Genomic DNA, 43657 nt, shown 5'->3' on the forward strand with positions numbered 1-43657 from the left:
CTGGCCATCTACGGCTCCAACGGCAACTTCAACCTGTCCGGATAGGGAGATGACGTGACACGCAATCTCGGTCCGGGCCCGGCCGACCGCTCCGAAACCGAAACCGCCGCAGTCCCGGTGGCAGCCCGAACCGGCGCCAGCTTCGGCGCCAAGAGCTGGACACGGCCGGTGGCCGGTCTGTCCACCGTGGTCTTTGTGGTGGCGATCGTCGCCGTCGCCGTCGGGCTGTTCCGCGGCGACTTCACCAAAACCGTTCCGGTGACCGTGATCTCCGACCGCGCCGGCCTCGTCATGAATCCAGACGCCAGGGTGAAGATGCGCGGTGTCCAGGTCGGCAAGGTCGAGTCGATCCAAACCCGGCCCGACGGCACTGCCGAACTGCGGCTGGCGATGGATCCCGCGCAGCTGCGCAAGATCCCGTCCAACGTGGTCGCCGACATCGCTTCGACGACGGTCTTCGGCGCCAAGTACGTCAACTTCGAACCCCCGACCGATCCGTCGCCGAAACCGATGTACGCAGGGCAGGTTCTGCAGGGGCAGCACGTCACGGTCGAGATCAACACCGTGTTCCAACAGCTGAATCAGATCCTCAACAAGATCGATCCGACCCAGCTGAACGCAACGCTCGGCGCCCTCTCTGAGGCATTCGCCGGGCGTGGCAAGCAATTCGGCCAAACCATCGCCGACTTCGATGCCCTGTTGGCCAAGATGGAGCCCAGCCTGCCGAATATGGCCAAGGACATCGAGCTGACCGCGCCGGTGACCGCCGCCTACGCCGACGCCGCGCCGGATCTGGTGCGGACGGTGCAGAACACCAACAAGATCAGCCAGAGCATCGTCGACGAAAAACAGAACCTGGACACCTTCTTGGTCAACATGATCGGGCTGGCCGATCAGGGCAACGAGGTGCTCGGAGCCAACCAGCCGGCGCTCAGTAAGGTTCTTCACCTGCTTGCGCCCACCACGGCCCTGTTCAACGAATACTCGACGGCGATCAACTGCACGCTCGAAGGCATGAACGTCGCCCGCCTGCAGCCGCCGTCGATGGATCCGGGAGTCATTGTCAACGTCGCCTTCACCCTGGGCATCGACCGGTACCGGTACCCGTCGAACCTGCCGAAGGTGGCGGCCACGGGCGGCCCGCAGTGCATGGGGCTGCCGAACATCGGTTACGGCAACAAGTCCAAGTACCTCGTGACCGACGTGGGCAGCAACCCGTGGCAGTACGGCAACCAGGGCATCCTGCTCAACTCCGACGGTCTCAAGCAGCTGTTGTTCGGACCGCTCGACGGGCCGCCGCGCAACACCGCACAGATCGGACAGCCGGGATGATGCGCACCACAAGCACACTCGTCAAGTTCGGCGTGTTCGCCGTCGTGATGGTGGTCCTGACCGCCTTTCTGTTCCTGACATTCAGCAACTACCGCAGCGGTTCGACCAACGGATACTCGGCGGTGTTCGGTGACGCCTCCCGGCTGAAGGATGGCGACACCGTCCGCGTCGCCGGTGTCCGGGTCGGCACTGTCAACAGTGTTGACCTGCAGCCGGACAAGAGTGTGCTGGTGAAGTTCGATGCCGACCGCGACATCGTCCTGACCACGGGAACCCAAGCGGCCGTGCGCTATTTGAATCTGACCGGCGACCGGTATCTGGAACTCGTCGACGGACCGGGCTCGACCCGGGTGCTGCCTGCGGGTTCCCAGATACCCCGGGACCGCACCCAGTCCGCCCTCGATCTGGATCTCCTTCTCGGCGGATTGCGGCCGGTGATCCAAGGGCTCAACCCGCAGGACGTCAACGCGCTGACCGCGTCGCTGATCAACATCCTGCAGGGCCAGGGTGACACCCTCGACTCGCTGCTCGGCAAGACCACCTCCTTCTCGAATGCGTTGGCCGACAACAGCCAAACGGTCGAACAGCTCATCGACAACCTCAAGGTCGTCGTCGACACTCTGGCCAAAGACGGCGACAAGTTCTCCGGCGCCATTGACAAGCTGGAGAAGCTGATCACCGGGCTGTCGCAGGATCGCGAACCGATCGGCACCGCGATCACCCAGCTGGACAACGGAACCGCGTCGCTGACCAGTCTGTTGAACGAGGCCCGCGCCCCGCTGAAGGGAGATATCGAGCAGCTCAACCGTCTGGCACCGCTGTTGGACGACAACAAGATCGTCTTCGACAGAGGCTTGCAGAGGGGGCCCGACAACTATCGCAAGATGGCCCGGCTCGGCGCGTACGGCAGCTGGATCATGTACTACATCTGCGGCCTGTCGATCCGGGTGACCGATCTTCAGGGACGGACCGGGGTGTTCCCGATGATCAAACAAGAATCCGGTAGGTGTGCGGAGCCCTAATGCTGAAATACCGAGCTTCAAACTTGTGGCGTGCCGGCTTCCTCGGCGCGGTGTTGATCATGCTGGTCATTGCGGTTGGCCTGCAGCCCGAGCGGCTGGTGCAGCTGGCCACCTCGGTGCGCCACCAGGCGCTGTTCACCGAGGCCGGCGGGATCACCGTCGGCAACGACGTGACGCTCTCCGGCATCAAGGTCGGTTCGGTCACCGACGTGGTTCTGGACAACGGCGACGCGCTGGTCACCTTCACGACCGCGGGCAAATACGCGCTGGGTTCGCAGACCGCGGCGCACATCCGTACCGGCTCGCTGCTGGGCGAGCGGGTTCTCACGCTGGAATCGACAGGCAGCGGCACTCTTCGCTCCGGCGACGTGATCCCGACGACGCGCACGTCATCGCCCTACTCACTCACCGAAGCCGTCAGCGACCTGACGTCCAACACCGCAGGCACTGACACCGCCTCGCTCAACCAGTCGCTGGACACGCTGTCGGCCACGATCGACCAGCTCGCACCGAAACTGGGTCCGACCTTCGATGGCCTGAGCAAGCTGTCCCGATCCCTCAACAGCCGCAACGAGAATCTGGCCGGCCTGCTCAAGAGCGCTGCCGACGTCACCACCGTGCTGGGGCAGCGCAGTCAGCAGCTGAACACCCTGATCCTGAATGCGAACGTCCTGCTGGGTGTGCTCAACGACCGGCGCGAGGCGATCGTCGACCTGCTCGCCAACACCGCGGCGGTGTCGCAGCAGCTGACCGGCCTGGTCCACGACAACGAGGACAAGCTGGCGCCGACGCTGCAGCGGCTCAATTCCGTTGTCGCGGTGCTGGAGAAGAACAAAGACAACATTGCCCAGATGCTGCCGAACGTGAAGAAGTTCATCCTGTCCGAGGGTGAGACGCTGGCCAATGGCCCGTACTACAACGCCTACGTGCCCAACCTGCAGCCCGCGGAGTTGTTGCAGCCGTTCCTGGATTATGCGTTCGGCTTCCGTCGTGGCGTCAACGCCGGCCAACCACCGGACAATGCCGGGCCGCGCGCTGAACTACCGTTGCCGTACAACGGCATTCCGGGAGGGTCCCGCTGATGATGCGCAGACGTTGGGTGAAGGTGCTGTCGGTTCTGCTGGCCGGGCTGCTGGTGGTGGGTGCGGCGGTTCTCGTGCGCAACATCTTCTTCGGCCCGAAGACGGTCAACGCCCTCTTCACCACCGCGACGGGTATCTATCCCGGTGACGATGTCCGGGTGTCGGGCGTCAAGGTGGGTACCATCAAGGCGATCGAACCGCAGGGCACCCAGACCAAGCTGGTGCTCGACGTCGACCGCGACGTCCCGATTCCCGCCGACGCCAAGGCGGTGATCGTGGCGCAGAACCTGGTTGCCGCCCGCTATGTGCAGTTGACGCCGGCCTACCGGAACAACGTCGGCCCGAAAATGGCCGACAACGCGGTAATCCCGTTGGACCGCACCGCGATTCCTGTGGAGTGGGATGAAGTCAAAGAGCAGTTGACCCGGCTGGCCACCGACTTGGGACCGCAGAGCGGGGTGTCGGGCACGTCGGTGTCGCGCTTCATCGACAGTGCGGCCAATGCGCTCGACGGCAACGGCGACAAGCTTCGGCAAACCATCACCGAACTCGCCGGGGTGTCTCGTGTGCTCGCCAATGGCAGCGGCAACATCGTCGACATCATCAAGAACTTGCAGACCTTCGTCACGACGCTGCGTGACAGCAGCGAGCAGGTGGTGATGTTCCAGAATCGGTTGGCGACGCTGACCAGCGTGATCGACGGCAACCGGTCGGATCTTGATGCCGCACTGAAGAACCTGTCGGTGGCGATCGTCGACATCCAGCGGTTCGTCGCGGGCAGCCGCAACCAGGCCTCCGAGCAGATTCAGCGGCTGACGAATGTCACCACCAACCTGCTGAACAACAAGATGGAGATCGAGAACATCCTGCACATCGCGCCGAACGCGTTGAGCAACGCCTACAACATCTACAACCCGTCATCGGGTAGTGCGGTCGGGCAGTTCGTGCTGAACAACTTCTCTAACCCGACCGAATTCGTATGCGGCGCAATCGGTGCGATCGAGAACACCACAGCCCCCGAAACGGCGAAGCTGTGCAGCCAGTACCTCGGCCCGGCGCTTCGCCTGCTCAACTTCAATTACCTGCCCATCGGGATTGATCCGTACCTCATGCCGTCGGCCGCTCCTGACGAACTCGTCTACTCGCAGCCGAACCTCGCCCCGGGCGCCGGCGGTCCTACCCCCGACATCCCGCCGCTGCCGCCCTACCATTCGGCGTACGAGGGTGTCATGCCGGGACCGCCAGGATTCACCGGACGTGCCCCGGGTGAGGCGCCGCCCGGTGCGGCCCAACTGTTGCCCGGTGGATCGCCGGCGATACCGCCTTCGGTGATCTCGTCGCTGCCCGGCATGTTGAACCCGGCCGGGCCGGCGCCCGGTCCGGCACCCGGCCCTCCGCTGGCCGCAGAGGCAGGAGGCACACCATGATCGGCGGAAAGTCGTTGCGGCGTGCAGTCATCGCTGGTTGCGGGGTCGCGCTCACCACCAGCGCCTGCGCCTTCCAGGGTGTCAACTCGCTGCCGCTGCCCGGTACCGTGGGCCGCGGATCCGATGCCGACGTCTACCACGCCGAGGTGGCGAACATCGCGACTCTGGAGCCGAACTCACCGGTCATGATGAACGACGTCGTCGTCGGCAGCGTGCGGAAGTTGACGGTCAAGAACTGGCATGCCGACGTCGAGTTCTCGGTGAAGCCCGATGTCGTCGTCCCGGCCAACGCTGTCGTCAGCGTTGGCCAGACCAGCTTGCTCGGTTCCATGCACCTGTCGTTGAACACTCCGATCGGCCAACCGCCGAGCGGGAAGCTCAACCCGGGCGCGACGATTTCGCTGAATGCATCCTCGACCTATCCGACCACCGAGCAGACACTGGCCTCGCTGGCGGCTGTCGTGAATGGCGGTGGGTTGGGCCAGATCGGTGACGTCATCCACAACTTCAGCACGGCGGTCCATGGCAACGAGGCGGCCTTCCGCGACCTGATCACCAGGCTGGACACCTTCGTCGGAACGCTGGATGCCCAGCGGGACAACATCGTGTCAGTGATCCAGTCGCTGAATCGGATGACGTCGACATTCGCCGGCCAGCGTGACGACCTCACCCGCGCGCTGCAGAAGATTCCGCCCGCCATTGACGTGCTGGTCAAGGAAAGGCCAACGCTGACAACGGCATTACGCAAGCTCGGTACGTTCAGTGAGACCGCGAACACTCTTGTCAATGAGTCACAGGCCGACTTGGTGGCGAACCTGAAAAACCTGGAGCCGGCTTTCAAGGCGTTCGCCGATGTCGGTCCCGATCTCGATGCACTCCTCGAATACGCCGTCCACTTCCCGTTCACCCAGAGCTTCATGGATCGCGCGATCCGCGGCGACTACTACAACCTGTTCGCGGTGATCGACCTGACTGTCCCGCGGTTGAAGCGCACGTTGATGCTGGGCACGCGGTGGGGAGACGCGAAGGCGCAGTTGATTCCCGCGCCAGGTGATCCGGCATTTCTGAATTACACCTACGACCCCCTCAAAACCGGGGTCACGCCACCGCCACCGGATGTCTTCGACGACAATCCTCCCCAGGCTCCGCCACCGGCGGCAATTGCCGCCGCGGGTCCGATCCTTCCGCTTGTGCCGCCGTCGCCAGTCGCGCCGCCGGGCAGCCAGATCTACACACGGGAACAGTTGGCCGCTACGGGCGTCCAGCCCATCTTTGCGGGACCATATGGGGCACAGGGAAATCCGCCGGCGAGCATGCCGCCGGCACCGCCGACGGGAGGGGGCGGCTAATGCTCACGCGCTTTGTTCGCACGCAGCTGATCATCTTCACGGTCGCCTCGATCGTCGGCGTTGCGATCATGCTGTTGGCATACATTCAGCTCCCCACCCTGCTGGGATTGGGGCGGCTGACGGTCACGCTTGATCTGCCCGCTACCGGCGGTCTGTACAAGTTCAGCAATGTCACCTACCGCGGGCTGCAGGTCGGCAAGGTCACCTCCATCGAGCTGACCGACAGCGGGGCCCAGGCCACGCTGTCGCTGGACACGTCGCCGAAGATTCCAGCGGACCTCAAAGCCGAGGTGCGGAGCATGTCCGCGGTGGGAGAGCAGTACGTGGAGCTGCTGCCGCGCAGCGACAAAGCGCCCTACCTGCAGGATGGTTCGGTGATTCCGGTCGGCAACACGTCGATTCCACAGGCGGTCGGACCCATGCTCGACCAGGTGAGCAAGTTGATGGACACCATCCCGAAGGACAAGCTGAGCCAACTGCTCGGTGAGACCTACCAGGCGTTCAACGGCACAGGTTACGACTTCGGCTCGCTGGTGGACTCCGGTGCAACGATCACACGGGACGCCAACAGCGTCTCCGACAACACCCGCGCCCTGATCGACGACGCACGCCCGTTCGTCGGGGCGCAGGAGATGACCACCGACTCGATCCGCACCTGGGCGCAGAGCCTGGCGGGGATCACCGAGCAGGTGGCCGACAACGACCCGCAGTTCCGGTCGATCCTGCACGATGGCCCCGGGTTCGCACAGGAGACGTCGCAGCTGCTCGAGCAGATAAAGCCGACATTGCCCGTCCTGTTGGCGAACATGACCACGTTCGGTCAGATTTTCCTTACCTACAACAAGTCGGTCGAGCAACTGCTGGTGCTGGTTCCGCCGTTCGTCGCCCAGATCCAGACGTACCTGCCAAGCAACAGCCCGACCGGTCTGCCGAACGGTGACTTCTCGCTGGGCCTTGGTGATCCCGCATCGTGTACAGTCGGGTTCCTTCCGCCGTCGTCGTGGCGCAATCCCGCCGACACGTCGGTGATCGACACACCTGACGGCCTGTACTGCAAGTTGCCGCAGGATTCGCCGGTCGCGGTTCGTGGAGCCCGCAATTATCCGTGCATGGAGCATCCGGGCAAGCGTGCACCGACGGTCGAATTGTGTAACGACCCCAACGGTTTCCAGCCACTGGCGCAGCGCCAGCACGTCACCGGGCCTTACCCCATTGACCCGAACCTGGTCGCTCAGGGCATCCCGGTCGACAGCCGGGTTCTGCCGGATTCGAACATCTACGGGCCGCTGCAGGGTACGCCGTTGCCGCCGGGGGTGAGCGCACCGCCACCTGGTGCGCCGCCGGTGGATTCGCCGCCACCGAACTTCGCGGGTACCGGGCCCGGTCCGTTGCTGCCTGGCCAGCCGATCTACCAGACACCCCCCGTCTCGCCGCCGGGCCCCGAAGGGGACATCGGTCCGGCTCCGATCAATTTGCCGGGCCCGGCCAATATGTTGCCTCCTGATCAGCAGCCGGCCCCACCGCCAGAACCGGGTGTGCCGCAAGTCGCGCCGAGTGCTTTCACTCCGAATCCGCAGAAGGCTCCGGCGCTGCAGGTCGCGAAGTACGATCCGCGCACGGGCCAGTACATGGGTAGCGACGGGACGCTGTACCGCCAGACCAACCTCGCCAAGCCGGCAACGACATGGCAGGACATGCTGCAGAGCTGAAAGGGGTACGTCGATGCGTGTAGTTCAAGCACTGGCCGCGGTCGGCGCGGCCACTACTGTCGCTGGAATCTGTTGCGCGGCACCGGCAACGGCGGATCAGAATTGGGGCATCAACGGCACATTCCTGACGTCGTCCAACGGTGACTGGGCCAAGGTCAACGATCGTTACCAGGACCAGCCATCGGAACGCAGTACCTGGACGATCACAACCCAGTGCATCTCACCAACGGAGTGCACCGGGACCGTGACGAGCGATGCGGGGTGGACCGCGCCCATTTATACGATCGACGGTCTGTGGTACGTCAAACGAACAGTTCCGAACTGGCGATTCTGTGCCGACGGTGCGGCGATCGAGGGCTTCCAGGAGTACAAGATCTATCCGGTCGGCAGCGACGGCCACGTCGACCCCGCAGCCACGGAATACACCGGAGAAAACCGGGTCATCGGCCCCAGTGGGTCGTGCGGGCGCAATCAGTCGCCGGTCATCCACATGCCGTTCTACATGAAAAAGCTGTAACTGCTACCAGTTTCGCAGCGAACACAGCGCGCCTTTGGGCCCGCTGTTGCGCTTCACCACCTGACCGTTGATCTCCATCGTGCAGTTGAAGCCCGCAGTCGCCTTCGGGAGTGACCCGGTCGCCTGGACGAGAACCATGCCCCACTGCATGGGGTCGGTCAGGGTGGCCTCGAGAACCCAGGGTTTGTTGGGCCCGACTGCCGCTTCGGCGTTGGGACTGAACACGTACGGGTCATGGCTGTAGTCGGAGAACGACGGCGGATCGGTGTCGCGGTAGTAGATCTCGGCGTTGACCGGCTTGTCGGCGGTGACGGTATACCGCACGTTGTAGGCCGGCGGCGGTGGGGCAGGAGCCGGATCGCCACCGGGGATCGGATCGTCGGCCAGTGCGGGTGCCGCGAAACCGGTTGCGGTGCACAGAACGGCCAGGACTGCGGCGCTGATCTTCGAGGTAAGTCGCATGGTCACATCCGGTTCAGGCTGAACGGGTAGGTGAAGCTGCCGCCCGGGGTGCCGTCACACCCGGCATCGAACGTCGAGACCATCGACCCGGCAAGGGTGTTCGCGTCCCAGGTGTACACGTCATGGGTGGGAATGGTTGGCCCGTAGTAGATGTCGCCACACCGCAGGCCGAAGGGGTCGTCGACGGTGAAGGTGTACTGGCCGTTGACCAGCGGTGCATCACCGACACTCTGGACGGCCTTGGCGATCGGCCGCGGCAGCGTGAGGATGTGAATGCAATTGGGGAGGTTGTCATACGTGTTCGGTGCCTTGCACGGCGTCATCGCCGACCACACCCAGGTGTGAAAGTCCCTGCGGTCGGGCATGATCAGCTCGTAATTGCCCAGGTACATCTCAGCGGATGCCGGCGGTGCGAGGGCCACCGTTGCCGCCACCACCACCGTGGTGATCACAAGGGATTTCACGCTGGCTTCCTCCACGTTCGGTGCGCACGGTGCGAAGCCCCGATTGTCGCACGCTGCGAGATTGGCATTCTCGTGATCGGAGAATACCGTCTTCTCGTGTGCCGGAGAAAGGGTTTGGGTGGTTCTGGTCGCCGGTCAGGCGAATTCGACGTCCGACACCTTCAGCTGGTCGCCGTCGCGCTGCAGGCTGACCACGACCCGCCAAACCCGCGGCTGCTGATCCTCCTTGGGCGCATCCGGTCCGGTGCGCTGTGAGGTGGCCGCGACCAGCACGGTGGCCGAATCCTTGTCCATCGACTCGACGGCGGTGTCATTGACGGTGACCTTGGTGACGACCTTCGACTGCTGCATCGCCTTGATCAAATCGTCGGCGCCGTCCTCGAAATTGGCTTTGAACTTGCCCGTCGAGTCGTCGATGGCTCGCTGCACGCTCTCTTTGGCCTGATTGAAGTCCATCGACATCAGGTTCACCACGCCTTGGCGGGCTGCCGCGGAGAACTCGGCGGTGCGGTGCCGCTGTGCCTCGGCGTCCCGGTGTTGCCACACCATCCACCCGGTGCCGCCGAGTAAGCCGATGATCGCGAGGACGGCGACCGCCGCGGCGACGATCCTGCCCCAGGAGCGCCGCCGGCGTTTCTTTTCTGGTGCGGCAGCCGATTCGAGGTCGTCGGCAGGTGCGGGTTCGTCGTCTTCGGTGGCGTCGGCTTCGGCGTCGACGCTCTCGGGATCGGTCCCGGTCTGGGTCCCGGTCTCCGGGACTTCCGGCGACTCGTCGCGAGTCTCGGCCAGCTTGCGGCGCAATTCGTTTGCGCGGGCCCGGGCTGCCTCGGCCCGAGCCTCGGCCGCCGCTGCTGCAGCCTCCGCCGCCTCGGCGGAGTTCAGGTCGTCGGCGTCGGGAGCTTCGGATTCACGGTTGCCCGGCGGCATGGGACCCTCCTCGTCCATCGCGGTCGCATGGCGACGCGCGACGCTAGCACTGCCGCCCAGCATTACACAGCGGCCAACCCGGTCTGTGGGAGGCGGGTTTTTCTTCCCGGTTTCTTCTTCAACGCCGGAGAATTCGGTTACCGAATATGCGAGAGTGTTCGGGTGCGATCGACCGTGGCAGTTGTTGCTGCACTCATGGCGGCTGGAATGTTGATGCCGGCGTCGGCGTCCGCGGATCCCGACGGGCCGCCGATCAACGCCAACGAATGCAATGACGCGTTCTGCACCCCGGGCATCACGCCGGGTGTCGAACTCGGTGCCCCGTGCAGCAATACGACGTACTACGTGTTCGGCGTCGATACGCGCAACAACTGGGGCCGGTTGATCTTCTGCGGCTCGCCGCGGCGCTACGAGCCGCGGTATTTCCGGTCGCCGCCGATGGTGGGCGTCAAGAATCTGAACGCCGACTGCGTGGGCTATGAGAACTCCGTCGCGCAGGCTCCCGACGGGATGTTTTTGACCTGCGTCGCGGCCGGCGGGCGGACCCGCTGGGTGCAGGGCGACGCCTGAGCGCTGCCCCGACACCGGCGAGGTCAGCCCCTGCCGGTGAACCGGACGTGGATGTCGGCCAGCCCGCGCAGGATGTACGTGGGCTCGTAGTTGTACCGGCGGTCCCCGGCCGGGCCGTGGAACTCCTCGTCGATGGTGATCTCGCCCATCCGGTCCAACATGCGTTCCAGCGAGACCCGTCCCTCCACCCGCGCCAGCGGTGCGCCGGGGCAGGAGTGGGCGCCACGGCCGAACGCGATGTGCTCGCGGACGTTGGGCCTGCGGACCTGGAATTCATGCGGGTCGGTGAATCGCCGCGGATCTCGGTTGACCGCCCCGGGCAACACCATGACGACGGTGCCGGCTTTGATGTTCATGCCGCCGAGCGTGGTGCTCCGGCGAGCCAGTCGGGAATCACTCTTGACCGGGCTTTCCAGCCGCAGTGACTCCTCGACGAAGGTCGGGATCAAGCTGCGGTCCTCGCGCAGCGCCTGCTGCAGGTCGGGCCGCTCCACCAGAGCTTTGATGGCCGCGGACAACAGCTTGGCGGTGGTTTCCTGGCCGGCGGCGAACAGGAACGTCGCGGTCCGGACCACGTCGATGATCTCGGGGGTCGACCCGTCCGGGTACTTCGCGCTCGCCAGATCGGTGAGGACGTCCTCGCGGGGATTGCGGCGACGCTCCTCGAGGTAGGCGCTGAACTTCTCGTCGAGGAACTCCAGCGGGTTGAGCCCCATCTTCTCGTGGTCGAGCGACCCCACCCGGGCGCCGGGCCGATCGGCGCCGAGCACCGTGCGGAATTCCTTATGGTCCTCTTCGGGCACGCCGAGCAGGTCGGCAATCACCAACAGCGAGAACGGTTTTGCGTACTCGGCCAGGAACTCACTGTGGCCGAGGGCGAGGAACTCGTCGAGCTGGCGGTCGGCCAGCCGCCACATGAAGTCCTCGTTCTCCTTGAGGCGCTTGGGGGTCAGCAGCCTGCTGAGCAACGAGCGCGCCCTGGTGTGGTCGGGCGGGTCCATCGTCACCATGTGCTCGTACATGGGGAATTGGTTGCGGTGTGCGTCGATCGCAGCGTTCAGGTCGTCGCCGTCGGGGGTGAAGGGCAGTGGCGGGAAGGGGCCGCCGAGGGCCACGATGTTGGAGAAGTCCTCGGGATTCTTGTAGACCTCGAGGGCTTCCTCGTATCCGGTGATGGCGACGAATCCGTGCGGCTCGAGTCGCAATACCGGGCTCTGCTCACGCAGATAGTCGTAGTACGGGTACGGGTCGGGAACCAGCGACTGATCGGTGAGGAAGTCAACGGCGGCGAAATCGGTCATGCGTGTTATTTCCTCCCAGCGGGCTGATTGCTGTGCACCTGCTTAGCATGGCGTAAAGTGCGTGGTCAAGGCTGGATCGCATCGGCCCACGTACTATCGGCGTGTTCAATCGGCGGTTGTGGACAGAGCAGAGGTGGCACATGGCATCGGCGCGGCGGATCGGTGCGCCCGACGCGAAGAATCGCGCGGTGCTGTTGGACGCCGCTGAACAGCTGCTGATCGAAGAGGGCTACGCGGCGGTGACCTCACGGCGGGTCGCCGAGAAGGCGGGACTCAAGCCGCAACTGGTCCACTACTACTTCCGCACGATGGACGACCTGTTCCTGGAGATCTTCCGCCGCTACGCCGATCAAGGCATGGAAGCCCACCGGGTGGCGCTGGCCTCTCCGCAACCGTTGTGGGCGCTCTGGCGCTTCGGGATCAACCCCGACGCCAGCCGTCTGACGATGGAGATGGCGGCGCTGGCCAATCATCGCAAGGCGCTGCGCACCGAGATGTCGCGATACGCCGAGCTCTTCCGCGAGCAGCAGCGGGAAGTGTTCGTGACCGCCTTGGACCGGCACGGGGTGCTGCCCAGTGAAGTGCCGCCGGTGGTCTGGTCGATCCTGCTGACCGGCCTGTCGACGGTGGTGATGCTGGGCGAGGCGCTCGGCGTGACCGCGGGCCACGCGGAGACCATGGAACTGGTCGAGCGCTATCTCACGCTGATGGAAGGTCCGCCGCAGCCGGTGGACGACTCAGCTCACCAGTGGCGCAGCGAGCAGAGCGCGCCCTTGGGCCCGGAGTTCTCCGCGACGACGACGCCGTCGACCGCAAGCACGCAGTGAACGTTCGGCGGGGTGGGCGATAGCCCGCTGGTGGCCGCCACCATCGCCCACTCGTCGGGGTTCGCCAACTGGACGTTGAGCACCCACTTCTTGGTGGGACCGATGTCCGCCTCGACCTTCGGGCTGAACACATAGGGGTCGTGGCTGTAGTCCGACCAGTTCGCCGGTTCGGTGTCCCGGTAGTAGATGTCGGCGGCCCGGAACGGCAGCTCGGAGAACACGCTGTAGGTGACTTGGTGTAGCGGCTCTTCGGCGCCGGCGGGAGCCGACGAACCGGCGACGCACACCGCAGCCACTGCAACCGCAGAACACATCCGGACAAAGCGCATGGCTCAGTTTGGCATGGGAAAGTCCGCACCGGCGCCGGTTTCCTTGTGTGCGGGACCCTTCTATGCAACAGTGCGCCTAGAGAACTATATTCTCGCTTTCGGCGAAGCCGCATTCCCAGTAAGGGGGCCGACCATCAGAGACGCGCTCATCCTGGACGCGGTGCGCACCCCACGCGGCCGGGGCCGCCCCGGCGGCGCGCTGCACGGTATCCATCCGCAGGATCTGTTGGCGCAGTGCCTCACCGCGACGGTCGACCGGCTGGGCTTCGATCCCGCGGCCGTCGACGACGTGATCGCCGGCAACGGAATCTTGGCGGGGGAGCACGGGGATGACATCGCCAGGCTGTCGCTGCTGTTGGCCGGGTGGCCGCAGACGGTCCCCGGGATGACATTGAACCGGTTCTGTGGATCCGGACAACAGGCCGTCACGGTGGCGGCCGCCGGGATCGCCGGCGGCCAACAGGATTTGGTGGTGGCCGGCGGCGTGGAATCGATGTCACGCTGGAACGTCAGCGTCGGGGCGCCGACGATCGACGGTGCGAATCCGGCGTTCCGTCGGCTGTATCCGACCGTGCCGCAGGGTGTTTCGGCTGACTTGATCGCCTCGCTGGAAGGATTCGGCAGAGCGGATGTCGACGCGTTCGCGGTCACCAGCCAGGACCGGGCCGCAGCGGCGATCGCGGGCGGATACTTCGACCGGTCGATCATCGCGGTGCTGGGTCCTGATGGAGAGATCGTTGCGGACTCCGACGAGCACCCTCGGCCGGGAACGACAGTGGAAACGTTGGCCAAGCTGCCGCCCGCCTTCGACCGGATGGGCGCAGCGAGCCTTGACGGTGACGACCTCAGCTTCGACGAGATCTGTTTGAGCCGTTACCCCGATGTGGCGCGCATCGACCATGTGCACCATGCCGGTAACTCGTCAGGTGTTGTCGACGGTGCCGCGCTGGTGACGCTGGCGTCCGCGGAGTGGGCGCGGGCCCAGGGGGCGGCGCCGCGGGCACGGATTCGGGCCGCCGCTGCCATCGGCAGCGAGCCGGTCATCATGCTCACCGCGCCCGGTCCGGCCGCCGAGCGCTGCCTTTCCAAAGCCGGCATGACCGTCGGCGACGTGGACCTGTGGGAGATCAACGAGGCCTTTGCCGCGGTGCCGCTGAAGACGATTCGTGATCTGGGCCTGGATCCGGAACGGGTCAACGTCAACGGCGGAGCGATCGCGCTCGGACATCCGATAGGTGCGACCGGGGCGATGTTGATCGGCACCCTGCTCGACGAGTTGGAGCGCCGCGACCTCAACACCGGCTTGGTCACCATGTGTACCGGCGGTGGGATGGGTACGGCGACCATCATCGAGCGAGTCTGATGACCGAGACGCTCGAGTTCGAGACGCCCGCCCGAGGCGTCGTGCTGATCCGGCTCAATCGCCCGAAGCAACTCAACGCGATCAACGAGGTGATGCGCGACGAGCTTGCGCGCACCCTGGCCTCGGTGGCGCGGGACACGTCGGCGCACGCGGTGGTGATCACCGGCGCCGGTCGCGGATTCTGTTCCGGTATCGACATCCGTGACTTCGGCCCGGGCATGCTCGACGCCAACGCTCCCGCCATCGACCGGCTCCGGTTCCAGGAGGCGATGGCGGGACTGGTGCGTGCGGTCGCAGACCTGCCGCAGCCGGTGATCGCGGCGGTCAACGGCGCGTGTGTGGGCGCCGGCTTGGCACTGAGCCTGGCGGCCGACATCCGGATCTGTTCCACTGCAGCCACCTTCGGGAATGCGGCGATCCTGCTCGGTTTGTCCGGCGCGGAGATGGGGATGAGCTACCACCTGCCCCGCATCGTCGGGGCCGGGGTCGCCGCGGATTGGATGCTCACCGGGCGCACCGTGTCTGCCGAGGAGGCGGACCGTCGCGGCCTGGTCAGCCAACTGGTGGAGCCCGAGAAGCTTGTCGAGCGATCCGTCGACATCGCCCGGGGGGTTGCCGAATTGGCGCCGTTCGGTGTTCAGCTGACCAAGCGGGCGCTGCAAGTCAACGTAGCCGCCGCGGGGCTCGGCCCGGCGCTGGAGCTGGAGAACCGCAATCAGGTTCTCAGCCACGCCACCGACGACGCGGCAGCCCGCAGATCAACCTGGTCGTAAGTGGAAGGGACGAAACACATGTCGTGGGATTTCTCCACCGATCCGGAGTGGGCGGATCAACTGAAGTGGGTCGAGGAGTTCGTGCGCTCGGAGTGCGAGCCGATCGACTACATCGTCAAAGAATCCCATGACCTGACCGACCCGGTGCGTCAGGCGCTGATTCCGCCGCTGCAGCAGATCGTCAAAGACCGCGGCCTGTGGGCCACTCACCTCGGCCCGCATCTCGGCGGCCCGGGCTACGGCCAGGTGAAGCTGGCACTACTCAACGAGATCCTCGGCCGGTCGGAATGCGCACCGATAGTGTTCGGCTCGCAGGCGCCCGACTCGGGCAACAGTGAGATCCTCGCCCACTACGGCACGCCGGAACTCAAGGAGCGCTACCTCGAGCCACTTTTGGACAACCGCATCATCTCGTGTTTCTCGATGACCGAACCGCAGGGCGGCGCGGACCCCAAGATCTTCGAGACCACCGCTGTACAAGATGGCGACCACTGGGTCATCAACGGCGAGAAGTGGTATTCGTCGTTCGCGTCGAAGGCATCGTTCATCATCGTGATGGCGATGACGGACCCGGATGCCGCTCCGTACGAGCGGTATTCGATGTTCGTGCTGCCCGGCGCCACCCCGGGGATCAATGTTCTGCGTGATGTCGGGCTGGGGTACCAGCCGCTCGGGGGCGGCGGCCGCGAGGGTTACGTACGGTACGAGAACGTACGGGTGCCCGCCGATCACATGCTCGGCCCGCGCGGTGGCGCGTTCGTGGTCGCGCAAACCCGTCTGGGCGGCGGCCGGATTCACCACGCGATGCGCACCGTCGGCCTGGTGCGGCGGATCTTCGACATGATCTGTGAGCGGGCCGTGTCGCGCTACACCCAGGGCAGTGTGCTGGCGGACAAGCAGATGGTGCAGGAGATGGTCGCCGACTCCTGGATGGAGATCGAGGCATTCCGGCTGCTGACCTTGCAGACCGCGTGGAAGATCGACCAGTACAACGACTACAAGGCGGTGCGAGCCGACATCTCGGCCGTCAAGGCGATGATGCAGAAGGTGTTGCACGACGTCTCGGCACGCGCGCTCCAGATTCACGGTTCGCTGGGCACCAGCCACGAGATGCCGTTTGTGCAATACCTGACCGAGTCGTTCGTGCTGGGGCTCGCCGACGGGCCGACCGAGGTCCACAAGGTGACCTTGGCCCGGCTGCTCCTCAAAAACCGCGAACCTGCGCCGGACTTGTTCCCCTCGGAGCACCTGCTGCGGTTGCGTGCCGCTGCCGAGGACAAGTTCGCCGACCGGCTGGCCGGCATTCCGCGCGGCTAGTCCTTCTCGTCGTCGTTCGGTAGGAAACGTTCTGGGTGGTGGTAGTCGTTGGTGCCGCCGCGCATGGGTACATCTGGTGGTGGGATCCATTCGGTGTGGCCGTCTGGGAGTTGTTGGGTGGTCCAGCCGTCGTTTTCGACCAGGAGGTTGTCGCATTTGCAGGCCAGGGTGAGGTCGTCGATGTCGGTGCTGCCGCCGTGTTTCCAGTCTGTGGTGGCGTGGTGGACTTGGCTGTTGTGGCCGTTGACGGTGCATCCTGGTGCGGTGCAGCCGCGGTATTTGGCCAGCAACATGATTCGCTGGTCGGCGGACGCCAGTCGTTTGGTGCGCCCCAGCCACAGTGATTGGCCGGTGACTCCGTCGAAGACGGCGAGGTAGTTGTAGGACGGCGTTGCGGCTCGGATCAGGTCGGTGATCGGGATCAGGGTGCCACCGGCGGTGACGGCGTGGCCGGCGCCGGCCTGTAGGTCTTGCAGGGTGGTGGTGACGATCACGGTGACGGGAAGGCCGTTGTGCTGGCCGAGTTTCGGGTCTCCCAGCCGGCCGCGAACCAGGTCCGCCAGCGCGTCATGTTGGCGTTGGGCCTGGCTGCGCAGGTCGGGCTCGGCAGCGTCGGGATTGGGTTTGGGTGCGGCGAATTTCGCGAGCCAGGCATCCAGCATCGACCGCAGCTCGGGATCGGCCACCAGCTTGCCGACACTCATGCCGTCGGCGCGCTGCCCGCCGCACCACACGAAGCCACGCTTGCGGGCACGGTCTTCCTCGGAGTATTTGCCGTCGGGATTAAGGTGGGTGGCCAGCCGGTCGGCGATCTTGTCCAGCTGGTCGGGTCGCATGGTCTGGGCGTGCTCGGCCAGGGTGCGTTCGGCCTTCTCGATCTCGACCGGCCCGACGTGATCGGGCAGATCGCGGAAGAACTTCTGAATCACCCGCACATGCTCACCATCGAGAAGGCCGGCCTCCCAGGCCTTGCCGGTTGTCGGCAACAGCGGCGACAGCGCCTCACCAGTCAACGTGGTCCGCGGCGTCAACTGTTCGGCATCCCGCATCCGGCGCTTGGCCGCGCCGCGGCTGATCCGCAACACGTCCGCTATCACGATCGGGATCGGTGGGCAGCCTTCGTAGCGCTCCAGGTGCATCACCTGCTCGTGCGAGACCGCGACCAGGCGGCGTATCGCGGTTTCGAGCCGTGCCAGAGCCGTAAAGCGTTGCGGCGCGGGCAACTCCTCGATATCGGCGGCACCCAGAAGTTCGACCGCCGCGTCAAGCGCATCCAACGCCGCCGTGATCGAACTCATGGTTGAAAACCTACCCGCGCCCACCGACAGATAGCAGGCCGCAAAGCCATGCTGTGGACGGAATCGGATCTGGGGATAAACCGTTGAGCACCAACGGGATCCAAAACTAGGTGAGGTGCTCGATGGCTCTCGTGAGCAGCCGGGGCAGACTCACGGCCATTGCCTCCAGTTCGGCATCGGGTGAAGCTCGGCGTCGGTTGTGTTTGACGATCAGAGACCAGGTCGCCGTCGATTTGAAACAGGCAAGCGCCCGGAACCAGTCCAGCCGAGGTGCGTCGCGCCCCAGCGCATCCTCGTACTCGGCGACCAGTTCGTGCACCGGCGGCGTCGTCCCGCGATAGGGCGTGGTTCGCCGATAGGTGTCCGGGTCGGAGTTGATCAGGAACCAGCCGAGGTCGACGCGCGGATCGCCGACTGACCAGATCTCCCAGTCGATCACAGCGGTGATGTCCTGCTCGTCGGCCAGCAGGTTGCCTAACCGGAAATCACCGTGCACGATCGCCGATGAGACCGGGGGAGGGGTGGAAGCACGCAGCGCGTCCGCAACCTGTCCCCAACCGGGCGCGAGGGCTGGATCCACCGTTTCTAATGTGCGACACCACTTCTCGACCTCGGCGCCTGGCGCGATGACCGGTTCGCCGATCAGGCCGAGCTCGGTGGGCGACAACCGGTGCAGCTCACCCAACGTGCGCGCGGCGCGACGGAATCGGGCGGCAACCACAGGCTCGGAGCCGGCGTCGTCGGTGTCGAACAGCGGCTCCACCGACGTTCCTTGGAGGAATGACATCACGAACAGAGGTGGTGTCTCCGGTGGTTCGCCCGCGTCGTCGAACAGGATCTCCGGCACCGGCACCGCCGTGCCCTGCAGGGCGTGGATGATCCTGGCCTGACGAAGAACATCGCGGTGCGCGATGGGCGCGCGGCCGGGTGGGGCGACCTTCACCACGACACGACGATCGGCGAGGTCGCCGGCGAAGGTCAGGCTCGAGGCCCCACCGGCCAACGGCCGCAGCCCCGAAATCCCCTGGGGGGCAAGGCGGGCCTGCAACTCATCGAGCAGATCGCTGGTCAGCTCAGCACGCCGATCTCACGAAGAAATGTCTGAGTCTGCACGATGCGCCCGGTCAGGGTCGACGGATCGCCGGTACACAACTCCAGCGCGGTCCGGGTGATCAGCTCGATGTCCTCGGTATCGGTCTTGGCCAGGTCGAGGGTGCCGGCACCCGGAGTGGCGACGGGGTTGGTCGGCGCGGCGGCGTTCACGGCGATCCGGTCGTCGTACAGCTCGGCGGCAAGGCTTTTCGTCATCCGGTTCATCGCCGCCTTGACCGTGCCGTAGATCCCGAACCCGGCGGTGCGGTCGAACTCGGAGAACGGCGGTCCCGGGGGCAGATCACCGCCGACCGAGGTGAGGTTGAGCACCCATCCGCGACCGCGCTCACGCATGGCGGGGATGGCGAGCTGCGTCAGGTGCAGCGGTGCAACGACATGCATTTCCATCATCAACCGCACCCGCCGCTCGGGGAATCCGTCCAGCGGGCGCAAGAAGGTCACTGCGGCGTTGTTGACCACGATGTCGGGGGCGCCGACCTGAGCCACGGCCTCGGCGAACAACCGCTCGCGGTCCGCGGAGTCGGACAGGTCCACGGCGATGGTGACCGCGTTACCCCCGGCGTCGGCGATTTCTGCTTTCGTCTGCATCAGTGAGCCGTCGTACTTCGGATCGGGTTCTGCGGTGCGGGCGGTCAGCACCACGGTGGCGCCCTCGGCGGCCAGTCGCTGCGCAATTGCCTTCCCAAGGCCCCGGCTGCTACCGGTCACCAGTGCCACCTTGCCCGCACACCGTCCTGACACATCCGCTCCTCTCGCGACTATCCGAGAACCGGTTCTCTGAAAGCGAGAATCACGTTACCCTGCTCCTCGGCGGGACGGACGCGAAAGGTCGAATCATGGTCGAGTGGCACCTGTACATTCCGCAAAGCCGAATGGGCATCGACGATTTGGTGCTGCGAGCTCGCGCGGCCGAAGCGAGTGGCTTCGACGGGGTGGCCTTCCTCGACCATCTCGAGACTCCGATGGCGCCTGCCAGTCCCATCTGGGAAGCGATGACGACCGCGACCTGGGTGGCCGCCCGAACCGAGCGGCTGCGGATCGGCCATCTGGTGCTGTGTGACCCGTTTCGCTCGCCGGCGGTGTTGGCCAAACAGGCGGTCACCCTTGCCGAGGCGTCGGGCGGACGGTTCGATCTGGGCTTGGGCTCCGGGTCCATGCCCGACGAACTGGCCAAGTTCGGATTCGGCACTGCGACAGGCAAGCAGCGCGTGGCCGCCCTCGAACTGACCCTGATCGCGCTGAAGGGGTACTGGGCCGGCGCCGACGCTCAGCAGCCGCAACCGAGCAGGCCGATCCCGTTGCTGCTCGGCGGCCGCGGGCCACGGATGCTGGATCTGGTACGCCACTATGCCGACTGGTGGAACCTGCCCGCCACCTACGTCGAGGAGTTGCCGAAACTGCTGCCCGCCATCGGCACTGCACGTGCCTCAGTCCAGCAGATGGTCGGCTTCATCGGGCGCAACGCCGACCCAGGGGAAGTCACCGACAAGAGCCGGCGGCGCTGGGGTCATCTCGGTCCCGGTCTGGTGTGCGGCCGCGCCGACGAACTCATCGCATACTTCGCCCGGCTTCGTGATCAAGGGGCGCAACGGTTTTACGTCTGGTTTGCCGACTTCGGCGCGCCCGAGTCGATCGCCGAGTTCGGCGAAACCGTCATCGGGGCTTTCCCCAATTGAGACTGCCTACCCGCCGGCACCGGCCAGAATTTCGGCGCCGTACTTGGCGGCGATGAAGTTCCACGGGTCGGCGTAACGGCCGCGGCCTTCCTGGCGGCGCTGGGCGGCCAGCACCAGTCGCATCGCCGGCCTGATAACTGGTCCGGCAAGTGCGAGAACGGTCTTCAGTGTGCCGCTTTGCGAACCGGACACCCAGGCCACGGTATCGGACCAGGAGTGTTCTTGAAAGTCCAGCAACGCTTGGGATTCCGTCGTGTCATACCATCCGGTGAAGCTCCAGCCCCGGTCGTCGTCGGGGTCGCCGGGAAGGCTGGCGCCGGCCCCCAGTCGGCCGAGCCCCATCGCGGACATCATGTCGTCTTCGACCTCGCGGTGGGTGTGCAGGTGGGTTTCGTCGCCGCCGATCAACAGCACCTTGCCTGCTATGGCGTTGGCGCGGTCGACCCCGTTGGCGAAGGCCAACGCGACATCGCGGGCGTCGACGGTGTGCAACCGGTTGTCGCCGGGCGTTGCTCGCATCAGCACCAGGTAGTCAGTGTTCATCGCGCCCGCGGCATCGGGGGAGATGACACCGGCAAGCCGCAGCATGGCGTACGGCAGGCCGCTGTCGGTGATCACCTTCTCGGCCAGCACCTTGTCCTCGCCGTACTGGTCGATCGGATTCACCGGTGTCTGCGGGGTGATCAAATCGGGGTAGCGGTAGGGATTGCGGGATCCGTACACCGACGCACTGGACGCGTACACCATCGTCGGCGGCGAGGGCAGCGCGGCGCCGGCGTTGACCAGATTGGTGGTGCCGCCGACATTGATCCGGCGAGCCAGCTTCGGATTGCGGTACGAGGCGGGCGAGAGCATCGCGGCCAGATGCACGATCGCGCTCGGCGTGTGCTCGCTGAGCATTCTGTCCACCGCGTCGGTATCGGTCAGGTCGGCGTACACCGGCAGGAATGTTCCGGGGTGTGCCGCGGCGGCCAGCCGGGCCGCGACCGTCCGCGACGTCTCGGTCGGCAGGTCCGTGGCGACGACGGCGTATCCGCGATGCAACAGGATTTCCGCGGTGCGCCAGCCGACTTGGCCGAATGCTCCGGTGACCAGAACTGTGCGTCGCGACATCAGATCATGCCTCGCTTTCGTGCCAGCCGCGCCGCGGAGTCTCGTAAGCGTGGCGAAATCCGGACGGAGAACAGGGGGTTGAAGACATCCTCGCGCAGCCTGGTCAGTGTCGACGTCTTGATCCGCCACTGCCCGTCGGCCTTCTCATAGGTCTCGTGGTAGTGGCCGTACCCGGCAAGGTTGACACCGGGGGCCAGGCGCACAACATCATTCAGTGCCCAGATGCCCGATGCGGTGTTCGGCGAGGTCAGCTCGATCTCGGGGGCATGCACCTGGTGCACCGTGGGTTGGGAGGGCTTGCCCAGTGTCTTCTTGATGAACTCGACCATGTTGTCGGCGCCGGTGATGATGACACCGCCGGACGCGGTGGTGTCACTGACGAAGTCGTCGGTAAAGACCTCCCGCCAGCCCGTCCAGTCTTTGGTGTCGAGCAGACGGCAGTACCGGGCTTTGAGCTGTTTGATCGCTTCGATGTCCACTGCCGCGTCGGTCACCGGCACAGGCTAGCGAATCGGCGCTGCGCACGAGGCAGACTCACACGGGCACTCCCGATGTGATAGACGGCGCCGTAAACTCTCGCGAATGGCAAAGGCATCGCCGGCGCAGCGGCGGAGCGGTCGGCCGACTCAGGTGGAAGCCGCAGCCCTGCACCACCGCCTCAGGGAAGCTGCGGTGCGCACGTTCCTGGAGAACGGGTACGACGCGACCACCATGGTCGCGATCGCCGACGCAGCCGGAATCGCCAAGCCCACGCTCTACGCTCGCTATCCCGACAAGCGTGCGGTGTTTCTCGACGTCATCCCGTGGGCCTTCAGTCGGGCCGTGCCGATCGATGTCGACGACGCCATCGACGAGCAGGACTTGCGCGCCGCTCTGGTCGCCATCGGTCAGGGCGCGCTGCGTCACGCACTCGATCCAGACATCGTGCAGTTGCATCGCATAGCGCGAAGCGAAGCGCACCGTTTTCCCGAATTCGCGCTCAGCGCTGACTCTCTCGGGTGGGCTCGTCGCCAGCAGCAGGTGATGAATCTATTGCGGCAACATGTCGAGGCCGGTGCCATCGACGTCGACGACATCGAACTTGCCGCCGAGCACTTCCTGGCCATGGTCGAGGTGCTGCCCGCCCGACTGGCAGATTTCGGCCTCTACCGAAGCCCCAAGGAAGAACGACGACATCTGCTGCACGCGGTCGATCTGTTTCTGCGCGGAGTTCTGCCCCGTTAACTTTACGCCTGTGTATAGTTTCGGCCATGACCTTGTCGGTCGTCGATATCGCACCGGCCATCGCCTCCGAAGTGCGAGCGACCAAGGCGGAGTTGCTCAACGGCGTGCACGCCGACACGCTCCGCGAGCTCCTCGAACGGCGCGGTGTGCTGGTTTTCCCGCAGATCGGCCTCAGCGACGCCGAGCAGATCGAGTTCACGCAGACACTGGGCACATTCGCTCCCGAGCGCACCGGTGAACAGGTCTACTCGGTCACGCTGGACACCAACATCAACGAGTTGGCCGCCTATCTGAAGGGCTCGCTGTACTGGCACATCGACGGGACCATGAACGAGGTACCGATCCGCGCCTCCCTGCTGTCCAGCAAGGTCGTGTGCCCGGACGGCTCCGGCGACACCGAATTCGCCAATACCTACGCGGCCTACGACACGCTCGACGATGCCGACAAGGAGGCGCTCGAATCGCTGCGGGTGATGCACTCGGCGTGGAACACACTGTTCTACTACGAGCCTGAACCCAGCTACCCGACGTTGCGGACGATGATGGCGATCGGGGATCGCGAACTGCCGCTGGTGTGGAATCACCGCTCCGGGCGCAAGTCGCTGGTGCTGGGCTGCACGGCTCGCCATGTGGTGGACATGGACTTTCGCAAGAGCGTCGAACTGCTTGTCCGGCTGCGGGATTGGGCTACCCGGCCTGAGTTCGTCTACCGCCACCGCTGGTCGGTCGGCGACCTCGTCATCTGGGACAACACCGGAACCATGCATCGCGCCACGCCGTACGACCCGCAATCCGGCCGGTTGCTGCACCGCACCAAGCTGGAGGGCGAGGAACCGTTCGGCTGATGGACGTCACGCCTGCCGCCTTCCTGCGCACGACGCTTCCCTTGGACCTGTCGGTTCTCACCGACCTGGACAGTGGTCGCTACCATTCGGTCTGGCTGCCCGATCACATGGTGAGCTTCTGGCCGGATTCGCTGTGGACGCCGGAGTTCACCGATCTGGCCACCGTGTCGCCGTCGCCGCACCGTCACCTCGACGGGATGGCGGTCGCTGCCGCCGCGGCCGTGCTCACCACCAACGTGTGCTTGGCCACCAGCGTGGTGGACACGGTTCGGCGGCATCCCGCCCTGCTGGCCCAGAGCGCCCTGACCATCGATCACCTGTCCCGCGGCCGGTTCATCCTGGGTCTCGGCAGTGGTGAGACCGAGAACATCGTGCCGTACGGCTTCGACTTCGCCAAGCCGGTCAGCCGCTTCGAGGAAGCGCTGAAAGTGATTCGGCTGCTGTGGGATAGCCCGGGACCGGTCGACTTCGACGGTCAGTTCTATCGGCTCGAGCATGCTCGGCTCGACACCGAACCGTACGAGGGTCGACTCCCGCCGATCTGGATCGGTGCCGGCGGCCCGCGCATGCTCGAGATCGTCGGCCGGTACGCCGACGGCTGGTGGCCGGCCGGGGCGTGGACCCCTGACCACTATGCGGAGATGCTGAGCGCTGTGCGCCACTCAGCCGAGCGTGCCGGACGCGACCCGATGACGATCACACCGTGTTTCGTGCAGGTGTGCCTGATCGGTGCGGACGACGCCGCGATCGAACGGATCGTCCGATCGCCGCTGGTGGCCAGCTTCCTGTTACAGGTATCGGCACCGGTGTTGCGGCGCTTCGGATTCGACCATCCGATGGGAGAGGACTGGGCCGGCTTCCATGACATCGATCCGGCCGCCCTCACCCGGGAGCGCATCGTCGAGTTCCTCGACAAGGTCGATCCCGAGGCCATCCTCGCCGTCGTCCCGCACGGCACACCCAGTCAGGTAGCGCGCATCATCAAGTCGTATGTCGATGCCGGCCTCCGGGTTCCCAAGATCTTGGATTACAGCGCGATGGCGGGCCTGGAGTTCAGCGCGGCATCGGCGACCAACGTACGCAGGACCGAGGACGAACTGCTGACCTTGTGCGAAAGACAGCTATGACGGCCGAATTGGACGCCGCCGAGCTGCTCGCCCGTGCGCGGGCCGAAACCGGCTGCGACGACTTCGGGGACGCGAGCCTGCCAGAGCGTTTCAGCCTGGCCGTCGAGCACCTCAACGGTATCGGGCTGGACGCCAAAGGCATTGCTGAGGCAGAGCGCGTCTGCCACTGGTTGTTGACGTCGCGGCTCGAACTGATCGCGGACCGCAGTCGCTTCCCGATCGCCGACGAGGTGATCGACCGGCCGATGTTCGTCACAGGCGAGCCGCGCTCGGGAACCACGTTGATGCACGCCTTGATGTCGGTCGACCCGCACGGCCGCGCGCTGCGCTTCTGGGAAGTGATGTACCCGTCGCCGCCACCGGGTCTCGCCGGTCCGGACGACCTGCGCCGTGAGAAGGCCGATGCCGACTGGCGCGAGATCAATACCAAGATGCCCAAATGGCTGCACAGCCATCCGTACAACGACATGCTCGGTGACGGTCTTCCGGAAGACGAACGCACCTGGGCGTTCGATTTCCGCGTGATGACCCCAACCGCATGGTGGCGAGTTCCGATGCAGACGCTGGTCGGCGGGCTGCCGACCGATCCGGCCGCGCAGTACCGACTGCACAAGGCGATGCTGCAACAGTGCCAGTACGCCCGGCCACCCAAGTACTGGGTTTTGAAGGGATTCCACGGGTTTCGTCTCGAAGCATTGTTCGACACCTATCCGGACGCGAATCTGCTCTGGCTGCACCGTGATCCGGTTCAGGTCGCCGCATCGCGAACCATGATGATGGCCGATATCCTCGAGGGCATAGTCGGTCCGGTGGACCTGCACGCCGCCGCGAAGATGCACCTGGAATTGACCCGGCACAGCGTCAGGAACACGATGAGCTCGCCGATGGTGGACGACCCCAGGATCATGCACGTCCCCTACCGCGACTTCATCGCGGATCCGGTTGCGATCGTATGGAATTACTACGCCTTCTGCGGGCGTGATCTCACCGGCGAGGCCGAGACAGCCATGCGCGGTTATCTGGCCGGTAATCCTGGCGACCGATACGGCAAGTTTCGTTACTCCACATCCCTGCTGACCGATATCGGGGAGAATCTGGACGAACTGCACGCCGAGTTCGCGGCGTTTCGGCAACGCTTCGAAGTTCCCATCGAGAAGCGGGACTGACCGGTCATGCATGAGCAGCTGTCCGTTCACGACGTCACCTTCCTCGGGTCGAGTCCGGCTGAATTGCAGGGCCATTGGACGGAACTCGGTGTGAGGTGCCTCAGTGTGATCGACACCGAGTTGGTCGATCCTGAGTTTCGTCGGATCGTCGCATCCGGTGACTATCTGGTTCAGGCCGTCTGCCACGTCTTCGGTGCCGGCCGAGTGCCCGCCGACGCGCGATCGGCCGACGACGCCCGCAGCGCACTGTCGCGGCTTATCGATGTCGCCGCGTCCGTAGATGCCCGCTGCATCTACATGCTCACCGGTGGTCGCGGCACGCTCGACTGGGAGCAGGCCGCCGAGGCGTTCAGTTCCGCGATCGAGCCCTGTGTACGTGAGGCCGAGCACGCCGGCATCAGCCTCGCCATCGAGAACGCCTCTGCCCTGTACGCCGACATCCACATGGCGCACAGCCTTCGCGACACCATCACCCTCGCGGAGTCGGCCGGCCTCGACATCTGCATCGACCTGTTCCACTGCTGGGCCGAGGCCGACCTCGCAGGCCTACTGCGCACCGCACTTCCCCGGACCCGGCTAATCCAGCTGAGTGACTACGTGCTGGGCGACCGCGCCCTACCCGCCCGGGCAGTGCCCGGCGACGGCGCGATCTCGATCGAAACCTTTGTGGCACAGGCGTTGACCGACGGTTACCGGTTCGGGTTCGACCTGGAACTGCTGGGCCCGCGAATCGATGCGGAGGGACGACTGGCGGCCGCACAGCGGGCATGTGGCGTGGTCCGGGGGATGCTCGACCGGCTCGGCGGCCGAGAAGAGGAGTAGTCCAGTGGCTCTTGGCGACGGTCCGGATGACGAAGCGCTCGATGCGGCGTGGGGCGACTTCTGCGACCGATTGAAAGCCGCTGGCCGGCAGTCGTTCAAAGACTTCAACGCCACCTCCGGAGCGCAGCGGGCGGACGCCTTCCGCTTCCTCACCCAGAACCTGGGGCAGGCATTCGACCTTGCGCTGGAAACCCGCGATCCGCGGTACCCGAGCATCCATGCCTTTTGCACCCCTACCCGCAAACTCGGTGGCGACTGCGCTGATTTCACCTATCAGCAGGCCTGGATCGACGGCGAGTCCGCCTATCGGATCACCGGAACCCGCGGTACCGCACGATTTTTCAACATCACGGTTCAGGGCGCGCGTCCGGTCGGTCCGCACGTGCTGCATGAGCCGTTCGGTGACGTGCCGGAGGCCAATGTGTTCGGCCATCAGCTGAACATCGAACCCGACGGTACCTTCGCGCTCTACATCGGCGGCCCGGAGCGGGGTCCGAACTGGCTGCCGACCACTTCCGCATCCCGGAAGCTGTTCATTCGACAGGGTTTTGACAACTGGGACGAGCGACCGGGCCAGCTGCGCATCGAGCGGGTCGACATGGACTCACCCAAGCCCGTGCCGACGGCGGCCAGGATGGTCGAAGCGATGGGGTGGGCGGGGGAGTTCGTCACCGGCCTGATGACAAGTTGGCCCGAATTTCCGTTCACCTCTGGCGGTGTCGACAGTGAGCACCCCAACACCTTCCCAGCGACGGACGCGACCGCGGCGGATGCCAAGCGCGGCCGCACCGCCGCCAACATGTATTGGGAACTGGGCCCTGACGACGCTCTGATCGTCGAATTCGACGCCCACGAGGGACTGTGGATGATCACCAACATGGGGGTATTTTTCACGAGCATGGACTTCCTCTACCGTCCGGTCAGCTACACGCCGAGCCGCGCGTCGGTGGACGGTGACGGCAAGGTCCGCCTGGTTCTCGCACACGACGACCCGGGCGTGCACAACTGGGTGGACACCCAGGGTTTCGAGCGCGGCAACCTCACCTACCGCCACATGCTCGACGGTGAGCTCGCCGTGCTCTCCACTCGACTGGTCACGCGTACCGAACTCGACGATGCGCTACCGCCGGACACCAAGCGCGTCAACGCATCTGAGCGCACCCAGCAGCTGTGGGAACGGTTCAACGGTGTGCGCGCCCGGTTTCCGCTGTGAGATCACTTCCCGCGGTTCATCACGCGGTCGGCGGCGGCCCAGTGTTCGTCCGACACCCACAGTTCGGCGAACGCGCCGATCGCCTCGTCCGGGGTCGCGCCGGCGATCACCTTCTTGATCTTTGCGGCCGGCCGATTGGCCAACGACCGTGCCAGCGTGCGCCATTCGTCGTCGAACGAGGAGCGGGGGACCACCCGGTCGATCAGGCCCCACCGCTCGGCCTCACCGGCTTTGAGAACGGTGCCGGAACCCGCGAGCAGCAGGGCCTTGCCCTTGCCGACCAGCGCCGCGAGCCGCTCGGCACCGCCCCAGGCCGGCATGATCTCGAGGGACACCTGATTGAAGCCGATCTTGATGTCGTCGGCGGCGATCCGGATGTCGGCGGCGACGGCGACCTCGGCCCCGCCGCCGAGGGCATGCCCGTTCAGTGCGGCAATGACGGGTGCAGGGAAGGCGGCGATGCGGTCGCAGATCGCCCGCATCCGCGCGGCCATGGCCGCGGCCTCCTCGGTGGTGCGCAGTGCGCTCAGTTCCTTGAGGTCACCGCCGGACACGAACGCCCGGTCGCCACCGCCGCGGATCACCAAGGCCTGGGCCCCGGCGGCGGCGTCGAGCGCCTCTTCGAGCTCACTCATGGTCGACAGCGCGATCGCGTTGCGGGCGTGCGGACGGTCGATGGTGAGGACCGCAAGGCCGTCGGTCGTCTCCAGATCGACCATGTTCGCGTTCTCCAATTCCGGTATTGGCATTCTCAGTCACGGAGAATAGCATCGCCAAGCGGAGGTGCTGTAGTTGAGGAATATCCCGGTTGAGCTGAGCAAACGCTACATCGACGAGGGCTGGTGGACACCGGATACTCTCGGTGAGCTGCTGGCCAGGGGGCTGACGGCCAACCCCGACACCGGGTTCTGGGTGCACTCCGCGGTGCGGCCGTTCAGCGGGACCTTCCGCGACGTGGAACTCCTGGCGCGCCGGCTGGCGGCAGGGTTGCGCGCCCGCGGCGTCGGCCCCGGGGACGTCATCGCGTTCCAGCTGCCCAACTGGGTCGAGGCCGCGGTGACGTATTGGGCGGCGTCGTTCCTGGGGGCCGTCGTCGTGCCGATCGTGCACTTCTACGGTCGCAAGGAACTGAGCCACATCATCGGCACGTCGCGACCCAAGGTCTTCATCACCACCGAGCAGTTCGGCCACATGAAGTTCCAGCCGGACTTGTGCGCCGACGTGCCGATCGTCGGGCTGGTGGGCGACAACTTCGACGAGCTGCTGGCCGACGAGCCGATGGACGGCGAGTTGCACACCGACCCGGCCGGCCCGGCGCTGATCGCGTTCACCTCGGGGACCACCCGCGACCCCAAGGGCGTGATCCACAGCCATCAAACGCTCGGATTCGAGACCCGCCAGCTGTTGGAGAACTATGCGCCGGATCGCGGACGGCAGATCACCGCGACGCCCGTCGGCCACTTCATCGGCATGGTCGGGGCTTTCCTGATCCCGGTGCTCGAAGGCGCTCCCATCGACCTGACCGACGTCTGGGACCCCGGCCGGGTGCTGGAACTGATGGAATCCGAAGGCATGTCGATCGGCGGTGGCCCACCGTACTTCGTCACCAGCCTGCTCGATCACCCCAAGTTCACCGAGTCGCACATGACCCGGATCAAGCACGTCGGTCTGGGCGGCTCGACGGTGCCGATCGCGGTGACCCGTCGACTCGCCGATCTGGGTGTCCACGTCTTCCGGTCCTACGGCAGCACCGAGCACCCGTCGATCACCGGCTCACGGCCGGACGCGCCGGAGGACAAGCGGCTGCTCACTGACGGTGACGCGCGACCCGGCGTCGAGGTCCGACTGACCGAGGAGGGTGAAATCCTCTCTCGCGGACCGGATCTGTGCCTGGGGTACACCGATGAGGAGCTGACTGCCAAGGCTTTTGACGCTGACGGCTGGTACCACACCGGCGACATCGGTGTCCTCGACGAGGACGGTTACCTCACGATCACCGACCGAAAGGCCGATGTGATCATCCGCGGCGGGGAGAACATCAGCGCGCTCGAAGTGGAGGAGCTGCTGCTGAGCATGCCCGCCGTCGCCGAAGCGGTGGTGGTGTCCGCGCCGGATGCCCGTCTCGGTGAGCACACCGCTGCCGTCCTGCGCGTCAGGGAAGGCCACCAGATGCCGACGTTACAAGAGGTTCGCGCGCACTTCGAGAGCTGCGGCGCGGCCCGCCAGAAGTGGCCCGAGGAACTACATGAGGTGGCAGTGGACTACCCGCGAACTGCCAGCGGCAAGGTGCAGAAGTATCTGGTGCGCAAGCAGATTGCCGAGCGTTGACATCGCACTAGGAGCGAACCTTTCGCCGAAGGCTCGCTCTCAGCGCGCTCTCAACGCCACGCCTCATGGACTCGTCGCAGGATGTCGTACTTTCGATGACCTGCCAGCACTCTGACGCGCCGCCAGCCGAGCTGTGTGATGTACTCCGATCGGATCACGTCGCCGCCGTAGATGTCGCGATCGAGGCGGTGTTGCTCGCCGTCGTATTCGACCGCGACCATGACATCGGGCCAGCCCATGTCGAGAAAATAGTGCGAATACCCGTCGGCTCGGAGCACTGGAATCTGAGTCGTTGGGCGGGGAAATCCCGCGTCCATCAGCAGCAGTCGCAACCAGGTTTCACGCGGCGACTGCGCGCCCGCGTCGACAATCTCCAGCAGCTGAGGTACGCGACGCAGACCTTTGACGTGGGGGTGACACTCGGCCACCGCGAGAACATCACCGACTCGGAAGTGGGTGGCCGCGGCCAGCGCGTCGAGCCGCTGGACAGCCTTGGCCGTGGGCCCGTGTCGCGCGAGGTCGAACGCGGTCCGCTCGATGCTGGTGACGGCCACACCGTGCCGGGACGTGATTTCCGCGTCGAACAACGTGTCTCGGCAGATCTGGACGCCCGCTGGAGATTTGCGACCGGGCCAATTCACTTCGATGACGGCGTTGTGGTCGACCCACTTTGCGCCATGCAGTGCTGACGCGGCCGCACCCGAGATGACGCCTTGACGCCCGGACCACAACCACGTGGCCATGGTCCTGTCGCGGAGCGAAGGCGCACACTTCGCGGTGTAGACGTCAGGCAGCACGCGTTGGTAGCGCGTCCGCAGGTCGTACTTCGTAACGGTGCCCGCCGCCAATGCCTCGCTGCCGATGAACACCTGCGCCATGGGTTGCAGGGTGCCAATGGGCGCGCATGGACGTGTTCACCCATGCACAGGGCGTTGAGAGCGCACTCAGAGAGAAGAGTTCGCGAAATCTTCGCCCTCGATGCGCCCTCAACGAGAAGCTGCCAGGCCTGCGCGGTAGCCGAAGACCATCGCGGGACCAAGCGTTCCGCCGGCCCCGCCGTAGGCGCGGCCCGTCACACCGGCCATCGCATTGCCGGCCGCGAACAGTCCGGGGATCGGCTCACCGCTGACGTGCAGCACCCGGCCGTCGCGGTCGGTGCGCGGGCCGCCCTTGGTGCCCATCGCCCCGATGCCCACCGGCACGGCGTAGTAGGGCGGGGTGTCCAGGGGGCCGAGAGTCTGCAGCGCCGGGGTGGATGCCGAGTTGTCGCCCCAATAACCGTCGTATGCGCTTGCGCCACGCCCGAATTCGGGGTCGACCTCTGCGGCGACGTTGTCGTTCCACAGCGACAGGGTGGCGCCCAGGCCGTCGGCGTCGATGCCGGTCTTCTCCTCCAGCTCGGCCAGCGTCGCGGACTTGTTGAACCAGTCGGGTGCCTCACCGCCGGGCTCGACCCCAAGAAAGCCGTAGCGCTTCAGATGCTGATCGTCGAAGACGATCCATGCCGGATCGTTGACGTATCCCAGGCGCGGGTCGAGCTGATGGAACGGCCCGGACATCGAGTTGTACTCGCCCGCCTCGTTGAGGAAACGCTTTCCGAACCGGTTGACGATGATGCTCCGTGGCCGGGTGCGCTCGAGGCGCACACTGCGACTGCGCGGCCTGCCACCGAGGGAGTCGCCGGGGATCTGAATGACCGGCACCCACCAGGCCTCGCCCATGTTCGCCAGGTCGGCACCGTGTGCCATGGCCATCCGCAAGCCGTCGCCGGTGTTGTTCGGCGGTGACACCGGTCCGCGCAACGGACCACGCAGATAGGCCTCGACGAGCCGCTGATCCCATTCGAATCCGCCGGTGCCGAGGATCACGGCTTTGGCGGCACGGACCCTGATCTCTTTACCGCCCAGGACAATCCGCACTCCGGTGATCGCCGATGCGGAGTCGATCAGCTCGACCGCGCGTGCCTCGGTGACCGGGGTGACGCCGAGATCCAGCAGGCCTTTGAGCAGGCCCGCGATCAGTGCGGTGCCGGCGACGCAGTAGTCGCCGTCCATATCGTCGACGGCGGCGTGGATGCGTGCCCGGGTCTCGGCATCGATGCCGACATTGCTGAAGTCGATGGGGAACGACGTGATGCGCGACGCCCAGTCGCCCAACGTCGCACGGTCGAATGGCTTGGCGTTCAACGACCGTCCGCCACGTGGCTGCCCACCCGGCAGTTCGGGCTTGTAGTCGGGGAAGCCCTCGGCGACCTCGAACTGCAGCGCACTGTTGCCTTCGACGAAGTCGAGCATTGCCGGGCCGGTACGGACGAACGTCTCGACCAGCTCACGATCCATGACGCCCAGCGATTGAGCCTCAAGGTATTTCAGCGCGTCCTCGACGGTCAGCTCGCCGCCGGCCGCCCGGTCGTGCGCGGGAATCCACACGATTCCGCCGGACACCGCGGTCGTGCCGCCGACGGTGGACGCCTTCTCGAACACCGCCACCGATGCGCCACTGGCCGCTGCGGTCAGTGCGGCGGTCAGGCCCGCTGCGCCGGTGCCGAGCACCACGACGTCGACCTCGCGGTCCCAGGTGGTGTCCGCCATCGCTTCACTCCTATTGCCGCACACTGGTATTGGCGTGTGCATTTACCGAACGCAGGTGTTCGTTGTTGTCACGCTAACGACGCCGATCGCACAGTGTCAAGCGATCCATCCGGCATAATCCCAGTTCAGCGGGGTGCTTAACTGAGAACGACCGAAAGACGCTGCGCCGCAGCGATCGCCGACTCCCGTCCGTGCAGCACCACGTCTTCACGGTGTGAGATCAGGTTGATGCAGGTGTGCGGTGAGCCGGCCGGCCGGTGCACCGGCACCGCGAGACCGTAGGTGTTGGGCTCGACCTCCCCGTAGGTGATGATCCAGCCCTGCTCGCGCGCGCGGGTCACCAGCGGGCGTTCGCCGGGCCGCGCCGGCATGCTGGCCAGCAGCGCGATACCGGCCGCACCGCGGTCGAGCGGATAGCGGCTGCCCTCGTGGAACGACAGCTGATAGGACACCCGGGTCGGCACGATCACGGCGATCGCGACTTGCTGATCACCCTCGGCGACCAGAAGTGACACCGTGGTGTCGAGTTCGTCGGCGAGGTCGCGCAGCGTCGGCATGGACAGTTCGCGGATGTTGTTGTCGAACGACGCACCCAGGGCGGCGAGCCCGGCCGCGGCGCGGAACCGCCCGTCCTCGGCTTTGGCCACCATCCGGTACGCGGCCAACGTGCTCAGCAGCCGGTAGGCGATGGTCCGGTGCACCCCGATGTGGTCGGCGACCTGCTGAATGGTCAGCCCGCCCTTCGCGGCCGCGACCAGTTGCAACGCGTGCAGTCCGCGGGCCAGGGTTTGCGACCCCGGCGCAGCGTTGATCGGGCTCTCGGTGGGTGTCTGCGTCATGTCGTCCCCGTGCGTGAGGTGCGGATGCGGGCTCGAGTCACCACGGATTGCCTTGACAGACGGCACTCCGAGAGTGATGCTCTTAAACTATCGCACACCGTAGTTCAATAATTACACATACCGCTTACAAAAAGCGAGAATCCCATTATCACCGAAGATAGGGGCAGCCGGGTGCCGGAGTTCGAGAGCGTCTGGAGTGATCTGCAGGGCGTTGCGTTCTCGCAGGGTTACCTGGATGCCGGTGGAGTGCGCACCCGGTACCTGCACGCCGGCGATCCGAGCAAGCCGACACTGGTGCTGCTGCACGGCTCGGGTGGCCACGCCGAGGCGTATGTCCGCAACCTCGAGGCGCACGCCGAACACTTCTCGACCTGGTCGATCGACATGCTGGGACACGGCTACACCGACAAGCCCGGGCACCTGCTGGAGATCCCGCACTACGTCGACCATCTCGCTGCCGTCCTCGACACCATCGGAGCGCAGCGGGCACACATCTCCGGTGAGTCGCTGGGCGGCTGGGTCGCGTCGCGTTTTGCCGTCGACCACCCGGACCGGCTCGAGCGGTTGGTGCTGAACACCGCAGGCGGTTCGCAGGCCGACCCCGAGGTGATGAAGCGGATCATCACGCTGTCGATGGCCGCCGCGGAGAACCCGAGCTGGGAAACCGTGCAGGCCAGGATCAAGTGGCTGATGGCGGACAAGTCCAAGGACTACGACGACATCGTCGCCAGCCGCCAGCGGGTATACCGGCAGCCTGGGTTCGTCAACGCGATGCGCGACATCATGGCGCTGCAGGATCCCGAGATCCGGCAGCGAAACCTGATGAGCCCGAGCGACTACGGCGCGATCACCGCGCCGACGCTGGTGCTGTGGACCAGTGACGACCCGACCGCCGACACGACCGAGGGCCGGCGGATCTCGGAAATGATCCCGGGTGCGCGCTTCGAGGTCATGCAAGGATGCGGGCACTGGCCGCAGTACGAGGACCCCAAGACGTTCAACCGCCTGCACATCGACTTCCTGGTGGGCCGGTGAGCATGGACTTCGACGTCGTCGTGGTGGGGGCCGGGCCAGTTGGCCTGACCCTGGCCAATGTCCTTGGCCTGCAGGGGGTCCGCACACTCGTCGTCGACGAGCGGGACGCGCTCATCGACTACCCGCGCGGGGTGGGCCTCGACGACGAAGCCCTGCGGACCTTCCAGGCGATCGGCCTGGTGGACGCCGTCCTGCCGCACACCGTGCCCAACCAGATCTTGCGGTTCTACGACGGCAAGCGGAGATTGCTCGCCGAGATGGCACCGCCTGACGCGCGGTTCGGCTGGCCCAAGCGCAACGGCTTCGTACAGCCGCTGGTCGACGCCGAGCTCTGCAAGGGTCTGCGCCGGTTCGGCAACGTCGAGGTGGCGTGGGGCCATCCGATGACCTCGATCGCCGAGAGCGCAGAGGGAGTCGTCGTCGAGCTGTCGCCCGCCGCCGGCGACATCCGAAAGGTCAGCGCCCGCTATGTCGTCGGCTGCGACGGCGGTCGTAGCGCCACCCGTCGCCTGATGGGGGTGTCCTTCGACGGCACGACGTCGTCGACCCGCTGGCTGGTGGTCGACATCGCCAACGACCCACTCGGACATCCCAACAGCGAAGTCGGCGCCGACCCGGTCCGGCCGTACGTCTCGATCGCCATCGCCCACGGCATCCGTCGCTTCGAGTTTCTGATCCACGGCCACGAAACCGACGAACAGGCCGAGGATCCCGCGTTCGTGGCGCAGATGCTCTCCCGGCTGGTGCCCTACCCGGACAGGTGCGACATCATCCGCCGTCGCCTGTACACCCACCATTCGCGGATCGCGAGTTCATTCCGCAAGGGGCGCATCCTGATTGCCGGCGATGCCGCCCACCTCATGCCGGTGTGGCAGGGCCAGGGCTACAACAGCGGTATCCGCGACGCCGCCAACCTCGGCTGGAAGCTGGCCGCCGTGGTCAAGGGACAGGCCGGCGATGCGCTGCTGGACAGCTACGACGTCGAGCGCCGCAAGCACGCCCGCGCGATGATCGACCTCTCGACCACGGTGGGCAAGGTCATCTCGCCGACCAACGCGCGTGTCGCCGCCGCCCGGGATGTGGTCATTCGGGCGGCGTCCCTGGTACCGACGCTCAAGCGCTACGTGCTGGAGATGCGGTTCAAGCCGATGCCCCGCTACGAGCAGGGTGCGGTGGTGCACAGCGAGCCTCGGTCACCATCGTCGGCGGTGGGCACCCTGTTCATCCAGCCCCGGGTGGACACCCGTGGCAGCCAGAACGTCCTGCTCGACGATGTCATCGGCCCGTGGTTTGCCTTTGTGTGCTGGAGTAACAACCCCCGACAGCTGCTGGGGGAGAAGGACTTTGCCGCGTGGAAATCGCTCGGGGCCGTCTTCGTCGCGCTGCGCCCGATAACCCAGTTGCACTGGACCGGACACGACGACCCCGACGTCATCGTCGTCGGGGACCGCACCGGCGCACTCAAGGCATGGTTCGACGCGCACGAGGAGTCGGCGATGTTCCTGCGGCCGGACCGCTGCATCGCCGGGGCCTGCATTGCCCAACGCACGCCGGAACTGAGCGCGGCCCTGCTCGACACACTCACCTTGACCCCGGGAGGAGGCACCGATGCCACTGGCGCTCTGCTGCATGTCACACAGTCCGCTGCTGAACCTTCCCGGCCCGTCGGCGGAATTACTTGACGACATCAACACCCAGCTGGCCGAAACCCGGTCCTTCGTCCGGGATTTCGACCCCGAGCTCGTCGTGATCTTCTCTCCGGACCACTACAACGGGTTCTTCTATCGGCTGATGCCACCGTTCTGCATCGGCACGGCGGCCCAGGGCGTCGGCGATTATGGCACGCACGCCGGACCGTTGAATGTGCCTGCCGCGCTCGCCAACGAGATGGCGGCGGCGGTGTGGGACGCCGGTGTCGATGTGTCCCTGTCGGCGGCCATGGACGTCGACCACGGCACCATTCAGCCGCTCGAAGTGCTCTTCGGGGACCCTGCCTCTCGGCCCGTCATTCCGGTGTTCATCAATTCGGTGGCCACCCCGCTGGGGCCGCTCAAGCGCACCCGGGCGCTGGGCAGCGCGATCGGTGAGTTCCTGGCCGCTCTGGATAAGCGAGTGCTCGTCGTCGGGTCCGGTGGGCTGTCCCATGACCCGCCGGTGCCGACGCTGGCCACCGCACCACCCGCGGCGCTCGACCGCATCGTCGGCGGGGCACCGATGTCTGCGGATGGACGAAAGGCACGGCAGGAGGCCGTGATCGCCGCGGCGCATGCGTTCGCCAACGGGAAGAGTCCACTGCAGCCGTTGAATCCGGACTGGGACCGAGCCCTGCTCGACCTCATCGACACCAACCGGCTGGCCGAGGTGGACGGCTGGACCAACGACTGGATCACCCGTGAAGCCGGCAACTCCGCGCACGAGATCCGAACCTGGGTGGCGGCATTCGCCGCGCTGGCATCCCAGGGTGACTATCAGACCCAGCAGCGCTACTACCGCGCTGCTCCCGAGTTGATCGCGGGATTCGCGATCCGGACGGCGGTATCTACGTGAGCGACAACCAATTCGATCATTCCGTCGACGTTCTCGTCGTCGGCTCGGGCGCGGGCGGCATGACCGCGGCGCTGCGCGCTGACGCACTGGGGCTCGACACCCTGATCGTGGAGAAGTCGCCCAAATTCGGCGGATCCTCGGCACTGTCCGGCGGCGGCATCTGGGTACCCGGGGCACCGTCGCAGCGCAAAGCCGGCTACTGCCCGGATCCCGACGCAGTGTTCACCTACCTCAAGACCATCACCGGCGGTCTGGTCAGCGACGACCGGCTGCGCGCCTACGTCGACAACGCCCCGGCGATGATGGAGTTCCTCGAAAACTCCAGCGGCTGGTTCGAATTCGTCTGGAAGCCGGGATACGCCGACTACTATCCCGAGCTGGCCGGCGGCTCCGAGCGGGGCAGCACCATCAACGTGCCCGAGATCGACCTGCGCAAGCTCGGCGACGAGGAGGCGAACCTTCTCGCGCCACTGGCACTGGCTCCCAAGGGAATCTGGTTCGCTCCCAAGGATCTGCGGCTGTTCTACCAGGTCCGGCAGAACTGGCGCGGCAAGGCTGTGCTGCTCAAGCTGATCTGGCGGATGTTCCGGGCGCGGGTGTTCGGCGACAGGATGGCGGCCATCGGGCAATCCCTGATGGCGCGGATGCGACTGGCGCTCAGAGACAAGGACATCCCGCTGTGGCTGTCGGCACCGATGACCGAGCTGATAGTCGATGTCGACGGTAACGTCGTCGGCGCGGTGGTGGAACGGGCGGGCAAGCCCCTGCGCATCGCCGCGCGGCGCGGCGTTGTGGTGGCCTCCGGCGGGTTCGATCACGATATGGCCTGGCGCCGTGAACATCTGCCGGTGCTGGAAAAGGACTGGAGCTTCGGCAATCCCGCGGCCACCGGCGACGGCATCCGGGCAGGGGAAAAGGTCGGAGCCGCCACCGATCTGCTCGACGAGGCGTGGTGGTTCCCGGCCATGTGCTGGCCGGACGGCCGCCTGCAGTTCATGCTCAACGAGCGCATGATGCCAGCGCAGTTCGTCGTCAACGGCGCGGGTAAGCGTTTCATCAACGAAGCCGCGCCCTACATGGATTTCGCGCACGCGATGATCGAAGGCCAACAGCAGGGCGTCCAGCACATCCCGTGCTGGCTGATCACCGACATCGCCTCGTTCCACCGGTACGTGGTCGGCGGTCACCTGCCCATTCCGAAGGTGCCGTTCGCGCCGGTACCCACCGGCCGCAAGATCCCGCAGGCCTGGCTGGATTCCGGAATCGTCAAGACCGCAGATACATTCGGCGCGCTGGCGGCCGAGATCGGTGTGCCTGCAGATGAATTGCAGCGGACCGCCGACCGGTTCAACGAGCTCGCGCGCAGCGGTCACGACGACGACTTCAATCGCGGTGACAGCGCCTACGACAACTATTACGGCGACCCCACGCTGGCCAACCCCAACCTGGCCCCGCTGGGCAAGCCGCCGTATCTGGCGTTTCAGATCATCCTCGGCGATCTCGGCACCTCCGGCGGCTTGCTCACCGACGAGCACGCCAGGGTGCTGCGCGCGGACGGCACCGTCATCGGTGGTCTCTACGCCACCGGGAACGCGTCGGCCGCGGTGATGGGCCGCAGCTACGCAGGCGCCGGCGCCACCATCGGACCCGCTATGACGTTCGGATACGTCGCAGCAGAACACATCTCCCACAATTCCAATCGAGAGGTAACCGCATGAAGATCTCGCTGTTCTACGAGTTTCCGCTGCCGCGGCCGTGGTCGGAGGACGACGAGCACCAGCTGTTCCAGCATGGCCTCGACGAGGTGGAGCTCGCCGACAAGGCCGGCTTCTCCACAGTGTGGCTCACCGAGCACCACTTCCTGGAGGAGTACTGCCACTCCACCGCCCCGGAGATGTTCCTGGCCGCAGCCAGCCAGCGCACCAAGAACATTCGGCTCGGCTTCGGCGTGATGCACCTGCCGCCGCCGATCAACCACCCGGCGCGCATCGCCGAGCGGGTCGCCACCCTGGACCATTTGTCGAACGGACGGGTCGAATTCGGCACCGGCGAAGGCTCGTCGGTCGCCGAGCTCGGTGGCTTCGACATCGACCCCGCAGACAAACGCACCATGTGGGAAGAAGCTCTCGAGGTCTCGATCCGGTGCATGACCGAGGCGCCGTTCACCGGCTTCAAGGGTGAGCACGTCCAGATGCCGGCCCGCAACGTCGTCCCGAAGCCGCTGCAGAGCCCGCACCCGCCGGTATGGGTGGCCTGCACCCGCCCGTCGTCGGTGCAGATGGCGGCCCAGAAAGCCATCGGCGCACTGAGTTTCGCCTACACCGGCCCGGAGGCCCTCAAAGAGCGGGTGGACGGCTACTACAAGGAGTTCGAGGAGCAGGGCACGCCCGTCACCCCGGCGATCAACCCGAACCTGCTGGCGATCGGTGGCGACCTGTCGATGATGGTGGCCAAGACCGACGAGGAGGCGCTCAAGCGAATCGGCATCGGTGGCGGGTTCTTCTCGTTCGGCATCATGCACTACTACATCAACGGCATGCACACACCCGGCCGCACCGGTGTCTGGGAGTTGTACGAGAACGCGGTCAAGGATGATCCGACGCTGGCGTACGGCCCGGGCCGCGGGGCGATCGGTTCCCCCGATACCGTGCGCGAATTCTTGCGCGGGTACGAGGCCAGCGGCGTCGACGAGATCATCCTGCTGCTCAACCCGCGCAGCCACGAGGGCACGATGGAGTCCATCGAGATCATGGGCAAGGAGATCTTGCCCGAATTCATCGAACGCGACGAGAAGGCGGCCAAGGACAAGGCCAAGCGCCTGGCGCCGGTGATCGACAAGGTCGAGGCCCGCCGGCAGCCGTCGGAGGCTCCGCTGTTCGACGAGACCTACGCATTCGGCGGGCTGCCCACCGGCCGGGGCGGGAAGTTCACCGCCGGTGAGATTCCCGAGGCGATGGCCGAGATCAACGAAGGCCGTGTCAAGGCCGCGCAGTTGGAGAAGGAGAAACGAGAGGCCAAGTAGCGCCGTGATTCCCATGGACGATCTGGTGCGGTACGACGGCCGCCGGGTGGTGGTCACCGGCTGCGCGTCGGGCATCGGCGCGCAGCTGTGCGATCAGCTGGCCACGCTGGGTGCGGAGGTGGTCGGCCTCGATGTGCACCGTCCGGTGAGCGGGGTCAACGAGTTCGTCGAGGTCGATCTGGCCGACGCCGGCTCGATCGACCGGGCGGCGGACGCGGTCGGCGGCCCGGTGGACGCCCTGTTCAACGTGGCCGGGGTGTCGTCGGGGATCGGTGACCCCGTGCTGGTCGTGACGATCAACTTCCTGGGGACCCGGCACTTCACCGAGGCGATGCTCCCGCAGCTGGCGCACGGCGCGTCGATCGTTTGTGTGTCCTCGCTGGCTGCCGCGAACTACCGTGAGAACCTGCCGCAGGCGGCCGGTCTACTGGCGACGGGATCGATGGCAGAGGGTGTCGCGTGGTGCCACGCGAATCCCGACGCGCTGGCCGACGGCGGGTACCGGCTGTCCAAGGAGGCGATCATCGGTTACGCGGTCACCAACGCCGTGCCATTGGGCGCCAAGGGCATCCGGATCAATTGCAGCGGACCGGGTGTCACCGAGACCCCAATCCTCGATCAACTGCGGTCGGCCTACGGGCAGGAACGGCTCGACGACATCCCCAAGCCGCTGGGCCGGGTGTCGAACCCGACCGAGCAGGCGGCGGTGCTGGCATTTCTGGGCAGCAGGGCCGCCGGTTACATCACCGGTCAGATCATCTGGGCCGACGGCGGCAACATCGCGGCGCGCCAAGCTGCCGACTACGAGAAGGGATGACCAGCGTGGACAGTATGAGCGATTTCCGACGGGTCGCCGACGACGTCCGTAACTGGGGACGGTGGGGCGACGACGACGAACTGGGCACGCTGAACTTCATCACTCCCGAGAAGATTGCGCAGGCAGCCGCAACGGTTCAGCACGGCAAGGTGTTTCCGCTCGGTGTCGACTTCGGTTCGTCCGGCCCACAGGGGGCGTTCCAGTATCGCCAGAACCCCACCCATGTCATGACGATCGACGGCGGCGACGCCAACACGTTGCTGGAGTACGGGCCCACGTGGCTGAGAAACCCCGCGGCCGTGCAGCTGAGCGGGTATTCCACGGCCGGGCCGATGCGATTCAACGACGACATGATCATCATGCCGCTGCAGGCCGCCACCCAGTGGGATGCGTTGTCGCACGTGTACTACGAGGACAAGCTGTACAACGGATTTCCCGCCGACTCGGTAACCAGTCTCGGTGCGTACTACTTGGGCATCGACAAGGTCGCCGGCTTGGGCATCACCTCCCGCGGTGTCCTGCTGGACATCGTCACGCTGCGCGGGGTATCGACGTTCTGCGAGCTCGGCGAGCCGATCACCCCGGCCGAACTCGACGAGGCGGCCCGCAGGCAGGGCGTCACCATCGAATCGGGCGACATCGTGCTTGTCCGAACGGGTTGGTGGGCAAGATTTTTGGAGACCGGCGACGGACGGGAGCCCGGCGCGGGATTGGATTGGACCTGCGCGTCGTGGCTGCACGATCACCAGGTCGCCGCGGTTGCGGCCGACAACCTGATGGTGGAGAACCCGGCGTCCGGCGTCGATGGCACCATCTTGCCGATGCACATGTTATGCCTGCGGGATATGGGCTTGATGCTTGGCGAGTACTGGAATCTCACCGAACTGGCCGCCGACTGCGCGGCCGACGGTCGCTACGAATTCCAGCTCGTCGCACCGCCGCTGTCCGTCACCGGCGCAGTCGGGTCACCCGTCAACCCGATCGCGATCAAGTGAGCCATCAGCACCGGACCCTCGTCGTCGACGGCTTGGCGACACATTTTCTCGAGGCGGGAGAGGGTGAGCCGGTCGTGCTCCTGCATGGGGGCGAGTTCGGGGTGAGCGCCGAAATCGGTTGGGAAAAACTGATTCCCGAGCTCGCCCGGCACTACCGGGTGGTGGCGCCGGACATGCTGGGCTTCGGCGAGTCGGCGAAGGTCGTCGACTTCACCGACGGCCGGGGCATGCGTATCCGGCACATCGCCCGGTTCTGTGCATTGCTGGGAATCGACTCGGCACACTTCGTCGGCAACTCGATGGGTGCCATCAATCTGTTGGTGGACATGACTTCGGAGTTTCCCGTGCTGCCGGTGCGCAGTGCGGTCGCGATCTGCGGCGGCGGCGAGATCCAGAAGAACCGGCACACCACCGCTCTCTACGACTACGACGCCACATTCGAGGCGATGCGCGCGATCGTGGAGGCGTTGTTCTTCGACGCGGCGTACCCCGCCGACGAGGATTACGTGCGGCGACGCTACGAGTCGAGTGTCACACCCGGGGCCTGGGAGTCGCTGGCAGCAGCCCGCTTTCGCAGGCCAGGGCTGGACGCGCCGCCGACCCCGTCCAGTAAGCGGGCCTACGAACGGATCGACGTACCGGTACTGGTCGTCGAAGGTGCCGGCGACAAGCTGTTGCCCTCAGGCTGGGCCGCCGAGATCGCCGAGCAGATCACTGCGGGACGTTCGGCGGTGATCGAGGATGCCGGGCACTGCCCACAGATCGAACAGCCCGAAGCGCTCGCCGAATTGCTGCTGGACTTCTTCGCCCAAACCGGCAGTTCGCAGAAGAACTCCGAGTAGGAGCCTGCGCAACGTCGATCTCGGCGGACCGCTGACTCGGCCCCCAGCTTCGCTCGACGAGATTGATCTGGCGCAGGAGAAATGCGAGTAACCAGCTGCGTGAGTTCAATCTCGTGAGAGCGCGATGCGTTTCAGCGCGGCTCGGTCGCCGAGATTGACGTCGTGCAGCGTTCTACTCGCACTTTCCCGGCGAAACATTTCTCCTATGTCAAGCGGCGAGGGGTTCGCTGGTGTGGTGGCGTGATTTCTCGTCGGCGTGTAGTCGGTTGAACA

The 43657-nt window shown here is 65.7% G+C and carries 42 protein-coding genes; 28 read left to right on the forward strand and 14 right to left on the reverse strand.

Features of this window, described 5'->3' with window-relative positions; genetic code table 11:
* Positions 1–54: 54 nt before the first annotated feature.
* Genes BST42_RS26645 through BST42_RS26675 form a run of 7 tightly spaced genes read left to right on the forward strand, consistent with a single transcriptional unit; the run spans position 55 to position 8438 of the window.
* Positions 55–1332 (forward strand): MCE family protein, encoded by a 1278-nt coding sequence (locus tag BST42_RS26645; protein ID WP_083122721.1) that lies wholly within the window; start codon positions 55–57, stop codon positions 1330–1332.
* A complete protein-coding gene (locus BST42_RS26650) occupies positions 1329–2354 on the forward strand; it encodes an MCE family protein (RefSeq protein WP_083122722.1) in 1026 nt (341 codons plus the stop codon). The genes BST42_RS26645 and BST42_RS26650 overlap by 4 nt, the downstream gene beginning before the upstream one ends.
* Positions 2354–3436, forward strand: a complete 1083-nt coding sequence (locus BST42_RS26655; RefSeq protein ID WP_083122723.1) for an MCE family protein — start codon at positions 2354–2356, stop codon at positions 3434–3436. Before BST42_RS26650 ends, BST42_RS26655 begins: the two co-directional genes overlap by 1 nt.
* On the forward strand, positions 3436–4863 hold the full coding sequence (locus BST42_RS26660) for an MCE family protein (RefSeq protein ID WP_083122724.1): 1428 nt from the start codon (positions 3436–3438) through the stop codon (positions 4861–4863). Before BST42_RS26655 ends, BST42_RS26660 begins: the two co-directional genes overlap by 1 nt.
* A complete protein-coding gene (locus BST42_RS26665; protein WP_083122725.1) occupies positions 4860–6212 on the forward strand; it encodes an MCE family protein in 1353 nt (450 codons plus the stop codon). The genes BST42_RS26660 and BST42_RS26665 overlap by 4 nt, the downstream gene beginning before the upstream one ends.
* Positions 6212–7921 (forward strand): MCE family protein, encoded by a 1710-nt coding sequence (locus tag BST42_RS26670; protein ID WP_083122726.1) that lies wholly within the window; start codon positions 6212–6214, stop codon positions 7919–7921. Before BST42_RS26665 ends, BST42_RS26670 begins: the two co-directional genes overlap by 1 nt.
* Before the next feature lie 13 nt (positions 7922–7934).
* Entirely contained in the window at positions 7935–8438 is a 504-nt protein-coding gene (locus BST42_RS26675; RefSeq protein ID WP_083122727.1) for an Rv2253/PknI dimerization domain-containing protein, read from the forward strand.
* A gap of 3 nt (positions 8439–8441) precedes the next feature.
* Here the strand turns inward: BST42_RS26675 and BST42_RS26680 are convergent, their stop codons facing one another.
* The 3 genes from BST42_RS26680 to BST42_RS26690 form a co-directional block, all read right to left on the reverse strand.
* Positions 8442–8900: an Rv2576c family protein gene (locus BST42_RS26680; RefSeq protein ID WP_083122728.1), complete on the reverse strand. Its 459-nt coding sequence runs from the start codon at positions 8898–8900 to the stop codon at positions 8442–8444.
* A 2-nt stretch (positions 8901–8902) separates the two neighbouring features.
* Positions 8903–9364: a hypothetical protein gene (locus BST42_RS26685; RefSeq protein ID WP_083122757.1), complete on the reverse strand. Its 462-nt coding sequence runs from the start codon at positions 9362–9364 to the stop codon at positions 8903–8905.
* Positions 9365–9499: 135 nt separating this feature from the next.
* Entirely contained in the window at positions 9500–10291 is a 792-nt protein-coding gene (locus tag BST42_RS26690) for an Rv1363c family protein (RefSeq protein WP_110918801.1), read from the reverse strand.
* Between the two features lie 162 nt (positions 10292–10453).
* On the opposite strand from BST42_RS26690, the gene BST42_RS26695 reads away from it, so the two are divergent.
* Positions 10454–10861, forward strand: a complete 408-nt coding sequence (locus tag BST42_RS26695; protein ID WP_102810166.1) for a hypothetical protein — start codon at positions 10454–10456, stop codon at positions 10859–10861.
* 23 nt (positions 10862–10884) lie between these two features.
* Here the strand turns inward: BST42_RS26695 and BST42_RS26700 are convergent, their stop codons facing one another.
* A complete protein-coding gene (locus BST42_RS26700; protein ID WP_083122730.1) occupies positions 10885–12162 on the reverse strand; it encodes a cytochrome P450 in 1278 nt (425 codons plus the stop codon).
* 140 nt (positions 12163–12302) lie between these two features.
* Here BST42_RS26700 and BST42_RS26705 point away from each other — a divergent pair, with 140 nt between their 5' ends.
* On the forward strand, positions 12303–12989 hold the full coding sequence (locus BST42_RS26705) for a TetR/AcrR family transcriptional regulator (RefSeq protein WP_083122731.1): 687 nt from the start codon (positions 12303–12305) through the stop codon (positions 12987–12989).
* Here BST42_RS26705 and BST42_RS26710 read toward each other — a convergent pair.
* Entirely contained in the window at positions 12905–13303 is a 399-nt protein-coding gene (locus BST42_RS26710; protein WP_083122732.1) for an Rv2576c family protein, read from the reverse strand. The genes BST42_RS26705 and BST42_RS26710 overlap by 85 nt on opposite strands.
* A 163-nt stretch (positions 13304–13466) precedes the next feature.
* Between BST42_RS26710 and BST42_RS26715 the strand changes: the two genes are divergently transcribed.
* From BST42_RS26715 to BST42_RS26725, 3 genes are read left to right on the forward strand one after another with little or no spacing between them, the layout of a single operon-like run.
* Positions 13467–14681: an acetyl-CoA C-acetyltransferase gene (locus tag BST42_RS26715; protein ID WP_264044737.1), complete on the forward strand. Its 1215-nt coding sequence runs from the start codon at positions 13467–13469 to the stop codon at positions 14679–14681.
* Positions 14681–15454: an enoyl-CoA hydratase/isomerase family protein gene (locus BST42_RS26720; RefSeq protein WP_083122734.1), complete on the forward strand. Its 774-nt coding sequence runs from the start codon at positions 14681–14683 to the stop codon at positions 15452–15454. Before BST42_RS26715 ends, BST42_RS26720 begins: the two co-directional genes overlap by 1 nt.
* A gap of 18 nt (positions 15455–15472) precedes the next feature.
* Positions 15473–16771 (forward strand): acyl-CoA dehydrogenase family protein, encoded by a 1299-nt coding sequence (locus BST42_RS26725; RefSeq protein ID WP_083122758.1) that lies wholly within the window; start codon positions 15473–15475, stop codon positions 16769–16771.
* Here BST42_RS26725 and BST42_RS26730 read toward each other — a convergent pair.
* The 3 genes from BST42_RS26730 to BST42_RS26740 all read right to left on the reverse strand — a co-directional run bounded on the left by BST42_RS26730 (position 16768) and on the right by BST42_RS26740 (position 19923).
* On the reverse strand, positions 16768–18069 hold the full coding sequence (locus BST42_RS26730; RefSeq protein WP_083122735.1) for an HNH endonuclease signature motif containing protein: 1302 nt from the start codon (positions 18067–18069) through the stop codon (positions 16768–16770). The two genes, BST42_RS26725 and BST42_RS26730, sit on opposite strands and share 4 nt — an antisense overlap.
* Positions 18070–18175: 106 nt before the next feature.
* Positions 18176–19141: a phosphotransferase family protein gene (locus BST42_RS26735; protein ID WP_083122736.1), complete on the reverse strand. Its 966-nt coding sequence runs from the start codon at positions 19139–19141 to the stop codon at positions 18176–18178.
* Positions 19138–19923 (reverse strand): SDR family NAD(P)-dependent oxidoreductase, encoded by a 786-nt coding sequence (locus BST42_RS26740; protein ID WP_083122737.1) that lies wholly within the window; start codon positions 19921–19923, stop codon positions 19138–19140. The genes BST42_RS26735 and BST42_RS26740 overlap by 4 nt, the downstream gene beginning before the upstream one ends.
* Before the next feature lie 95 nt (positions 19924–20018).
* Between BST42_RS26740 and BST42_RS26745 the strand changes: the two genes are divergently transcribed.
* Positions 20019–20858 carry an LLM class flavin-dependent oxidoreductase gene (locus BST42_RS26745; protein WP_083122738.1) on the forward strand — a complete coding sequence of 280 codons (840 nt, stop codon included), beginning with the start codon at positions 20019–20021 and terminating at the stop codon, positions 20856–20858.
* Positions 20859–20864: 6 nt separating this feature from the next.
* Here the strand turns inward: BST42_RS26745 and BST42_RS26750 are convergent, their stop codons facing one another.
* Both BST42_RS26750 and BST42_RS26755 read right to left on the reverse strand, forming a co-directional pair.
* Positions 20865–21971, reverse strand: coding sequence for an NAD-dependent epimerase/dehydratase family protein (locus BST42_RS26750; protein WP_083122739.1), 1107 nt, complete (start codon positions 21969–21971; stop codon positions 20865–20867).
* Positions 21971–22465, reverse strand: coding sequence for a nuclear transport factor 2 family protein (locus tag BST42_RS26755; RefSeq protein ID WP_083122759.1), 495 nt, complete (start codon positions 22463–22465; stop codon positions 21971–21973). The genes BST42_RS26750 and BST42_RS26755 overlap by 1 nt, the downstream gene beginning before the upstream one ends.
* 88 nt (positions 22466–22553) lie before the next feature.
* Here BST42_RS26755 and BST42_RS26760 point away from each other — a divergent pair, with 88 nt between their 5' ends.
* From BST42_RS26760 to BST42_RS26785, 6 genes are read left to right on the forward strand one after another with little or no spacing between them, the layout of a single operon-like run.
* Entirely contained in the window at positions 22554–23195 is a 642-nt protein-coding gene (locus tag BST42_RS26760) for a TetR/AcrR family transcriptional regulator (protein ID WP_083122740.1), read from the forward strand.
* 26 nt (positions 23196–23221) lie between these two features.
* Positions 23222–24040, forward strand: coding sequence for a TauD/TfdA dioxygenase family protein (locus BST42_RS26765; protein ID WP_083122741.1), 819 nt, complete (start codon positions 23222–23224; stop codon positions 24038–24040).
* Positions 24040–25167, forward strand: coding sequence for an LLM class flavin-dependent oxidoreductase (locus BST42_RS26770; protein ID WP_083122742.1), 1128 nt, complete (start codon positions 24040–24042; stop codon positions 25165–25167). The genes BST42_RS26765 and BST42_RS26770 overlap by 1 nt, the downstream gene beginning before the upstream one ends.
* A complete protein-coding gene (locus BST42_RS26775) occupies positions 25164–26333 on the forward strand; it encodes a sulfotransferase family protein (protein ID WP_083122743.1) in 1170 nt (389 codons plus the stop codon). Before BST42_RS26770 ends, BST42_RS26775 begins: the two co-directional genes overlap by 4 nt.
* 6 nt (positions 26334–26339) lie before the next feature.
* Positions 26340–27155: a sugar phosphate isomerase/epimerase family protein gene (locus BST42_RS26780; protein ID WP_083122744.1), complete on the forward strand. Its 816-nt coding sequence runs from the start codon at positions 26340–26342 to the stop codon at positions 27153–27155.
* Between the two features lie 4 nt (positions 27156–27159).
* Positions 27160–28368 (forward strand): DUF1214 domain-containing protein, encoded by a 1209-nt coding sequence (locus BST42_RS26785; protein ID WP_083122745.1) that lies wholly within the window; start codon positions 27160–27162, stop codon positions 28366–28368.
* 2 nt (positions 28369–28370) lie between these two features.
* Here the strand turns inward: BST42_RS26785 and BST42_RS26790 are convergent, their stop codons facing one another.
* Positions 28371–29087, reverse strand: coding sequence for an enoyl-CoA hydratase/isomerase family protein (locus BST42_RS26790; protein WP_083122746.1), 717 nt, complete (start codon positions 29085–29087; stop codon positions 28371–28373).
* Between the two features lie 73 nt (positions 29088–29160).
* Between BST42_RS26790 and BST42_RS26795 the strand changes: the two genes are divergently transcribed.
* A complete protein-coding gene (locus BST42_RS26795) occupies positions 29161–30696 on the forward strand; it encodes an AMP-binding protein (protein WP_083122747.1) in 1536 nt (511 codons plus the stop codon).
* A 50-nt stretch (positions 30697–30746) separates the two neighbouring features.
* On the opposite strand, the gene BST42_RS26800 is transcribed toward BST42_RS26795, so the two are convergent.
* The 3 genes from BST42_RS26800 to BST42_RS26810 all read right to left on the reverse strand — a co-directional run bounded on the left by BST42_RS26800 (position 30747) and on the right by BST42_RS26810 (position 34126).
* Positions 30747–31574 (reverse strand): hypothetical protein, encoded by an 828-nt coding sequence (locus BST42_RS26800; protein ID WP_083122748.1) that lies wholly within the window; start codon positions 31572–31574, stop codon positions 30747–30749.
* A 108-nt stretch (positions 31575–31682) separates the two neighbouring features.
* Positions 31683–33287, reverse strand: coding sequence for an FAD-dependent oxidoreductase (locus BST42_RS26805; protein ID WP_083122749.1), 1605 nt, complete (start codon positions 33285–33287; stop codon positions 31683–31685).
* A 137-nt stretch (positions 33288–33424) separates the two neighbouring features.
* The gene (locus tag BST42_RS26810; RefSeq protein ID WP_083122760.1) at positions 33425–34126 is read right to left on the reverse strand and encodes an IclR family transcriptional regulator; all 702 of its coding nucleotides are present in this window, start codon (positions 34124–34126) and stop codon (positions 33425–33427) included.
* Between the two features lie 171 nt (positions 34127–34297).
* Here BST42_RS26810 and BST42_RS26815 point away from each other — a divergent pair, with 171 nt between their 5' ends.
* From BST42_RS26815 to BST42_RS26850, 8 genes are read left to right on the forward strand one after another with little or no spacing between them, the layout of a single operon-like run.
* Positions 34298–35161: an alpha/beta fold hydrolase gene (locus tag BST42_RS26815; RefSeq protein ID WP_083122750.1), complete on the forward strand. Its 864-nt coding sequence runs from the start codon at positions 34298–34300 to the stop codon at positions 35159–35161.
* A 2-nt stretch (positions 35162–35163) separates the two neighbouring features.
* Complete coding sequence (locus BST42_RS26820; RefSeq protein ID WP_083122751.1) at positions 35164–36843, forward strand: bifunctional 3-(3-hydroxy-phenyl)propionate/3-hydroxycinnamic acid hydroxylase; 1680 nt, start codon at positions 35164–35166, stop codon at positions 36841–36843.
* Positions 36791–37708, forward strand: coding sequence for a 3-carboxyethylcatechol 2,3-dioxygenase (locus BST42_RS26825; RefSeq protein WP_237159605.1), 918 nt, complete (start codon positions 36791–36793; stop codon positions 37706–37708). Before BST42_RS26820 ends, BST42_RS26825 begins: the two co-directional genes overlap by 53 nt.
* Positions 37705–39426 carry an FAD-binding protein gene (locus BST42_RS26830; protein WP_083122752.1) on the forward strand — a complete coding sequence of 574 codons (1722 nt, stop codon included), beginning with the start codon at positions 37705–37707 and terminating at the stop codon, positions 39424–39426. Before BST42_RS26825 ends, BST42_RS26830 begins: the two co-directional genes overlap by 4 nt.
* Positions 39423–40730, forward strand: coding sequence for an LLM class flavin-dependent oxidoreductase (locus BST42_RS26835; protein ID WP_083122753.1), 1308 nt, complete (start codon positions 39423–39425; stop codon positions 40728–40730). Before BST42_RS26830 ends, BST42_RS26835 begins: the two co-directional genes overlap by 4 nt.
* Positions 40731–40734: 4 nt before the next feature.
* Complete coding sequence (locus BST42_RS26840; protein ID WP_110918800.1) at positions 40735–41547, forward strand: coniferyl-alcohol dehydrogenase; 813 nt, start codon at positions 40735–40737, stop codon at positions 41545–41547.
* 14 nt (positions 41548–41561) lie between these two features.
* Positions 41562–42542: a cyclase family protein gene (locus tag BST42_RS26845; RefSeq protein ID WP_276008811.1), complete on the forward strand. Its 981-nt coding sequence runs from the start codon at positions 41562–41564 to the stop codon at positions 42540–42542.
* Positions 42539–43384, forward strand: coding sequence for an alpha/beta fold hydrolase (locus BST42_RS26850; RefSeq protein ID WP_083122756.1), 846 nt, complete (start codon positions 42539–42541; stop codon positions 43382–43384). The genes BST42_RS26845 and BST42_RS26850 overlap by 4 nt, the downstream gene beginning before the upstream one ends.
* Positions 43385–43657 lie beyond the last annotated feature (273 nt).

It is taken from the genome of Mycolicibacterium rhodesiae (assembly GCF_002086695.1).
Lineage (GTDB): Bacteria > Actinomycetota > Actinomycetes > Mycobacteriales > Mycobacteriaceae > Mycobacterium > Mycobacterium rhodesiae.

Bases quoted from the DNA above. Each gene is read 5' to 3' on its own strand.
- BST42_RS26705 (WP_083122731.1), top strand. From the start codon at position 12,303: ATGGCATCGGCGCGGCGGATCGGTGCGCCCGACGCGAAGAATCGCGCG.
- BST42_RS26665 (WP_083122725.1), top strand. From the start codon at position 4,860: ATGATCGGCGGAAAGTCGTTGCGGCGTGCAGTCATCGCTGGTTGCGGG.
- BST42_RS26800 (WP_083122748.1), bottom strand. From the start codon at position 31,574: ATGGCGCAGGTGTTCATCGGCAGCGAGGCATTGGCGGCGGGCACCGTT.
- BST42_RS26710 (WP_083122732.1), bottom strand. From the start codon at position 13,303: ATGTGTTCTGCGGTTGCAGTGGCTGCGGTGTGCGTCGCCGGTTCGTCG.
- BST42_RS26760 (WP_083122740.1), top strand. From the start codon at position 22,554: ATGGCAAAGGCATCGCCGGCGCAGCGGCGGAGCGGTCGGCCGACTCAG.
- BST42_RS26670 (WP_083122726.1), top strand. From the start codon at position 6,212: ATGCTCACGCGCTTTGTTCGCACGCAGCTGATCATCTTCACGGTCGCC.
- BST42_RS26810 (WP_083122760.1), bottom strand. From the start codon at position 34,126: ATGACGCAGACACCCACCGAGAGCCCGATCAACGCTGCGCCGGGGTCG.
- BST42_RS26720 (WP_083122734.1), top strand. From the start codon at position 14,681: ATGACCGAGACGCTCGAGTTCGAGACGCCCGCCCGAGGCGTCGTGCTG.
- BST42_RS26845 (WP_276008811.1), top strand. From the start codon at position 41,562: ATGAGCGATTTCCGACGGGTCGCCGACGACGTCCGTAACTGGGGACGG.
- BST42_RS26700 (WP_083122730.1), bottom strand. From the start codon at position 12,162: ATGACCGATTTCGCCGCCGTTGACTTCCTCACCGATCAGTCGCTGGTT.
- BST42_RS26820 (WP_083122751.1), top strand. From the start codon at position 35,164: ATGGACTTCGACGTCGTCGTGGTGGGGGCCGGGCCAGTTGGCCTGACC.
- BST42_RS26730 (WP_083122735.1), bottom strand. From the start codon at position 18,069: ATGAGTTCGATCACGGCGGCGTTGGATGCGCTTGACGCGGCGGTCGAA.
- BST42_RS26835 (WP_083122753.1), top strand. From the start codon at position 39,423: ATGAAGATCTCGCTGTTCTACGAGTTTCCGCTGCCGCGGCCGTGGTCG.
- BST42_RS26650 (WP_083122722.1), top strand. From the start codon at position 1,329: ATGATGCGCACCACAAGCACACTCGTCAAGTTCGGCGTGTTCGCCGTC.
- BST42_RS26770 (WP_083122742.1), top strand. From the start codon at position 24,040: ATGGACGTCACGCCTGCCGCCTTCCTGCGCACGACGCTTCCCTTGGAC.
- BST42_RS26790 (WP_083122746.1), bottom strand. From the start codon at position 29,087: ATGGTCGATCTGGAGACGACCGACGGCCTTGCGGTCCTCACCATCGAC.
- BST42_RS26775 (WP_083122743.1), top strand. From the start codon at position 25,164: ATGACGGCCGAATTGGACGCCGCCGAGCTGCTCGCCCGTGCGCGGGCC.
- BST42_RS26660 (WP_083122724.1), top strand. From the start codon at position 3,436: ATGATGCGCAGACGTTGGGTGAAGGTGCTGTCGGTTCTGCTGGCCGGG.
- BST42_RS26655 (WP_083122723.1), top strand. From the start codon at position 2,354: ATGCTGAAATACCGAGCTTCAAACTTGTGGCGTGCCGGCTTCCTCGGC.
- BST42_RS26675 (WP_083122727.1), top strand. From the start codon at position 7,935: ATGCGTGTAGTTCAAGCACTGGCCGCGGTCGGCGCGGCCACTACTGTC.
- BST42_RS26825 (WP_237159605.1), top strand. From the start codon at position 36,791: ATGTCACACAGTCCGCTGCTGAACCTTCCCGGCCCGTCGGCGGAATTA.
- BST42_RS26780 (WP_083122744.1), top strand. From the start codon at position 26,340: ATGCATGAGCAGCTGTCCGTTCACGACGTCACCTTCCTCGGGTCGAGT.
- BST42_RS26690 (WP_110918801.1), bottom strand. From the start codon at position 10,291: ATGCCGCCGGGCAACCGTGAATCCGAAGCTCCCGACGCCGACGACCTG.
- BST42_RS26805 (WP_083122749.1), bottom strand. From the start codon at position 33,287: ATGGCGGACACCACCTGGGACCGCGAGGTCGACGTCGTGGTGCTCGGC.
- BST42_RS26680 (WP_083122728.1), bottom strand. From the start codon at position 8,900: ATGCGACTTACCTCGAAGATCAGCGCCGCAGTCCTGGCCGTTCTGTGC.
- BST42_RS26745 (WP_083122738.1), top strand. From the start codon at position 20,019: ATGGTCGAGTGGCACCTGTACATTCCGCAAAGCCGAATGGGCATCGAC.
- BST42_RS26765 (WP_083122741.1), top strand. From the start codon at position 23,222: ATGACCTTGTCGGTCGTCGATATCGCACCGGCCATCGCCTCCGAAGTG.
- BST42_RS26725 (WP_083122758.1), top strand. From the start codon at position 15,473: ATGTCGTGGGATTTCTCCACCGATCCGGAGTGGGCGGATCAACTGAAG.
- BST42_RS26750 (WP_083122739.1), bottom strand. From the start codon at position 21,971: ATGTCGCGACGCACAGTTCTGGTCACCGGAGCATTCGGCCAAGTCGGC.